This is a genomic window from Arthrobacter sp. fls2-241-R2A-172 (genome assembly GCF_030208885.1).
Classification (GTDB): domain Bacteria; phylum Actinomycetota; class Actinomycetes; order Actinomycetales; family Micrococcaceae; genus Arthrobacter.
In genome coordinates this window covers 114,881-172,551 of sequence record NZ_JARVTB010000011.1, presented here as the reverse complement: position 1 = coordinate 172,551, position 57,671 = coordinate 114,881, and the positions used below count along the sequence as shown (strand labels likewise).

Annotated in this window: 49 protein-coding genes (2 of these 49 running past the window's edge); 21 read left to right on the top strand and 28 right to left on the bottom strand. The window is 64.0% G+C overall.

The genetic code is table 11. The annotated features are described in order from the left end of the window. From QRM57_RS16175 to QRM57_RS16135, 9 genes are all read left to right on the top strand, one after another. Window positions 1-165: the end of a hypothetical protein gene (locus tag QRM57_RS16175; protein ID WP_284987297.1), read on the top strand. Its footprint begins 327 nt before the window's first position; 165 of the gene's 492 nt are visible here — the last part of the coding sequence; its start codon lies off the left edge, out of view; the stop codon is at window positions 163-165. Window positions 166-179: 14 nt separating this feature from the next. Next, window positions 180-620 carry a peptide-methionine (R)-S-oxide reductase MsrB gene (gene msrB / locus QRM57_RS16170; protein WP_257368355.1) on the top strand — a complete coding sequence of 147 codons (441 nt, stop codon included), beginning with the start codon at window positions 180-182 and terminating at the stop codon, window positions 618-620. Window positions 621-821: 201 nt separating this feature from the next. Further along, the gene (locus QRM57_RS16165; protein ID WP_257368357.1) at window positions 822-2,189 is read left to right on the top strand and encodes a DUF6421 family protein; all 1,368 of its coding nucleotides are present in this window, start codon (window positions 822-824) and stop codon (window positions 2,187-2,189) included. Then, a complete protein-coding gene (locus QRM57_RS16160) occupies window positions 2,189-2,917 on the top strand; it encodes an SDR family NAD(P)-dependent oxidoreductase (RefSeq protein ID WP_284987296.1) in 729 nt (242 codons plus the stop codon). The genes QRM57_RS16165 and QRM57_RS16160 overlap by 1 nt, the downstream gene beginning before the upstream one ends. A 10-nt stretch (window positions 2,918-2,927) precedes the next feature. Further along, entirely contained in the window at window positions 2,928-4,040 is a 1,113-nt protein-coding gene (locus QRM57_RS16155; RefSeq protein WP_502868657.1) for a threonine aldolase family protein, read from the top strand. A gap of 63 nt (window positions 4,041-4,103) precedes the next feature. Further along, window positions 4,104-4,757, top strand: a complete 654-nt coding sequence (locus QRM57_RS16150; RefSeq protein ID WP_284987295.1) for a DUF3000 domain-containing protein — start codon at window positions 4,104-4,106, stop codon at window positions 4,755-4,757. Between the two features lie 80 nt (window positions 4,758-4,837). Further along, entirely contained in the window at window positions 4,838-6,163 is a 1,326-nt protein-coding gene (locus QRM57_RS16145) for an HRDC domain-containing protein (protein ID WP_257368363.1), read from the top strand. A gap of 177 nt (window positions 6,164-6,340) precedes the next feature. Continuing rightward, window positions 6,341-7,612, top strand: coding sequence for a thiolase family protein (locus QRM57_RS16140; protein WP_257368365.1), 1,272 nt, complete (start codon window positions 6,341-6,343; stop codon window positions 7,610-7,612). Then, a complete protein-coding gene (locus QRM57_RS16135; RefSeq protein ID WP_284987294.1) occupies window positions 7,609-9,753 on the top strand; it encodes a 3-hydroxyacyl-CoA dehydrogenase NAD-binding domain-containing protein in 2,145 nt (714 codons plus the stop codon). The genes QRM57_RS16140 and QRM57_RS16135 overlap by 4 nt, the downstream gene beginning before the upstream one ends. 164 nt (window positions 9,754-9,917) lie before the next feature. Here QRM57_RS16135 and QRM57_RS16130 read toward each other — a convergent pair whose 3' ends face one another. The 8 genes from QRM57_RS16130 to QRM57_RS16095 all read right to left on the bottom strand — a co-directional run bounded on the left by QRM57_RS16130 (window position 9,918) and on the right by QRM57_RS16095 (window position 20,866). After that, window positions 9,918-10,895, bottom strand: a complete 978-nt coding sequence (locus tag QRM57_RS16130; protein ID WP_284987293.1) for an aldo/keto reductase — start codon at window positions 10,893-10,895, stop codon at window positions 9,918-9,920. A gap of 62 nt (window positions 10,896-10,957) precedes the next feature. Then, on the bottom strand, window positions 10,958-11,176 hold the full coding sequence (locus QRM57_RS16125) for a helix-hairpin-helix domain-containing protein (protein ID WP_211714092.1): 219 nt from the start codon (window positions 11,174-11,176) through the stop codon (window positions 10,958-10,960). Window positions 11,177-11,209: 33 nt separating this feature from the next. Then, window positions 11,210-11,770, bottom strand: coding sequence for a hypothetical protein (locus QRM57_RS16120; RefSeq protein WP_257368368.1), 561 nt, complete (start codon window positions 11,768-11,770; stop codon window positions 11,210-11,212). Next, entirely contained in the window at window positions 11,767-12,336 is a 570-nt protein-coding gene (locus tag QRM57_RS16115; RefSeq protein ID WP_235520504.1) for a DUF402 domain-containing protein, read from the bottom strand. The genes QRM57_RS16120 and QRM57_RS16115 overlap by 4 nt, the downstream gene beginning before the upstream one ends. Beyond that, window positions 12,333-14,306, bottom strand: a complete 1,974-nt coding sequence (gene dxs / locus QRM57_RS16110; protein ID WP_284987291.1) for a 1-deoxy-D-xylulose-5-phosphate synthase — start codon at window positions 14,304-14,306, stop codon at window positions 12,333-12,335. Before dxs ends, QRM57_RS16115 begins: the two co-directional genes overlap by 4 nt. Before the next feature lie 177 nt (window positions 14,307-14,483). After that, complete coding sequence (acnA, locus tag QRM57_RS16105; RefSeq protein ID WP_284987290.1) at window positions 14,484-17,291, bottom strand: aconitate hydratase AcnA; 2,808 nt, start codon at window positions 17,289-17,291, stop codon at window positions 14,484-14,486. A 233-nt stretch (window positions 17,292-17,524) separates the two neighbouring features. Beyond that, window positions 17,525-18,892, bottom strand: coding sequence for a class I SAM-dependent RNA methyltransferase (locus QRM57_RS16100; RefSeq protein ID WP_284987289.1), 1,368 nt, complete (start codon window positions 18,890-18,892; stop codon window positions 17,525-17,527). After that, a complete protein-coding gene (locus QRM57_RS16095) occupies window positions 18,893-20,866 on the bottom strand; it encodes an APC family permease (RefSeq protein WP_284987288.1) in 1,974 nt (657 codons plus the stop codon). 114 nt (window positions 20,867-20,980) lie between these two features. Here QRM57_RS16095 and QRM57_RS16090 point away from each other — a divergent pair, with 114 nt between their 5' ends. Together QRM57_RS16090 and QRM57_RS16085 are read left to right on the top strand one after the other, a co-directional pair. Beyond that, on the top strand, window positions 20,981-21,652 hold the full coding sequence (locus QRM57_RS16090) for a potassium channel family protein (RefSeq protein ID WP_235520547.1): 672 nt from the start codon (window positions 20,981-20,983) through the stop codon (window positions 21,650-21,652). Then, the gene (locus QRM57_RS16085) at window positions 21,652-22,380 is read left to right on the top strand and encodes a potassium channel family protein (protein WP_257368375.1); all 729 of its coding nucleotides are present in this window, start codon (window positions 21,652-21,654) and stop codon (window positions 22,378-22,380) included. Before QRM57_RS16090 ends, QRM57_RS16085 begins: the two co-directional genes overlap by 1 nt. On the opposite strand, the gene QRM57_RS16080 is transcribed toward QRM57_RS16085, so the two are convergent. The 4 genes from QRM57_RS16080 to dut form a co-directional block, all read right to left on the bottom strand. After that, window positions 22,347-23,117: a DUF3159 domain-containing protein gene (locus QRM57_RS16080; protein ID WP_284987287.1), complete on the bottom strand. Its 771-nt coding sequence runs from the start codon at window positions 23,115-23,117 to the stop codon at window positions 22,347-22,349. The two genes, QRM57_RS16085 and QRM57_RS16080, sit on opposite strands and share 34 nt — an antisense overlap. Next, entirely contained in the window at window positions 23,114-23,491 is a 378-nt protein-coding gene (locus QRM57_RS16075) for a hypothetical protein (protein WP_257368378.1), read from the bottom strand. The genes QRM57_RS16080 and QRM57_RS16075 overlap by 4 nt, the downstream gene beginning before the upstream one ends. Continuing rightward, the gene (locus QRM57_RS16070) at window positions 23,484-24,218 is read right to left on the bottom strand and encodes a DUF3710 domain-containing protein (RefSeq protein ID WP_257368379.1); all 735 of its coding nucleotides are present in this window, start codon (window positions 24,216-24,218) and stop codon (window positions 23,484-23,486) included. Before QRM57_RS16070 ends, QRM57_RS16075 begins: the two co-directional genes overlap by 8 nt. Window positions 24,219-24,315: 97 nt before the next feature. Next, on the bottom strand, window positions 24,316-24,867 hold the full coding sequence (gene dut / locus QRM57_RS16065; protein WP_257368380.1) for a dUTP diphosphatase: 552 nt from the start codon (window positions 24,865-24,867) through the stop codon (window positions 24,316-24,318). Window positions 24,868-24,970: 103 nt separating this feature from the next. Here dut and QRM57_RS16060 point away from each other — a divergent pair, with 103 nt between their 5' ends. Continuing rightward, complete coding sequence (locus QRM57_RS16060; RefSeq protein WP_257368382.1) at window positions 24,971-25,468, top strand: DUF3093 domain-containing protein; 498 nt, start codon at window positions 24,971-24,973, stop codon at window positions 25,466-25,468. Between the two features lie 19 nt (window positions 25,469-25,487). On the opposite strand, the gene QRM57_RS16055 is transcribed toward QRM57_RS16060, so the two are convergent. Next, window positions 25,488-25,787 (bottom strand): DUF4193 domain-containing protein, encoded by a 300-nt coding sequence (locus QRM57_RS16055; protein WP_235520493.1) that lies wholly within the window; start codon window positions 25,785-25,787, stop codon window positions 25,488-25,490. A gap of 284 nt (window positions 25,788-26,071) precedes the next feature. Between QRM57_RS16055 and sepH the strand changes: the two genes are divergently transcribed. Further along, window positions 26,072-27,406 (top strand): septation protein SepH, encoded by a 1,335-nt coding sequence (gene sepH / locus QRM57_RS16050; protein WP_257368384.1) that lies wholly within the window; start codon window positions 26,072-26,074, stop codon window positions 27,404-27,406. A gap of 12 nt (window positions 27,407-27,418) precedes the next feature. Here sepH and QRM57_RS16045 read toward each other — a convergent pair whose 3' ends face one another. The 4 genes from QRM57_RS16045 to QRM57_RS16030 are packed head-to-tail and all read right to left on the bottom strand — an operon-like array spanning window position 27,419 to window position 32,788. Further along, on the bottom strand, window positions 27,419-28,123 hold the full coding sequence (locus QRM57_RS16045) for a thymidine kinase (RefSeq protein ID WP_284987286.1): 705 nt from the start codon (window positions 28,121-28,123) through the stop codon (window positions 27,419-27,421). Continuing rightward, on the bottom strand, window positions 28,116-29,321 hold the full coding sequence (locus QRM57_RS16040) for an alkaline phosphatase family protein (RefSeq protein ID WP_284987285.1): 1,206 nt from the start codon (window positions 29,319-29,321) through the stop codon (window positions 28,116-28,118). Before QRM57_RS16040 ends, QRM57_RS16045 begins: the two co-directional genes overlap by 8 nt. Further along, entirely contained in the window at window positions 29,318-30,043 is a 726-nt protein-coding gene (locus QRM57_RS16035; protein ID WP_284987284.1) for a DUF5998 family protein, read from the bottom strand. The genes QRM57_RS16040 and QRM57_RS16035 overlap by 4 nt, the downstream gene beginning before the upstream one ends. A gap of 57 nt (window positions 30,044-30,100) precedes the next feature. Next, on the bottom strand, window positions 30,101-32,788 hold the full coding sequence (locus QRM57_RS16030; protein ID WP_284987283.1) for a bifunctional acetate--CoA ligase family protein/GNAT family N-acetyltransferase: 2,688 nt from the start codon (window positions 32,786-32,788) through the stop codon (window positions 30,101-30,103). A gap of 55 nt (window positions 32,789-32,843) precedes the next feature. Between QRM57_RS16030 and QRM57_RS16025 the strand changes: the two genes are divergently transcribed. After that, the gene (locus QRM57_RS16025; RefSeq protein WP_284987282.1) at window positions 32,844-35,369 is read left to right on the top strand and encodes a DNA gyrase/topoisomerase IV subunit A; all 2,526 of its coding nucleotides are present in this window, start codon (window positions 32,844-32,846) and stop codon (window positions 35,367-35,369) included. A 47-nt stretch (window positions 35,370-35,416) separates the two neighbouring features. Here the strand turns inward: QRM57_RS16025 and QRM57_RS16020 are convergent, their stop codons facing one another. Then, window positions 35,417-35,809: a VOC family protein gene (locus QRM57_RS16020; protein WP_257368390.1), complete on the bottom strand. Its 393-nt coding sequence runs from the start codon at window positions 35,807-35,809 to the stop codon at window positions 35,417-35,419. A gap of 128 nt (window positions 35,810-35,937) precedes the next feature. Between QRM57_RS16020 and QRM57_RS16015 the strand changes: the two genes are divergently transcribed. Next, window positions 35,938-36,456, top strand: coding sequence for a DinB family protein (locus QRM57_RS16015; RefSeq protein WP_284987281.1), 519 nt, complete (start codon window positions 35,938-35,940; stop codon window positions 36,454-36,456). On the opposite strand, the gene QRM57_RS16010 is transcribed toward QRM57_RS16015, so the two are convergent. Genes QRM57_RS16010 through QRM57_RS15995 form a run of 4 tightly spaced genes read right to left on the bottom strand, consistent with a single transcriptional unit; the run spans window position 36,453 to window position 43,611 of the window. Further along, window positions 36,453-37,463, bottom strand: a complete 1,011-nt coding sequence (locus QRM57_RS16010) for a GNAT family N-acetyltransferase (protein WP_284987280.1) — start codon at window positions 37,461-37,463, stop codon at window positions 36,453-36,455. The two genes, QRM57_RS16015 and QRM57_RS16010, sit on opposite strands and share 4 nt — an antisense overlap. A 9-nt stretch (window positions 37,464-37,472) precedes the next feature. Beyond that, window positions 37,473-40,898 (bottom strand): thiol reductant ABC exporter subunit CydD, encoded by a 3,426-nt coding sequence (gene cydD / locus QRM57_RS16005; protein ID WP_284987278.1) that lies wholly within the window; start codon window positions 40,896-40,898, stop codon window positions 37,473-37,475. 6 nt (window positions 40,899-40,904) lie between these two features. After that, complete coding sequence (gene cydB / locus QRM57_RS16000; RefSeq protein WP_284987277.1) at window positions 40,905-42,002, bottom strand: cytochrome d ubiquinol oxidase subunit II; 1,098 nt, start codon at window positions 42,000-42,002, stop codon at window positions 40,905-40,907. Window positions 42,003-42,021: 19 nt separating this feature from the next. Continuing rightward, a complete protein-coding gene (locus QRM57_RS15995) occupies window positions 42,022-43,611 on the bottom strand; it encodes a cytochrome ubiquinol oxidase subunit I (RefSeq protein ID WP_284987276.1) in 1,590 nt (529 codons plus the stop codon). Window positions 43,612-43,892: 281 nt separating this feature from the next. Here QRM57_RS15995 and QRM57_RS15990 point away from each other — a divergent pair, with 281 nt between their 5' ends. Further along, complete coding sequence (locus QRM57_RS15990) at window positions 43,893-44,279, top strand: BlaI/MecI/CopY family transcriptional regulator (protein ID WP_211714067.1); 387 nt, start codon at window positions 43,893-43,895, stop codon at window positions 44,277-44,279. Window positions 44,280-44,284: 5 nt separating this feature from the next. Further along, window positions 44,285-45,271: a M56 family metallopeptidase gene (locus tag QRM57_RS15985; RefSeq protein WP_284987275.1), complete on the top strand. Its 987-nt coding sequence runs from the start codon at window positions 44,285-44,287 to the stop codon at window positions 45,269-45,271. Window positions 45,272-45,290: 19 nt separating this feature from the next. Here the strand turns inward: QRM57_RS15985 and QRM57_RS15980 are convergent, their stop codons facing one another. Beyond that, window positions 45,291-45,827 (bottom strand): Chromate resistance protein ChrB, encoded by a 537-nt coding sequence (locus tag QRM57_RS15980; protein WP_257368399.1) that lies wholly within the window; start codon window positions 45,825-45,827, stop codon window positions 45,291-45,293. Between the two features lie 33 nt (window positions 45,828-45,860). Between QRM57_RS15980 and QRM57_RS15975 the strand changes: the two genes are divergently transcribed. Next, the gene (locus tag QRM57_RS15975; RefSeq protein WP_284987274.1) at window positions 45,861-47,069 is read left to right on the top strand and encodes an MFS transporter; all 1,209 of its coding nucleotides are present in this window, start codon (window positions 45,861-45,863) and stop codon (window positions 47,067-47,069) included. Here QRM57_RS15975 and QRM57_RS15970 read toward each other — a convergent pair. After that, window positions 47,066-49,174, bottom strand: coding sequence for a DNA gyrase/topoisomerase IV subunit B (locus QRM57_RS15970; protein WP_235520477.1), 2,109 nt, complete (start codon window positions 49,172-49,174; stop codon window positions 47,066-47,068). The genes QRM57_RS15975 and QRM57_RS15970 overlap by 4 nt on opposite strands. A gap of 256 nt (window positions 49,175-49,430) precedes the next feature. Between QRM57_RS15970 and QRM57_RS15965 the strand changes: the two genes are divergently transcribed. Further along, complete coding sequence (locus QRM57_RS15965) at window positions 49,431-49,652, top strand: DUF7455 domain-containing protein (protein ID WP_018778705.1); 222 nt, start codon at window positions 49,431-49,433, stop codon at window positions 49,650-49,652. Between the two features lie 173 nt (window positions 49,653-49,825). Here QRM57_RS15965 and QRM57_RS15960 read toward each other — a convergent pair whose 3' ends face one another. The 4 genes from QRM57_RS15960 to QRM57_RS15945 form a co-directional block, all read right to left on the bottom strand. Continuing rightward, window positions 49,826-51,130 (bottom strand): RNA polymerase sigma factor, encoded by a 1,305-nt coding sequence (locus tag QRM57_RS15960; protein ID WP_235520476.1) that lies wholly within the window; start codon window positions 51,128-51,130, stop codon window positions 49,826-49,828. Window positions 51,131-51,374: 244 nt separating this feature from the next. Further along, the gene (locus QRM57_RS15955; RefSeq protein ID WP_257368407.1) at window positions 51,375-52,625 is read right to left on the bottom strand and encodes a DUF4192 domain-containing protein; all 1,251 of its coding nucleotides are present in this window, start codon (window positions 52,623-52,625) and stop codon (window positions 51,375-51,377) included. Window positions 52,626-52,703: 78 nt separating this feature from the next. Continuing rightward, a complete protein-coding gene (locus QRM57_RS15950) occupies window positions 52,704-54,065 on the bottom strand; it encodes an MFS transporter (protein ID WP_257368408.1) in 1,362 nt (453 codons plus the stop codon). A 35-nt stretch (window positions 54,066-54,100) separates the two neighbouring features. After that, window positions 54,101-55,039: a proteasome assembly chaperone family protein gene (locus QRM57_RS15945; RefSeq protein WP_257368409.1), complete on the bottom strand. Its 939-nt coding sequence runs from the start codon at window positions 55,037-55,039 to the stop codon at window positions 54,101-54,103. 350 nt (window positions 55,040-55,389) lie between these two features. On the opposite strand from QRM57_RS15945, the gene QRM57_RS15940 reads away from it, so the two are divergent. Both QRM57_RS15940 and lpdA read left to right on the top strand, forming a co-directional pair. Next, window positions 55,390-56,913 carry a leucyl aminopeptidase gene (locus tag QRM57_RS15940; RefSeq protein ID WP_284987273.1) on the top strand — a complete coding sequence of 508 codons (1,524 nt, stop codon included), beginning with the start codon at window positions 55,390-55,392 and terminating at the stop codon, window positions 56,911-56,913. Between the two features lie 294 nt (window positions 56,914-57,207). Next, window positions 57,208-57,671, top strand: partial view of a dihydrolipoyl dehydrogenase gene (gene lpdA / locus QRM57_RS15935; RefSeq protein ID WP_235520471.1) — the 5' portion only. 919 nt of this gene lie beyond the right edge of the window; 464 of the gene's 1,383 nt are visible here — the first part of the coding sequence; its start codon is at window positions 57,208-57,210; the stop codon falls past the right edge of the window.

Here is a 57,671-nt window from a genome sequence, read left to right as displayed (position 1 = left end):
GTGTCGAAGGTGCGTTCGGTGAACGCTGCCCAGGCCGTTGTCGTGACGCGTCCGCATGCCATTGCGGACACCTTCCACACGGACTGGGCCAACAAAGCACAGGATCAGCTGGGCCTCCCCGTATTGCACCTGTACGCAGGTTCGGGATTTATCGGCGACTCGTGAGCGTTGGAGAAGACATGAACACTCCTGAGAACACCAGCAAGACATCATCTGCGGCCGTGGAGAAGACCGACGCCCAGTGGCGTGAGGAGTTGACGCCGGAGGAATTCCGGGTCCTGCGGCAGGCAGGTACCGAACGCCCCTACACCGGCGAGTACTGGGATACGCATACCGAAGGCGTCTATCAGTGCCGGGCGTGTGGCAGCCAGTTGTTTACCAGCAAGGAAAAGTTCGATTCCCACTGTGGCTGGCCGTCCTTCTGGGCCCCGTTGGCTGAGGGCACTGTCCGGTATCTCCATGATCGGACCATGGGGATGGACCGGGTGGAAGTACGCTGCGCCACGTGCGATTCCCATTTGGGGCACGTTTTCGATGGCGAGGGTTACGACACCCCTACGGACCAGCGCTTCTGCATCAACTCCATCTCGCTCCGCCTGGTAAATCCGGAAGAGAGCTGACCGGGCTCCGGACGGATCGCCGCGGCGGTCCGTCCGGAACTTCACTGGCCGGTTTCAACTGTTGTGTCCTTGATCTCAAATGCCTTTCACTGATGCCATGACCAAGAGTTTCTTACGCTCAGCCCATTTTTGAATTAGCAATACTTTTCGCTTGCTACGCTCGGCCCAGAAGCAATTACTACTTCGAAAGGGCCGAGTTCCATGACGATTACCGCCACCCCCACCCTCCCGCGTGTCACCGCCGACAACGCCGAGTGGACTTCACTCAAGGCTGCGGCCACCGCCCTGCAGGCGCACCAGGAACAGGACGGCTCCATTGCCGATCCTGCAGCCCACGGCGAAGCCGGCCGCCTCGTAGCCACGATCTCGGAGGCCATCACCGCACTGGCCCCACACTTTCCCCATGACGCCCGATACCTCCAACTGCTGGTCGAAGACTTCGGCCGGTGGGCAGCCGAAGGTTTCGGCGTACCGGACTTCCTGGACTCACTCCAGGCCTTCCAGCCGCAGGAGCAGCGCGTTGACGGCCTGCAGCACCTGGTGGTCTTCCCCATGTACACGCAGAACGGCAGCACCAACCGGCTGGTCGAAGCAGTCCTGATCGAGGTCATTTGGCCGGAGTTCATTGGTGGCCTGGAAGCAGGCGACTACTCGAACAAGCTCTTCGTCCCCATCCGCTTCGTGGACTTCACCCCGGGCTACGACACCAACTCGGCGGTCCTCTTCCCCGAGACCGTCGCCGTCCGCGAGACGCCCACCTTCACATGGGGGGCCATTTTCGCCGACCGCGAGGCCGCCCGCTTCCGCCGCGTGCTCAAAGCCGCTGCCGAGACCACGTCCCTGGAATTGCCGGCTGACGCAGCCCAGCTGATCTCCGACCAGGAGCTCACCCAGCGGACGTTCGTGATGTGGGACCTGATCCACGACCGCACGCACATGCGCGGCGACCTGCCCTTCGACCCGTTCATGATCAAGCAGCGGATGCCTTTCTTCCTCTACTCGCTCGAGGAACTGCGCTGCGACCTCACCGCGTTCCGGGAATCCGTCCGCATAGAAAAGGACGAGACCGCCGATCCCGATGCCCGCAAGCACGCAAAGCTTGTCCAGTACGCCGTGATTTTCGACCGGATCTTCCGCTTCGCCATCACCGGCAGCCGTGTACGCAATTACGACGGACTCGGCGGCCAGCTCCTGTTTGCCTGGATGCACCAGCACCGGGTCCTGCACTGGACGGACAGCAAGCTCAGCATTGACTGGGACGAAGCAGCCGCCGTCGTAGTGGAGCTTGGCGCACAGATCGAGGAACTATACTGGCGTTCCATTGACCGTCCCAAGGCAGCGCACTGGCTGGCCGCTTACGAGCTCATTTCGAGCACCGTGACCCCGCACCCGGCGTCCGTTTGGGCGAAGGGCCCGGACGCCCTTCCCCTGGATGGACCGCCGCGTGGCCTCACGGACCAGGTCCTGGACGATGAATTCCCGCTGTCCATGTTCTACGAAGCACTGGAGAAGAAAATGCGCCCCGTGATCGAATCCACCACCGGCATCACCGGTTCGACGGCGGCCTGATGACCGCATTGACCATTTTGGTGACGGGCGGCAGCAGCGCTTCGGGCGTTGCCGCCGCCCGTGCGCTGGCTGCAGCAGGGCACCGTGTCATCACGGTGGGATCGGATGAAGCCCGCATCAAGGCCGCCGCGGCTGAAACCGGCCAGGACGTCACCCCCTTGGTGTGCGACCTCGCCAGCCTTGAGGCGGTTCGCGAACTGAACTCCGATCTCGAAAAGCTGCACATTGGGGGCGTCGACGGAGTGATCCACCTCGTCGGCGGTTGGCGCGGCGCAAAGGGTATCGAGGATCAAAGCGACGACGACTGGGACACGATGGAACGCAATGCCGTCACGACCCTGCGCAACGTCTCCAGGGTCTTCTACGGCCAACTCGAAGCATCTGCGCACGGACGGCTTGCAATGGTGTCATCCACAAGCGCCTCGGCCCCAACCGCTTCAGCCGCCAGCTACGCTGCCGCGAAAGCTGCAGCGGAAGCCTGGACCCTGGCGGTAGCCGATGGTTTCCGCCGCGAACAGTCGGGCAACAAGGACGCTCCCACCGAGCAACACAGCGCCGCGGTGGTCTTCGTGGTGAAGGCCCTCGTCGACGCCGGCATGCGGGAGGCGCATCCCGAACGGCGATTCCCCGGGTACACGGACGTCGAAGACCTGGCTGCTGCCGCCGTCGGCCTTTTTGGACAAGCTGCCAGCGAACTGAACGGCCAGCGCATCCTGCTGGCCAAATAGACTTGAAAGCGTGAACGAACCAGTGACAAGCACAACAGAGGCAATCCTCAGCGCGCCCGGCACGGCCGGGCCGGTACAACTGCACGATCCGGCGGTCCGTGGATTTGCATCGGATAACTATTCCGGCGTGCACCCCGAAATTCTTGCTGCCTTGGCCGCCGCCAATGGAGGACACCAGGTTTCCTACGGCGAGGACGTGTACACGGCCAGGCTCCAGGAGGTCCTGGAGCAGCAGTTCGGGACCGGTATCGAGAGCTTCCCCGTGTTCAACGGCACGGGCGCCAACGTCCTGTCCCTGCAGTCCCTGCTCCCACGGTGGGGCGCTGTTATCTGTGCATCCACCGCGCACATCAACATGGATGAGAATGGGGCGCCGGAGCGCATCGGTGGAATCAAGCTCCTTCAGGTGCCTACGGACGACGGCAAGCTCACTCCTGAGCTGATTGACCGCGAAGCATGGGGCTGGGGCGATGAGCACCGCGCCCAGCCCCTGGTCGTCTCCATCACCCAAACCACTGAGCTGGGTACCTGCTATACGCCCGAGGAAGTACGCGCCATTGCCGACCACGCCCACTCCAAGGGCATGAAATTGCATATGGATGGAGCCCGGCTGGCCAACGCAGCGGCCCACCTTGGGGTGCCCCTGCGCGCATTCACCCGCGACGCCGGCGTGGACATCCTCTCCTTTGGCGGCACCAAGAACGGGCTGCTCTTCGGTGAGGTCGTGGTGGCATTGAACCCCGAGGCAGCGGACGGCCTGAAGTTCCTGCGCAAGATGAACATGCAACTCGCATCCAAGATGCGGTTCATCTCCGCCCAGTTCATCGCCTTGCTCGAAGATGGACTCTGGCTGCGCTCCGCTGAACACGCCAATGCCATGGCGGCCCGCCTCCGCGCCGCCGTGGAAGAGATCGACGGCGTTGACCCCACCCAGGCGACGCAGTCCAACGGGGTCTTCGCCATCCTCCCCGAGGGCGTAGCCGACCGGCTTCGGAAGTCATTCGCGTTTTATGACTGGGACGCCGCCCGGCGCGAAGTCCGGTGGATGTGCTCCTTCGACACCACGCCAGAGGACATCGATGCCTTTGTTGAAGGAATCCGGCGCGAGCTTGGGTCCAAGTAACCCTTGCGCTTCGGGGCGGCGAGCCTGCACAGAATCGCCGCCCCGGACGCATAATCTGCGAGGGTGAACGCCCTCGCACAGGTTCCCGCGGATTTTCTCTTCGCCCTGGGAACGCTACGCAAAGCACAATGCCGCAGCGAATTGCGGCTTGAGGAGATCCCTGCGCCGGCCCGGCTGGCGCCCTATGCCGTGGCCTTGGGCGCGGAAGTGTTCAGTCCCACCGCAGCCACCCGCCAGGTTCCAGTCCACGGGCCAGCCGCCAAAGCCTTCGCCCAAAGCCACGCCAACAGTCCGTCCACGGACGACGACGAGCTCGCCACGGGCCGCTTCATCCTCCTGCACGACCCCGACGGGTCCGCAGTCTGGGAGGGCGAGTTCCGCATTGTCACGTACATCCGGGCCCAAATGGACGCCGAAATGGGCAATGATGCCATGCTGGGCTCCGTAGCGTGGACGTGGCTGGTGGATGCGCTCGAGAACCATGCGGCTCCCCATCGTGCGGCCGGAGGCACGGCCACCAGGATTCTTTCCGAGAGCTTTGGCACCTTGGCAGAACGACCGGACACCATCGATATCGAACTCCGCGCCTCCTGGACGCCGGCCAGCGCCGACGTCCAGGCCCATCTGGAAGCCTGGTCCGACATGGTCTGCACCTTCGCGGGACTGCCGCCCCTGCCCCCAGGGGTTACCGGACTACCCAACAGGAGGCTCAATTGACCCCGGAACATTCCACTGGCCACCTCACCGGCGCCCGCGAAGCATACCGTTGTGACGGGAATCGGTAAGCTTAAGCCACCATGACCCCTGAAAATCCGGAAAACACCACAGCCGGCGATCCGGCTGCTGAAACCACCACCCACATCAAGGTCGACGGCTTCGACAGCCACGTCCCCGAAATCATTGATCTTGACACCCCGCGCGAAGGCGTGCCCCTGGTCATCGACACCCCGGCGGGATTGGAGCGGTGCGCCGCTGCAATCGCCGCGGGCACTGGACCGGCAGGAGTCGACGCGGAGCGCGCCTCAGGCTTCCGCTACGGCCAGCGCGCCTTCCTGGTCCAGATCCGGCGTGAAGGCGCCGGTACCTGGCTGATCGACCCCGAGCCCTTTGACGACCTGGCGATCATCAACGACGCACTCCGGGGCGTCGAATGGATCCTGCACGCTGCCACCCAGGACCTGCCCTGCCTGTCTGAGCTGGGCATGTGGCCTGACAAACTTTTTGACACAGAACTGGCTGCCCGCCTGGCAGGCCTCCCCCGCGTCGGGCTCGCCGCAGTGATCGAGCAACTCCTCGGGTTCGGCCTCGCCAAGGAGCACTCCGCTGCTGACTGGTCCACCCGCCCCTTGCCCGAACCGTGGCTGCGATACGCCGCCCTGGACGTCGAGGTCCTCGCCGAACTCCGCGAAGAACTGATCGAACTCCTCGAAGCGGACGGCAAGCTTGAGTACGCCGAACAGGAATTCGCCGGGATCCTCGCTGCCGGTATTTCCCCGCCGCGGGTCGACCCATGGCGCAAGACCTCCGGCCTCCACCAGATCCGCGACCGCCGCCAACTGGCCGCAGTCCGTGAACTCTGGCTGGAACGCGACCAGCTGGCCCGCAAGCGCGACGTCGCACCCGGCCGGCTGATCCCTGACTCCGCCCTCGTGGCCGCCGCCAAGGCCATGCCCACCACCGTCCCCCAACTGCTTGCCACCAAGGGATTCCATGGCCGCTCCGCCCAACGCGAGGCACCCCGCTGGCTGCGGTGCATCACCACCGCCAGGACCCTCACGGACCTCCCTCCCCTGCACCTGCCCACCAACGCACCCCCGCCCCCCAGGGTGTGGGTGGACCGGGATCCCGAGGCGGCCGCACGCTTGGCTACCGCGCGGCCCGCACTGCAGGCCCTGGCAGAGGAACTCAATCTTCCTGTCGAGAACCTCCTGACCCCCGACTACCTGCGCCGGATCACCTGGCGTCCACCGGCGGACGTTTCGCTCGAATCGGTCTCCTCTGAGTTGCGGACCCTTGGCGCAAGGGAGTGGCAAATCTCCTTGACCGCCCCGATCCTTACCGCCGCGTGCTTGAATCCGGATCCGCTTCCAGCCAAGGAATCAAAACCTAAGGACGCCAGCTGATCGTGCCGCTGAAAGGCCCGCCACCCGAACCACCGTTCGGGTGGCGGGCCTTTCGTTTTAGGACCTTTCTTCGAGCAGTCTTGCAAGCTAAGTTACCCACGAGTAACATTGCCATCAATGCCAACCGGATACCCGCAGCGCGGGCTCCGGCGCCATGTCTCAACGAGGAGTTAATACATGAGTCCAGCACGCAGCGCCCAGAGGAACATCCGCGACGTCGTTTTCGTCGACGGAGTCCGCACCCCCTTCGGCAAGGCCGGGGACAAGGGCATCTATGCAGGAACCCGCGCCGATGACCTCGTGGTGAAATGCATCCGTGAACTGATGCGGCGCAATCCGTCGTTGCCAGCCGACCGTGTGGACGAGGTCGCCATAGCGGCAACCACCCAGACCGGGGACCAGGGACTTACCATCGGCCGCACTGCCGCCCTGCTGGCCGGACTCCCCCGCACAGTTCCCGGTTTTGCGATCGACCGCATGTGCGCGGGAGCCATGACAGCAGTCACGACGACGGCGAGTGGCATCGGCTTCGGTGCCTACGACGTCGTCATCGCAGGCGGCGTAGAACACATGGGAAACCACCCCATGGGGGCTGGGGCAGACCCCAATCCGCGGTTCATGTCCGAACGCCTCGTGGACCCGGCGGCCCTGAACATGGGAAACACTGCCGAGAACCTGCACGACCGCTTCCCCGCCATTACCAAGGAGCGGACCGACGCCTACGCCGCCGGATCCCAGGCGAAGCTCGCAGCCGCCTACTCCAACGGCCAAATCCAGCACGACCTGGTACCCGTCGCGACCATGAAACCCGGACAGGGCTGGGCCCTCCACACCACCGACGAGCCCCCGCGCCCCGGGACCACGGTTGAGGACCTTGCAGGGCTCCGCACACCATTCCGCGCGCATGGGCGGGTCACCGCAGGCAACGCCGCAGGGCTCAACGACGGTGCCACGGCCGCGGTGCTCGCCTCGGCCGATGCGGCCGAAGAACTGGGGCTCCCGGTCAAGATGCGCCTCGTATCCTACGCCTTTGCCGGCGTCGAGCCTGAAGTCATGGGCATCGGCCCGGTTCCCGCAACGGAGAAAGCACTCCGGAACGCCGGCCTCGGCATCGAAGACATCGGATTGTTCGAAATCAACGAAGCGTTCGCCGTCCAGGTCCTGAGTTTCCTTGACCACTTCGGCATTGCCGACGACGATCCCCGGGTCAACCGCTACGGTGGCGCGATCGCCGTCGGCCATCCGCTGGCTTCCTCAGGCGTTCGGTTAATGAACCAGCTCGCACGCCAGTTCGAGGAAGACCCGTCGGTCCGCTACGGCATCACCACCATGTGCATCGGACTGGGCATGGGTGCCACCGTCATTTGGGAAAACCCGCACCACGCCGAGTACGAATCTTTTGCCACCGACCAGGCCACCACTGCCACCACCGAAGGAGCCGCAGCATGAGCGCCGCCGAATTCCAGAAGCTCGCCGCCCTCTTCCCCGACGAAGTCGTCACACATTCCTACGTCCAGGACATCGACCTCCCGGGCGGCGTGGGAACGTTCGCCCTGATTACCCTCGACAACGGGTTGGACCACTCCAAGCCCACCACTTTGGGCCCCAACACACTGGTTGAGCTCGGCGGCGTCCTGGACGGCCTCAAGGATCGGGCATCCAAGGGCGAAATCGTGGGCGTGGGCGTAACCGGCAAGCCATACTTCCTGGTGGCAGGTGCGGACCTTTCAGCTGTGAAGACGCTGAAGGAGCGCGAGCATGGACTATGGATGGCCCAGCTCGGCCACGCCGTCTACGCCACCCTCGCCGACCTCGGCGTTCCAAGCTTCGCCTTCATCAACGGCCTCGCCTTGGGCGGCGGGCTCGAGATCGCACTGCAGTCCACCTACCGCACAGTCTCCACCGGCGCTGGCGCCCTTGCCCTTCCTGAGGCCTTCATCGGACTGGTCCCCGGCTGGGGCGGCGTGTACATCCTCCCGCGCCTCATCGGTCCGGAGAACGCCGTCAAGGTGATGATCGAGAACCCCCTGAGCAACAACAAGACGCTCACCGGACCTCAGGCCTTCGAGCTCGGAGTTGCCGACGCTATCTTCGAACCTGCCGACTTCGTTGAACAGTCGCTGGCATGGGCGGCGCGCGTTATCTCCGGCGAGGTCACGCCTGAGCGGAAAAACTCGGTGGACGCCACCGAAGAAAGCGTTGCCACCCGGTGGGCGGCGTCGGTCGCAGCAGGACGTGCCTTCGTCGAGGCGAAGACCTCCAATGCCTCCCCCGCGCCGGCCAAGGTCCTGGACGTCATGGAAGCCAACCGCACCATGACGCAGGCCGAGTCCGCCGCACTCGAATGTGAGACACTCGCCGGACTCATGCAGACCGACGAGTTCCGTTCCACGGTGTACGCGTTCCTGGATCTGGTGCAGAAGCGCTCCAAGCGTCCTGCCGGTGCCCCGGACCGTAAGCTCGCTCGTCCTGTGACCAAGATCGGCGTGGTCGGCGCCGGACTGATGGCCAGCCAACTCGCATTGCTCTTCGCCCGGCAGCTCAAGGTGCCCGTGGTGATGACCGACATCGACCAGACCCGCGTGGACAAGGGCGTGGCGTACGTCCACGCCGAGGTCGACAAGATGCTGGCCAAGAAGCGCATCAAGCCCGACGCCGCCAACAGGACCAAGGCACTGGTGACCGGCTCCGTTTCCAAGGAAGCCTTCGCCGACGCCGACTTCGTCATTGAAGCCGTTTTCGAAGAACTCCACATCAAGAAGCAGGTCTTCGCCGAGGTGGAGGAGATCGTCTCCCCCGAGTGCATCCTCGCCACGAACACGTCTTCTCTGTCCGTGACCGCCATGGCCGAAGACCTGAAGCACCCTGAGCGCCTGGTGGGCTTCCACTTCTTCAACCCCGTAGCCGTGATGCCGCTCCTGGAGATCGTGCGGGCACCCAAGACCGACGACGCCGTCCTGGCCACTGCTTTCGAACTCGCCAAGGGGCTGAAGAAGACCGCTGTCCTGGTCAAGGATGCTGCCGCTTTCGTGGTGAACCGGATCCTCCTGCGCCTCATGGGCGAGGTCATCGCGGCGTTCGACGAAGGAACCCCGGCAGAGGTGGCCGACACGGCGCTTCGGCCGATGGGCCTGCCCATGTCACCGTTCACCCTGAGCGCCATGGTGGGCCTGCCAGTGGCCCAGCACGTCCAGGAGTCCCTGCATGCCGCCTTCGGCGACCGTTTCCCCGTATCGCAGAACCTGCAGAAGCTCATCGACAACGGCGTGAAGTCCCTGTGGGTCACTGGCCCCGATGGAACCCCCTCCATCCCAGCCGAGACCCTCGCAATCATGTCCTTTGGAAACACCCCGTCCACGGGTGAAGAAGTCCTGCGACGTACCCAGGACGCCTTGGCCGAAGAGATCGGACTCATGCTGGCAGAAGGTGTCGTCGCTGGCCCCGAGGACATTGACCTCTGTGTGATCATGGGCGCAGGTTGGCCGATGTTCCTGGGCGGGATCACCCCGTACCTGGACCGCGTTGGCGCCTCGGAGCGAGTCAACGGCAAGCGCTTCCTTGCTCCGGGAGTTGCTTCAGCCCCCGCCTAACCCCCGGCCCGGCTCTCTTCCCTCCCGCGGCTTGGACCAGAACGCTCTCTCACATCCCGCCGCTTAAAACAGAACGCTCTCTCACTAAGGTGAGGGAGCGTTCTGCTTTTAGGGCTGTTTTGTGAGCGAGGGATGCAATATAGCGGGCGGGACGTGAGCGAGGGCTAGAAGAGGGCGACCTTCGGGGCCTTCGGGAAGATGTCGTCCAGTTCGGTCCGGTCTTCCTGAGTGGGGACCCAGCGTACGGCTTCGGCGTTCTGGCGGATCTGCTCGGGACGCGTGGCCCCGGCGATGACGCTGCTGACACCAGGCTGGGCGGCCAGCCAGGAGAATGCGAGCTGAAGTTCGGTGATGTCCCGCTCCTTGGCGAACTGGCCGAAGCGACCCAGCTGCTCCCAGTCCGCGTCGTGGACCAGGTTGGTGCGGGTGTGGCTCAGCCGCGAGCCTTCGGGCGCCTTCCCCGCCGAGTACTTTCCGGTGAGCAGCCCGTTGGCCAACGGGAAGTACGGCAGGACACCCAGGGAGAAAGCTCCGGCCGCGGGGAGGACTTCGAGCTCAGCACGCCGGTCCAGCAGGTTGTAGTGGTTCTGCGTGGAAATGAAGCGGGTTCCGCCGGCTTGGCGGGCAACATACTCTGCCTGGGCGATCTGCCAGCCGGCAAAGTTGGAATGGCCAATGTAACGGACCTTGCCGCTGGAAACCAGGTCATCCAAAGCAGCCAACGTTTCGTCGATGGGGGTCCGGGGGTCCGGAGTGTGGAACTGGTAGAGGTCGATCCACTCCGTGTCCAGGCGGCGAAGCGATGCCTCGACGGCCTTCACGATGTAACGGCGCGAGCCCCGGGCACCGAAATCATTGCCGTTGACCCCGCCCATGTCCATGCCGAACTTGGTGCCAATCACGACGTCGTCGCGGCGGCCCTTCAAAGCCCTGCCCAGCATGGTCTCACTCAGGCCAGGCTCACGGCCGTACACGTCGGCAACATCGAAGAACGTCACCCCGGCGTCGAGGGCGGCGTGGACCACGGCGTCCGTGCCTTCCTGTGACTCCGTGGGGGTGTTGGCGCGGCCGAGGTTGTTACAGCCCAGCCCAACTACTGACACGGTCAATCCGAAATGGCCAAGGCGTCGGTATTCAGTCATGGGTTCAGCCTATATCGGTGATCCAAGCAGCTAGTAACCCCAGGCAACAAACACCCTGCCCCTTAGCTCCGGCCGTACGTGATTCCCGATTCCTCCATGGCGTCCTCGAGCTGGGCAATGGCCACGGGTCCCATTCCATGGAGTTTGGTGGCCTTCAACTCGCCGAATTCGGCCAGCTGTTCCAGTGTCTCGATCCCCTCGTGGGCCAGCGCACGTTTGGCCGGCGCCGCAAGGCCTTTGGGCAAGGGGGTATGGCCGGGCCAATTGCTTTTGGACGACATGGAGTGATCCCTTCTGGGCGCAATGGTGCTTACTTAGAGAGTAAAGCCCACACCTTGCTTCGGCGAGTGCTTAATCTTGAAAGCGCTCGGGTCACTGTGCGGGGCAGCAGCGATGGTGAGCTTGGTGAAGTCCAGGTCTTCACCGCGGACACAGATCTTGATGGCGTTCACGGCTTTGTTGACGTCCGGGCAGAGGCAGAAGATGTTCAGCCGGGAGTTGCCGATTTCCGAACGGTCCACCACACCAAGGCCCCGCCACGCCAGTTCGGCGGTCAGCGCAGTCTTGGCCTTTCGTTCGAGGTGGCGGTCCCGCTCGGTACCCTCCTTGGTCTTGAGGGCCAGCTGTGCCACCACCCAGAACTGTTCGGATTCGGGAATTTCCGCATAGCCGTCTTCTTCGCATTGCGCGGCAAAGGCCGCCATGAGACCTTCCACGGAGGAATCGTCGTCGACGGCGGTTTCATCGGTGCTGCTCTGGTGGCCGACCACTCCGTGATTGATGACGAACTGCTGGTCCTCGTCGTCGTACCAGGCTTCCCGGAAGTGAAGAACCCCGTCGTCGTCGCGCTTGTACGCGCGGATAATGCCGCTCATGCTCGTCCTTTCCTGAACCACTCTGCGCTGGTGCTGCCGGCACCGGCCATGTCGAAGGGGGCTTCCATTTGTTGTACTGCCTGGAAAAGGGCAGCGCATTCCGCCCGCATGGCCGCAACCGTGGTTTCCGGGTACGCCATGTCGGTCCGATGCTGTTCGAATTCGTCTTCGTCATCCACGAAAACGCCGTGCTTGGTGGAGCGGATGACGTCCAGGTCCATGTCGATCATATGAAACTCGGTCACGCCCGGTTTCAGTTGATTCCAACCATGGGCAGTGGCGAGGTCCACGTAGATCCGGAAATCGCCAGGGTAGCTGTCGTCATAGAAGGTCGCCACGTACTCCCCCGTGCGGGGGATGAGCAGGACAGCGTCCGACGCCGTATAGAAGGCCGCGCCCGGACGGGAACAGAATTCCCCAGCCCCTTGGAAGACCCACCAGCCGTGGATGTCCTCGCCCAGGTAGGTTCCCGGGACCACCCAGTGGGCCTTGCCGTTCCATTTCCGGTTCCTCGACACCACGAGGTCGCCGGGCTGCAGTGAGCCCGGTCCGCGGTCCCCACTCACAGGGTGGGCATACTTCCGGTGGTGGGGTGCTCCTGGCCCGGCAACGGCCGGGCAAACGGGACCTTTGTCCCCAAAACCTGGGCTACGACGTCGTGGGTTATCTTCTGCGAAGTGAGCCCTACCCGCTCCAGGACCTGACTGCGCGATCCGTGCACCAGGAACTCGACAGGCAGGCCGACCTCGTTGAGGGCGGTATCGACGCCCGCGGCGCGCATTTCCTGCCTGATCCGGGAACCGACGCCCCCGGCCCGGACACCGTCTTCAATACAGATGACCAAGCGGTGGCGGGCGGCCAAGGCAATGATGGACTTACGGACGGGCAGGACCCACCGGGGGTCGACCACCGTGGAACTGATACCTTGGGCTCCCAGGCGATCGGCGACGTCGAGAGCGATTTCCGACATGGCGCCAACGCTGACGATCAGGACGTCGTTCTCGGTTGAACCCTCGGGTCGTCGGGCCAGGACGTCCACGCCGTCATGCAGGCGCTCAATGGCCTCGACTTCAGAACCGACGCTGCCCTTGGAGAAACGGACCACGGTGGGCGCGTCGTTTATGGCCACGGCTTCGCGGAGTTCCTCACGGAGCCGGGAAGCGTCGCGCGGAGCAGCCAAGTGAAGTCCGGGCACGATCTGGACCATTGCCATATCCCACATGCCGTGATGGCTGGGGCCGTCCGGGCCGGTGACCCCAGCCCGGTCCAGGACGATGGTGACGCCGGCTTTGTGCAGCGCCACGTCCATGAGGAGCTGGTCGAAGGCCCGGTTGAGGAAGGTGGCGTACACCGCCACGACGGGGTGGAGACCGCCAAAGGCCATGCCGGCGGCGGAAGTCAGTGCGTGCTGCTCCGCGATGCCGACGTCGATGACGCGTTCAGGGTGGCGCTCAGCGAACTTGTGCAGCCCCACCGGAATGAGCATGGCACCGGTGATTCCCACGATGTCGGGGCGTTCGTCGGCAATGTCCGCGATCTCCTCAGCGAACACCGACGTCCAGGACCTGGCACCGGGCATCTCAGTGGATTCGCCCGTTTCGGGGTCGATGATGCCCACCGCGTGGAATTGGTCAGCCTCGTTGGCGAGGGCCGGCGCGTAGCCGTGGCCCTTCTCCGTCATGGCGTGCACGATCACAGGGCCACCGTAAGCCTTCGCCGTGCTGAGCGCGTGTTCCATCGCCTGGAGGTTGTGCCCGTCGACAGGACCGATGTATTTCATGCCCAGGTCTTCGAACATGCCTTGGGGGGCCCACCAGTCCTTGATGCCCTTTTTCATTGCATGCAGGCTCTTATAGGTGAACTGGCCGGCCGGGCCGCCGTTCTGCAGCCTCTTCTTCCACCAATCGAGCATGCCCTCATAAGCCGGGGCTGTCCGCAGCGAATCGATGGTGGGGCGCAGGGACGCCAGGTAATCGGCAAAGCCACCGACAGTCGGGGCGTAGGAACGTCCGTTGTCGTTGACAACGATGACGACCCGACGCCGCTTGTCCGCGGCGATGTTGTTGATGGCTTCCCACGTCATGCCGCCGGTCAACGCGCCGTCACCGACCACCGCGACGACGAACCGGTCACCTTCGCCGGTCAGTTGGCGGGCGCGCGAAATACCATCAGCCCACGACAGAGACGAGGAAGCGTGCGAGCTCTCCACGATGTCGTGTTCGGATTCGGCGCGTTCCGGATAGCCCGAGAGTCCGCCTTGCTGGCGGAGCGTGCTGAAGTCCTGCCGGCCGGTGAGGAGCTTGTGCACGTAGGACTGGTGACCGGTGTCAAAAACAATGCTGTCCCGCGGGGACTCAAAGATCCTGTGGATAGCGAGCGTCAGTTCCACAACGCCCAGGTTGGGTCCCAGGTGTCCACCTGTGGCGGCTACGTTGGTGATCAGGAATGCCCTGATTTCTCCGGCCAGTTGTTCCAGCTCGGTGCCGGACAGTTTGGCCAGGTCCTGTGGATCCTTGACGGCTTCCAAAAGTCCCAACGGCCCTCCTTAGGGTGTATGACGTGCTTGTTAACTTTAGCGCGTGCCCGGCTTCTGCGCGTTTCACGCGCAGGCGGCTCGCGGACGGGTGTGTTCCGGACGCCAACAGCCCCGGCTGGTCAGGCGACCGGCCGGGGCTGTCTGGCACTCGGAATCAGCTGGAAACCAGCGTGTTCCTTATGCGGAGATCTGGCGGAGGACGTACTGCAGGATGCCTCCGTTGCGGTAGTAGTCCGCTTCGCCCGGGGTATCGATACGCAGTACGGCATCGAAGGACTTGGCGGAACCATCTTCGGCCGTGGCTGTGACCTTGAGCGTCTTCGGCGTGGTGCCGTTGTTCAGCTCGGTGACGCCCTCGACGGCGAATGTTTCCGTTCCGGTCAGGCCCAGCGTTGCTGCCGACTCGCCAGCGGGGAACTGGAGCGGGAGGACACCCATGCCGATCAGGTTGGAACGGTGGATGCGCTCGTAGCTTTCGGCGATGACAGCCTTGACACCCAGGAGCGCGGTACCCTTGGCTGCCCAGTCGCGGGACGAACCGGAGCCATATTCCTTGCCTGCCAGCACTACCAGCGGAATGCCGGCCGCCTGGTAGTTCTGGGCTGCGTCGTAGACGTAGGCCTGCGGTGCGCCTTCCTGGCTGAAGTCGCGGGTGAAGCCACCCTCAACACCGTCCAGGAGCTGGTTCTTGATGCGGATGTTGGCGAACGTACCGCGGATCATGACCTCGTGGTTGCCACGGCGTGAGCCGTAGGAGTTGAAGTCCTTGCGCTCCACACCGTTGGCCAGCAGGTACTGACCAGCCGGGGTGTCCGACTTGAAGGAACCTGCCGGGGAGATGTGGTCCGTGGTGACGGAGTCGCCAAGCTTCAGGAGCACGCGGGCGCCCGAGATGTCCTGGACGGGATCCGGCTGAGCCTTCATGCCCTCGAAGTATGGGGGCTTCCGAACGTACGTGGAATCCTCGGCCCAGGCGAAGGTGTCACCGGCAGGGGTGTCCAGTGCCTTCCAACGGTCGTCGCCGTCGAAGACGCCTTCGTAACCCTTGGCGAACATGGCCTCGTCGATGGAGGAGTCGATGACTTCCTGCACCTCGGTGGGGTTCGGCCAGATGTCCTTGAGGAAGACCTCGTTGCCCTCGGAGTCGGTACCCAGGGAATCGGTGTCGAAGTCGAAGTCCATGGAACCGGCCAGGGCGTAGGCGATGACCAGCGGCGGCGAAGCCAGGTAGTTCATCTTTACGTCCGGGTTGATACGGCCTTCGAAGTTGCGGTTGCCCGAGAGCACTGCCGTAACGGAGAGGTCGTTGGCCTGGATGGCTTCGGAGATTTCCGGCTCCAACGGCCCGGAGTTACCGATGCAGGTGGCGCAGCCATAACCAACGATGTAGAAGCCGAGCTTCTCCAGGTACGGCGTGAGGCCGGACTTCTCGTAGTAGTCCGTGACGACCTTCGAGCCCGGGGCAACGGAGGTCTTTACCCACGGCTTGGACGTCAGGCCCTTGTCCACGGCGTTGCGGGCCAGGAGGGCAGCCGCAAGCATGACGGAAGGGTTGGACGTGTTGGTGCAGGATGTGATCGAAGCGATCGACACCGCACCGTGGTCCAGTTCGAACTCGCGGCCGTCTGCGGTGGTGACCTTGACGGGTGAGGACGGACGGCCATGCGCACCATTGGCTGCCGACGCTACGCGCGCCGTCTCCGTGGTGTGCGAATCGGCGTGCGTAAACGACGGTGCGTCCGATGCCGGGAAGGACTCGTCCAAGGACTCGTCAACACTGCCGTCCTCGATGGCGACGTAGTTGTGGATGTCCTTGCGGAACTGTTCCTTGGCATCCGTAAGCTCGATGCGGTCCTGGGGACGCTTGGGGCCCGAGATGGACGGAACCACGGTGGACAGGTCCAGTTCCAGGAACTCGGAGAAACGGAGTTCGCGGGAAGGATCGTGCCAGAGGCCCTGTTCCTTGGCGTATGCCTCCACGAGGGCGACGTTCTCTTCTGAGCGGCCGGTCAGGCGCAGGTAGTCCAGAGTGACGTCGTCGATCGGGAACATGGCAGCCGTGGAACCGAATTCCGGGCTCATGTTGCCAATGGTGGCGCGGTTGGCCAGCGGCACAGCTGCGACGCCTTCGCCGTAGAACTCGACGAACTTGCCCACGACGCCGTGCTTGCGCAGCATTTCGGTGATGGTCAGGACGACGTCAGTAGCGGTGGCGCCTGCGGGGATGCTGCCGTTGAGCTTGAAGCCTACAACGCGGGGAATCAGCATGGAGACGGGCTGGCCGAGCATCGCTGCCTCGGCTTCGATGCCGCCAACGCCCCAGCCCAGGATGCCCAGGCCGTTGACCATGGTGGTGTGCGAGTCCGTACCGACGCAGGTGTCGGGGTAGGCGCGGAGGACTCCGTCGACCTCACGGGTCATGACGGTGCGTGCCAAGTACTCGATGTTGACCTGGTGGACGATGCCGGTTCCAGGGGGAACGACCTTGAAGTCGTTGAACGCGGTCTGGCCCCAGCGAAGGAACTGGTAGCGCTCACCATTGCGCTGGTATTCGATCTCCATGTTGCGCTCCAGTGCGCCGGAGTTACCGAAGGCGTCGATCTGGACGGAGTGGTCGATGACCATTTCTGCGGGCGCCAGCGGGTTGACGCGCTTCGGATCCCCACCGAGCTCCTTGACGGCTTCGCGCATGGTGGCGAGGTCGACGATGCAGGGAACACCGGTGAAGTCCTGCATGATGACTCGTGCCGGGGTGAACTGGATTTCCGTGTCGGGCTCCGCATTGGGATCCCAACCGGCCAGGGCGCGGACATGGTCGGCCGTAATGTTGGCCCCATCCTCAGTCCGCAGGAGGTTTTCAAGCAATACCTTAAGGCTGAACGGAAGGCTGTCAGCGCCCTCTACGGAGTTCAACCGGAAAATTTCATAATCGGTGCCGGCTACATTCAGTACGCCTTTGGAACCGAAGCTGTCCACAGTGCTCATGGCAGGACTCCTCTCGCAACAGTTTCATCTTTGTCGCGTGGTTGGCCGCTAGCCAGTTAGGCGGACCTTACTTAGCCGGGCGGCATCATTGTTGGTCATCCCGGTCCGCCGCCGTGTTTCCAGCGGAGCGGGACTACTATGCCCATCGTAGTGGCATAAATCCCGGGAGGGGCAGGTGCCCGGACAAAGCCGGTTCCGCCCGCACTGATCCAGCAGGCGGGCGGCATCCGGGCTTACTGTGCAGGAACGATAAGTCCCACGGTCTCCAGGTGGTGGGTGTTGGGATAGAGGTCAAAGGCCCGCAACGACTCGAGCCGCCACCCACCTTGCTGGAAGTAACCCAGATCACGCGCAAAGGAGGCTGGATCGCAGGACACATAGGCGATCGCACGGGGTCCGGAGGCCATGAGTTGCTTGACCACGGCTTTGCCGGCTCCGGCGCGGGGCGGATCCAGCACCAGGGAATCGAAACTGCGTGGACGCTGGTGCAGCACCCGCTCTACCCGCCCCTGGACGATCTCCACCTGCGGTTGGCCATGCAGGTTCTTTCGGGCGTCGCGGCTTGTTCCGGGCGATCCTTCCACCGAGAGTACCGATCCGGTGACCCCGACGGCGTCGGCCAGCGGGGCGGTAAACAGCCCTGCACCGGCATAGAGGTCTGCAACGGTGGAGCCAGGTTGCAGGTATCCCCCGCCGGAGAGGAACTCTGTCACAGCACCTACCAGGGTCTCCGGAGCGTCCTTATGGATCTGCCAGAAACCCTCGCCGGATACCCGGTACTCGTGACCTGCCGCGCTTTCCTGCACCCACGTCCGCCCCCGCAACTGCAGGACATCGCCCTTGCCGGGATCGAAACTGGCGACCGAGACGTCGTGGGGCAACTGCGAAATGATGCTGTGCAGCCGCTTGGGGCCAGTTCCCTCCTCCGGGGCAAGGAGGATCAGGGGCCGCGACCCGTTGGCAGGCACCGCGACTTCGACGCGGGCGATGCCTGGCAAGTCCACATCCCACAGCCGGAGTTCGTTGATTCCGTGAAGAGCCAGCGGCATCTCCTTGACGGGGACCACCACATCGGAGCGGTGCGCATGCATGCCCAACCGTCCTTTGGAGGTCACCGCAAAGCCGGCGCGCGTACGCCAGCCGAGTCCGCCGTCGTCGTTCCGGCCGACCGCCTCCACCTCGGTGGTGATGTCCATACCGGCCAGCCGCTTGAGCTGTTCGGCCAGCACCTCCGATTTAAGTGCGCGCTGCCGCGGAAGCGAGATATGGCCCAGTTCGGCGCCACCCACGGGAGGACCGCCCCGTCGCCAGGAACCCAGGGAATCAGCCGGCTTCCAGAAGTGCGGAACGCGGTCCGGCGAAGCCTCCAGGACCTCGACGACGTCGGCGCGCCAGAAGCGCGACGAGTCGCCGGAGTCGGTCAGCCGGATCCGGACTTTCTCGCCGGGGATCCCGTGGCGGACAAAGATGACACGACCTTCGTGGCGCGCAATGAAGTGGCCGCCGTGGGCGATGGGGCCCACGTCCACCACGAGTTCAGGTCCGGGCCCTGCCTGTTCCTTGCTGTCCTGGTCATGGGGGGAATTGCTGTGGGACGTCATTTAGGTATCCTGCAGTGCCTTTGCTTCTTCGGACGACTTCAGCTGCCACGGAACGCTGGCAACCATGACTCCAGGTTCAAAGTGGAGCCGCGTCTTGATTCTGAGTGCTGTCTGGTTATGGACCAGTTGTTCCCACCATTTACCCACGACGTACTCCGGGATGTAGACCACGATCAGGTCCCGGGGCGAATCGCGGCGCATGTTCTTGATGTAGTCCATGATGGGGGTCACGGTTTCACGGTAGGGGCTCGCGAGAACGGTCAGTGGAACCGGAATTTCAAGCTTCTCCCAGTCCCGGACCGTGTGTTCCGTCTCCTCGGAGTTGATGTCAACGGTGATGGCGTCCAGGCGCGATGGCCGTGACGCGCGGGCGTACGCCAATGCGCGCAGCACCGGCTTGCGCACGTGCGAGACGAGAAGGACAGCGTGCACCCTGGTGGGAAGCGCCCGTGGTGAGGAGTCTTCGTCCACCGCGAGTTCCTTGGCCACATTGTCATAGTGGGCCCTGATGCTCCACATGATCAGGAACAGGATGAACATGGCGAGCAGCGCGATCCAGGCGCCCTGTTCGAATTTGGTGATCAGGACGATCACCAGCACCAAACCCGTCATGCCGAAGCCCACCATGTTAATGGTGCGGGACTTGATGATGCGGCGGCGGATGGCCTTGTCGCGGGCAAGTTTGAGCTCGCGCCCCCAGTGCCGGATCATGCCAAGCTGGCTGGCAGTGAAGGAGATGAAGACCCCGACGATATACAGCTGGATCAGCTTGGTGACATCTGCGTTGAAGGAAAGAATCAGCACCAGCGCTCCGGCAGCCAGGGCCAGGACACCGTTGCTGAACGCGAGCCTGTCGCCGCGGGTCCGGAGTTGGCGGGGAAGATAGCCATCCTGCGCCAGGATGGAGCCAAGTACAGGAAAGCCGTTGAACGCCGTGTTGGAGGCGAAAACCAGGATCACGCCGGTGGCAGCAACCACGATGTAGAACGGAATGGAGCCGGCACCAAAAATGGTGTCCGCGATCTGGCTGATGGCAGGATTCTGGATGTATCCCTCCGGCAGCGGCTTGCCATCAACCAGGAACTCGGTGGCGGGGTCCAACACAATGTGGACCTTGGTGGCGTTGGCCAGGAAAAGGATGCCGGCAAGCATCGCCGCCGCGATGGCACCGAGCAGCAGCAAGGTAGTGGCTGCGTTCTTGCTCTTGGGCTTCTGGAAGTTGGGCACGCCGTTGCTGATGGCCTCGACGCCGGTCAAGGCTGCGGCGCCCGAGGAAAACGCCCTCAGCAGGAGGAAAGCTCCGGCCAGGCCCACCAGGCCTTCGTCAAAGCCGGATTGCGGGACGATGGTGAAGTTCGCTGACTGCGCTTCTCCCAACTGCCCTGTAGCAAACTGGAAAATGCCCACGGCTGTCATGCCCAGGATTGAGGCCATGAAGATATAGGTGGGGACGGCGAAAACCGAGCCGGCTTCCTTGATTCCCCGCAGGTTGACCAACGCCAGGATGACCACGCCCACGGTCGCGATGAGGGCTTGCTGGCCGTGCAACGAGGGGATGGCGGTGGTGACATAGGCGGCGGCGGATGACATGGACACCGCCACGGTCAGGACATAGTCCACCAGCAGCGCCGAAGCCACCGTCAGTCCCGCATACTTGCCAAGGTTGACGTTGGCGATTTCGTAGTCGCCGCCACCTGAAGGGTAAGCGTGGACATTTTGGCGGTAGGACGCCACCACTGTGAGCAAGACCACCATGACGGCGAGGCCCACCAGCGGGGAAAACGCTACTGCGCTGACCCCGGCAAGGGCCAGCGTCAGCAGGATTTCATCCGGGGCGTAAGCCACCGAGGACAAGGCGTCCGAGGCGAAGATCGGCAAAGCAATGCGTTTGGGCAACAAGGTGTGGGACAGTCGATCGTTCCGGACCGGCCTGCCCACCAACACCCGCTTCGCGGCATTCAAAATTGTCAGCACTCCGCAAAGCTACTCTGAATCCCCAGGGATGTCATGACGGTCGTAGCGGGCTTAGCCCCGTCTCGGCGGTAAAGTCATACCGAGCGGCACGGACAACACACATAAGGAGACATGGTGGCTCACTTCGTGATCATGGGTTGCGGGCGTGTTGGCGCAACCCTGGCACATACTTTGGAGGATGCCGGCCACTCAGTGGCCATCATCGATCAGGATGAGCGGGCCTTCCGCCGGTTGCGCCACACTTTCGGCGGCCGGAAGGTCACCGGCGTTGGCTTCGACCGGGACACCCTCAAGCAGGCGGGCGTGGAAGACGCGTACGCTTTCGCAGCGGTTTCCAGCGGCGACAACTCGAACATCCTGGCTACCCGGGTGGCCAGGGAGACGTTCCATGTGGCCCACGTCGTGGCACGTATCTACGATCCCGGCCGCGCCGAAATCTACCAGCGGCTGGGCATCCCCACCGTTGCTGCCGTGCGCTGGAGCGCGGACCAGGTGCTGCGCCGAATACTTCCCGAGCAGCACTTGGCCGGCGACTACCGCGAACCGTCCGGCCGGCTCATCCTTGCCGAAGTGGACCTGCACGAGGCCTGGATCGGACACAGCCTGTCCTCCATCGAGGCCGCTTCGGGGATCCGCATCGCCTTCCTGACGCGCTTTGGCGAAGGCCTCCTCCCCCACCCAGGTACGGCTTACCAGGAGGGCGACACCGTCCACGCCATGGTGAGCCTGGACCGAACATCCGAGATCACCCGGATCCTCGCCAAAGCACCCGCCAAGGAGTCTTAGTGAAAGTTGTCATTGTTGGCGCAGGCAGCGTCGGCTCATCCATTGCCCGTGAGCTGCTGTCCCACAAGCACCAGATACTGCTCATTGACCTCAAGCCCGAGGTCATCGGCCGCAGCGGGCTCCGGGGTGCGCGTTGGCTGGTGGGTGATGCTTGCGAACTCAGCACGTTGCAGGACGCCAAACTGGAGGATGCCGACGTCGTGGTTTCCGCCACGGGTGACGACAAAGTGAACCTGGTGGTCTCCTTGCTCGCCAAGACCGAATTCGGCGTCGGGCGCACAGTGGGACGGGTCAACAACCCGAAGAACGACTGGATGTTCAACGATTCCTGGGGCGTCGACGTCGCAGTAAACACCCCGCAACTGATGACCGCACTGGTGGAAGAAGCGGTGGAGATCGGCGACATCGTGCGCCTGCTGACCCTCCAGACCGGCGTTGCGTCGATCGTCGAGTTCACCGTTCCGCATGACTCCCACGTCATTGGAAGCACCGTGGGCGACATCGACTGGCCGGACGACTCCACTTTGGTGGCCATCCTGCGCGACCAGGCCCCCATCACGCCCACCCGCGACGACGTCCTTGACGGCGGCGACGAACTGTTCTTCGTCACCACCATCGCTGCCGAGGATGGCCTGCGCGCCCTCCTGTCACCGGGCTCGGAGCTCGGCGGCCAGGACGGCAACGGTGTGCTGGATCAGTCCGCCGACGACGACGGCTTCGACGGCTGAGTTGCCGGCTTGGTGACCAGCCAGGCTACCCAAAGGCCGAGGATATACAGCGGCGCACCCATCAGGAGCCTCGTGGTGGCCAATGCCGTCAGGCCTGCTTCGCCCATGAAGTAGAGGGGCACCTGGACCACGAGGCGCAGTGCGAGCACTGCTGCCACGATCCAGGTTCCCAGTTTGTAGGCGCGAAGCCGTTCCGGGTCCTTGCGCCAGTCCAGGCCCTCGTTGCGCACGAAGCCGAAGAGCAGGCCAGCCACGGGCCACTTGATGGCGATCGACACCAACATGGCCGCAATGTAGGCGATGTTGGTGAAGAAACCAAGAACGTAGAAGTCTTCAGCTTTGCCGGTGGTGTTGGCCAGCCAGGCCGAAATACCGACGCCGACGATGCCGGCAACGGCCTGCGTCAGGGGGCGCCGTTGAACCAGCCGAACCACGGTGAAAATCGCTGCCGACGCCAGGGCGGCGATGAGGGAAGGACCCAGGTCCCGCGTGATGGTGAACACCACCAGGAAGACCAGTCCGGGCAGAATGCTCTCGGCGATCCCTTGGATTCCTCCGGCGGACTTGAGCATGTCCACGTGGCCCGCACTGTTTCGCTGGAGGCCCGCTTTTCCCGCGTAGCCTGCAGCGAGGTCGGCCATGCTGGGCCGGTTGTCGGGGGTCACGGCCGGCGTTTCATCGCCGCGCGGCGTCGCCCCTGCGTTGTCCTTCGGCTCTGAACCATTGGCCACGGTCATAGGTGCTCCTGACGGGAGAGAATTTCGTAGCGTGGATTGAACATTGCCGGCAGGCCGTCGAGCTGGGTCACCATGCCGTTCAGGCGAAGCCGTACACCGGCCTCGATCCCGGGAACACGCGTCCTGCCCAACCAGATGACCCGGAGCCGGTCAAACGGCCTCCGGGCGCCCTTGGACAGGAGCAGGGACTCGCTTCCATGCTCCAGTGCGTCCACGACCACTGCGGAGAAGAAGGGCTGTTCGCTGGGTGGCTGGTGCGTAACCGACTCGATGTAACCCGTACAGGTTGCCCTGCCGCGGGTGGGCAGGTCCCGCACGCCCTCCCCCAGCGGCGATCGATCTGCAAACCCGTTTCGGGCGGGCTTGTCAGCCAATCTGGGTAATCTCCGGACCACGTTCGGGTTGCTGCAGGCCGGGTGCGCCCTGCGGAGCCCCGGGCTGCCCGGCAGCGGTTGCGTCCTTGGGCAGGCGAAGCTGCAGCAACTCACGTGGGGGCATCGGGTTGTCGCCCCGGACTACCACAACACGCCGGAAAAGCTCTTCAAGGCCAGCCGCTGCGTCGCGGTCCAGGGCCGCTTCTCCCCCGAGCACTCCCCGGAGGAACCAGCGGGGTCCGTCGACTCCCATGAAACGGGCCGCCCGGAACCCGTGGCTGCCGTCAGTGGCTTGCGCCGGAAGCTTCGCGACCAGTTCCGTGCCGAACGCACCGGAGATCTCCTCGGTTTCGCCGCCCTGGCTGACGACGGATTGGGTGATCTGCTCACGGATTTCATCCCACAGGCCCTCTGACCGCGGGGCGGCAAAAGCCTGGAGCTGCAGGCTGGACCCGGCAAGGTCCATGGTGACGGCGACGACGCGCTGGGTGGCTTCTTCCACCTCGAGCCGCAGCTGCAGCCCTTCGGCAGGGGCGATCAGCAACGCGCCCAGGTCCACATAACCGTCACGGTCCTCGATTTCATCGATATCCAATGGACCCTTGCTGAGCCGGAAGTCGCCGGGGGTGCCAGGCTCCGCGCTTTCTTCTGCCGTACCGGATTCATCGACGGCGGCAGCGGATTCCGCTTGCTCGTCCTTGGACTTCTTGCCGCGCCCAAAAAGCATGGGGTTTTCTCCTTAGTAGTGGTCTATCCCCAAGTAAACCGCAACCACGTAAAACAACTGCAATGCGGCGGGATTCAGATGCCAGCGCTTGCCAGGGTCAGTGGTTTGCAGGGGTGGTCGGTGCGTTGAAGCCGCCGGTGGATCCGAAACCGCCGGTACCCCGAACGGAATCAGAGAGCTGGTCGACAGCCACGAACCGCGCATATTCGACGCGTTGAATCACCATTTGTGCAATTCTATCGCCGCGTTTGAGGTCGATGGCGTGGTTCTGGTCGGTATTGAGCAGGGTCACGGCGATTTCGCCGCGGTAGCCCGCGTCCACCGTTCCAGGAGCGTTAACGACTGTCAGTCCGTGCTTGGTGGCGAGGCCCGAGCGCGGGTGGATAAGGGCCACGAATCCGTCCGGCAGCGCAATGGACACGCCCGTCGGCACAAGCTTCCGCTCACCGGGGGCCAAGTGCACGTCCTCGCGGGACCGCAGGTCGGCTCCCGCGTCTCCGGGGTGGGCGTACGAGGGTGCCTCCAACCCGGCGTCGAGCATTTTAAGCTGCACCTCCAAAGTGGGGGCGCCGTAGGACGGGGCGGTGTTGCCGCTGTCCGCGTTGACGGAGGCGGCGTCTGAACTGAATACTGCGGTCTCGTTGCTCACAGTCGTCCATTCTACGGGGACCGGGCCCGGCGGGAAGGTCCCCGTCCATGGCCACCGTTGCCTGTGAACCCGCTGGGAGTCGATCGCCCGATAAGCTGGTCCCATGCCTACGCCTGACCAGTCTTCACCCGTGCCTGCCCGGAACACCCCCTCATCTTCCGGGGTCCTGTACAGCGAAAAGCTGTGGCCGTCACCGTGGATCTGGATTGTCGTTGTTGGCCTTTCCAGCGCAGGCCTTCTCATGTTCGGCCCCATCAGCGTGGCGACCGGAATCATCGCAGCGATCGCACTCCTGGCCATCATGACCGTGATGCTGGTGCTCTCGACCCCCACCATCACCGTTACCGCGGACACCGTGCGCGTAGGCCGGGCAAGCATCGACCGCAGGTTCGTCGGCACCGTGGAGGCCTTCAGGAAGGGCGAAGCGACGGCGGAACGCGGCCCGCGCCTCAACGGCCTGGCGTACATGTGCTTCCGCGGCTGGATCGACCCCGTGGTCAAGATCGAGATCACGGATCCCGCAGACCGCACCCCCTACTGGCTCGCATCGTCCCGCAGGCCGGAGGAACTGGTTTCTGCCCTCACGGCGCGCCAGTCCTGAGAAACGGGAGGCCGGTCCCTCAGCTTTCGCACTCCGTGCAGTAAAGGTGGCCGCCCCGTTCTGCGGCGATTTGCGACCTGTGCTTGACCAGGAAGCAGTTGAAGCACGTAAATTCGTCAGCCTGGGGAGGCATGACCTGAATCAGGAGCTCCTCCCCCGACAGATCGGCTCCCGGGAGCTCGAAGCCATCGGCGAGCTCGGCCTCGTCGACGTCGACCGCTGAGGATTGCTTCCCTGACTGGCGCGTCTTGAGCTCCTCAAGGGAGTCCTCGCTGGCGTCTTCCTCGGTCTTGCGAGGGGCATCATAATCCGTTGCCATGGTCCTGCTTCATCCTCCGTACCTGCTCCGGTTGGGTTCCCGGTCGGGCGGATCAGTCCCCGCCGCCGGTAACGATGCAACGCCGGACGCCTGGGTTTTGTGCCCGATATCCGGCAGATTTTCCTCCCCCCACCACTGAATGTCCAGAGGTCCGGCCTTGGGCCAACCTCATCGCCGGGGCTGATTCAAGGGAATATCACGGCACGCCCTTTGTCCTAGTAGGAAAAGAGCGTGACGGGTGGCAGAGTTTCGAATGTCAGTTATGCCATGTGGTGGAGGGTGTTATGCAGGATCTACGACTGGTAGGAGTCCACGACGACGGCGGGCATCTCCTGCTCAGCGGCCCCGGTGGGGCGATGTTCCAGCTTCCGATCGACGAGGCCCTCCGGGCCGCGGCGAGCCGGACCCCTGCCCAGGTGGCGGCGCGGGCCTCGAATACTCCCATTGCCATGTCCCCCCGGGATATCCAGGCCAGGATCCGGAGCGGGGCCACCGCAGCGGAGGTCGCCGAACTCTCCGGGCTCCCCCTGGCGAACGTACAGCGTTACGAAGGCCCCGTCCTTGCAGAGCGTGAGTACGTGGTCCGCCAGGCACGCGGAATCGAAGTCGCTTCGCCCGCCCCCGGTCACGACATGTACCGTTCGGTCTTTGGCGACCAACCGGCCACCCTTGGCGACATGGTGGATCACCGGCTGTCCGCCCACGGCATCGACTCGGCCACGGTCGAATGGGACTCCTGGCGCCGTCCGGACGGTTCCTGGACCGTCGTCGCGCGTTTTGAAACGGTCCCTGGAACCCACGGAAACATCGGCGAAGAGCCGCCCGCCATGTGGACCTTCAGCCCCCAACGCAAGTCACTCCAGAACGCCAACCGTTGGGCCCAGCAGCTCAGCGAGCTCGAGCCCCTGGACGGACCGGTTCCTGCCCGGCGCCTGGCCGCGGTTTCGGACCGGCCCTTCGATTTTGAGAACGACGCCGATTCGGCAGCGCGTGCCTCCGCCAAGGAATCAGACAGCCTGCTGGAGATGCTCCGCTCACGCCGTGGGCAGCGATTGGGCGTGGACGAAGACGGCGATGACGCCCTCGCAGTCCTCCTGAGCAATGTTCCGGCGGCCCACCCGCGGCCAGGCGAAGAAGTTGAGGAAGTCCTCGCAGAAGCCGCCGAAGATGCCCCTGAACCGGTCCCTGCAACCCCGGAAGAACCTGCCCGCAAGGACGGCCGCCCTTCCATGCTTTCCCGTCTGAGCCTGGCGCCACGGCATGCTGGTTCCGAGGATGACGACGATGTCTTGAAGCTCCACCAGGGCGTCAGCACTGATACCCGTGAGATCACGGTTGTGGCCAGTCCCCTGCGCCCTGTCACGTCCTTGACGGCACGCAAGCCCGCTGGGCTGGATGAACTGTTGGGCGGCAGCACCCAGGCCCCTTCAAGGAGCGATGAGGGGTCCACCGGCGATGAGGCGGAAGGCAGCCTTGTGCAGCCGGCACCGGCTGACGACGCCAAGGACCGTGAGGGCGGCAAGGACGTTGAGGCTCCTGCTGAACGCCAGCCGTCACGACCCAAGAGGTCCAGCATCCCGAGTTGGGACGAGATCGTCTTTGGAGCCCGGGGAGACTGACTGCTCAGGCGCCTACGGCCGCGGAAGCTCCCCGGCCCCGGGCCACAGGCAGGCGTCGACGTCGAACGGAAGCGGCTGGTCCCCTCCCGCCATCAGGTTGGCACCGTGCGCTGTGACGCGCCGCATGTAGTGGCGGCGGCACAAGGTTTCGTAGCCCACGACGCCCGCGAAAGGTGCATCGTCAGCGGCAGCAACGTCGCCCACCATCACCTGCTCACCTTCGACCACCATGATCCCGTTCACGGTGCGTGCGTTTTGGGTTGCCCGGCGGCCGCACCAGCACAACGCTTCGACCTGCAGGACCTGCACTTTGTCGGCAAGCTCTATGAGTCGCTGTGATCCGGGAAACAAGCGGGTGCGGAAGTCGGACGTGATTCCGAAAGCGAAAACGTCCACATCCATCTCGTCCACAACGCGCGCCAGTTGCTCGACCTGGGAGGGTGAGTAGAACTGCGCCTCGTCACAGATGAGATAGTCGACGCGGAGTCCGCTGGTACGCCGGACCACCACTTCGTCCCAAAAATCCGTACCGCTTTCCACCTCCACGGCATCGGTACGCAGTCCCAGGCGGCTGGAAATCGTGGAGTCGCCGGCACGGTCATTGCAGCTGAAGCGAATGCCGCCCCGGCCGCGTGCGCGGTGGTTGTGGTCCATTTGCAGTGCGAGCGTGGACTTTCCACAGTCCATGGTGCCAGAGAAGAAGACCAGCTCAGCCACGCTTGCCCTTCCTGCCGGCAGCGGTAAAGCACAGCAGTGGCACTTCCCGCTCCGTTTTGGTCAGCGATCCATGCTGGCCTACGACTTCAAGGGACGCGGGGCGGACTCTGCGGGTGTCGTACAGTGCCAGGGTGTCGCGGGCCGCGATCATCACATCACCGATGCGGGGAGCGACGTCCGGACGCACTGCACCGAACAAACCGGCATCCACTGCCTGTTCCCTGGTGAAAGCCCAGATACGCTCGCCAAACCGCTTCCGCCAGGCGGCAAGGAGCGCGTCCCGGTGGGCTTCGGTGGCGTCGGGTTCGAGGTAGAGATGCACCATGCGGGGTTCACCGGCTGTGTGCCGGACACCAGCTACCAGCGACTCGGCGGCAGAGTAGTCGATCCGTTGGGATTCGGGAACGTCCAGCATGCCGTGGTCACCGGTGAGCAGGATGGTGGTACCTGCAGGAAGAGTTGCGGAGAGCCTTTTCACGGTGGAGTCGAGTTCTTCGAGCTGATGCTCCCAGCGGTCCGACTGGCAACCATAGCGGTGTCCGGCCTTGTCGAGCTCGTTGAGGTAGAAGTACATCAACGACTTTCCACCTCCGGCCATGGCTTCCGCCGCCGCGGCAGTCCGGGCATGCAGGGTGGTGCCGCCCACGAAGCGGCTACCACGGAGTGCCGCCTGGGTCATGGGGGAATTGCCGAACTGTGGCAGGCTGACGGTCACGACGTCCAGCTCGGACGCCACGCGCTCAAAAACGGTGGGGTTGGGCTGCCACTGCCCCGGATTCACCTGGGCATCCCAATTGCCCAGGAGATTGACCACTTTGTCCTGTGCGGGGTCAAGGACGTCGTAGCCCACCATCCCGTGCTGACCCGCGGGCAACCCTGTACCAAGGCTCGCCAGGGAGGCCGCCGTGGTACTGGGGAACGCGGAGTCGATCCATTGCGGGACATTGCGCTGGCCCCCGGCAATGACGGACCGGAGAAAGGGAGTGTGGGAGGCCTTCTGCTTCAACAGGCTCCGGCCCAATCCGTCGGCGAGGACGACGCAGACCCGCTGTGAGGCCGGCAATTGAAGCTGGTTGGTGAAGCCCGGCAAGCCAAGCGCAGCGGCGGAACTGGTGAGAACCTCGGCTATCGACTTGGTCCCGAACAAGGGGGGCGCGGGAATGTCGATGGATCGGCCTGTCTGTGCCGTTTCGCTCAACGCTGGTGTCCGCGGCTCAAGCGGTTGCTGAAGACCCCTGAACGGGGCCTCGGAGCGGGGATGGTGGCGTGCTGGACGGGAGCAGGGTTGCCGGTGTTCACTGCGCGCAGGGCGCGGGCAAAGAGCTTGGCGTCCTGGACTGCCTGCAGGCCATCGGCTTCGGCGCTGATGCGCAGGACGATGTCCTCCTGGGCGATGGTTCCGCTGTAGCCGTGATCAGCCTCGCACTGTGGATCCCCGCAGCTGGCGGGTCCCATGTCGAGCCTTTGTCCGCCTGACCAGGCAATGGAGACGGTCAATTCACGGACGGGGTCCGAGGACTTGTAGTTCTGCGGCTGGGAGTACATGTAACTGAGGACCACAGAGCGGATCTGGGCTACGGGCACGGACTCGGTGGAGATCTGGGCTACGATCTGCTCCCCCGCTTCGTCCAGTTGCTGATCGTCAACATGCGTGATGACCAGCATGTCCTCGGTCAGCACCAGGACGGTGATGTGGCGGCGGACCTCGGCCCGGTCGAAGTGCGTTTCCAGGTGGACCAGATGGGACAGGCACTCACGGCCGTCCAAGGCGTCATCAACGACGTCGGCCACCAGCCGCGGATAGAACCCCGCCTGCTGCAACGCCTGGTCCAGGCTTTGTCCCTGCGTGGCGTGGTTGTGCGCGGCATGGTTCCCGGTGGTGGACGGGCGGGATTGAGGCGTCGGAGACTGGGTGCTCATACCCCCATTTTCACAGATCGCCGGGTGACTTCCTAACCGCGATGGCCGTCCCTGTGGCTAACCCCGCATGGCCCGCCGGGCACTGTCCGTGCGCTGGGCCGCATTGCCTATCCACACATCGGCAGCCAGGATCGTGGCACCTGACGGCCCGGCCAGCACCGGATTGAACTCAACCAGCGCAATGCCCGGGTGGTCGTCCTTGAGCTTGGCCAGGCGGGCGGCAACGTCCTCCAACGCTTCAACATCCACTGCCGGCAGCCCCTGGTAACCGAAGAGTTTCCGGGACGCGCGTGGTGAACGGATCACGTCATGCAGGTCCGCCGCGGAAAGAGGTGGGACCCGGTGTGCCCAATCGTCAAGCAGGTTCACGGCATCACCGGCAAGCCCAAAGGAGAGCACCGGGCCGAGCAGGGGGTCTTCCATGGCACGGAAAGTGCACGCCTGCCCCACCGGTGCCATGGCCTGCACTTCCAGCGCCGGTGAGCCGTAGGGTTCGAGCGCGCGACGCATCTGGGCAATGTTTTGCCGCAGCGATTCAGGGTCCTGGATGTCAAGCCGGACGCCGCCCAGGTCCAACCGATGCCGCAGGGCTGGATCCGTGGTCTTCAGGACCACAGGCCATCCGGCCTTGTCCGCTGCGGCCACGGCCTCGTCCGGCGTACCGAAACCGTAGGTGGGGACCACCTTGATGCCGTAGCCGCCCAGCAACGCCGCGGCCGCACCGGCGTCGAGCTTCCGCAGCTTCTCGCCGGTCACTCCGGCGAGCATCGATGCGAGGGTCTCGCGCGTGCCGTCCACGTCGCAGCCAACAGGTTCGACGAAAAGCCCCTGGTCACGGTCACGCCATTGCGCATACCGGACGATAGCCGCCAAGGCAGCGACGGCGGCGCCGGCATTGGAGAAGCACGGCAGCGCCGGTTTTCCCGACAAGCCCACCATGCCCTCCACATGGACCGAAAAATCCAGGATCCCCGTGAAGGCCGCTACCACGGGCTTGCCCGCCTCGGCGCTGCATTCGGCCAGCACCCCCGCCAAGGCCTCCACTGTGAGGCCACGGGCCGGGAGGAGGGCTGCAACCACTGCGTGGACGGACTCGTCAGCCAAGCTCTCCTGGAGGCTGGCCCGCAGGGCCGGCAACGCCAGCGACATGCCGGCGTCAAGATCGACGTCGGTCACCAGGCGGTTGACGTCCAGTCCGAGCGGAACCGCGGTGTCGGCCACCACTTTGCCGAGCGCCACGGAATTCGAATACACAGCAAGTCCCGGCCCTTTGGGCAGCGCCTGCGTGGACACGATCTGGGCGATGTCCATGAGCTGCTCGATGGTCTCGACGCGTATGACGCCCGCCTGCCGCATCATGGCGTCCACCGCCGCTCCCGGGGCCTGCGTGGTCCGGACCTCGTGGCCCGGCGGCAAGCTGAGCCCGGTGACGTCGGACTTGGCCACGATGACCGGTTTGCTGCGGGACAGGCGCCGTGCCAGGCGGGAGAACTTGCGGGGGTTGCCGATCGATTCAAGGTAGAGGCCTACAGCGGAGGTATCGGCGTCGTCTTCCCAATATTGCATGGCGTCGTTGCCCGAAACGTCCGCGCGGTTGCCGGCGGAGAGGAAGGAGGACAACCCGAGCCGACGGCGGCTGGCGGCAGCGTAGACCGCCACTCCGACCGCTGCCGATTGGCTGAACAAGCCCAGGCTGCCCCTGGGCGGCATGGTCGGGGCCATGGAAGCGTTCAGCGACACGGACGGGTGGGTGTTCAGGATCCCCAGGGACTCCGGACCGATGACGCGCATGCCATTGGCCCGGGCGCGCCGGACCAACTCGTGCTGGCGGAGGAGCCCGCGTTCACCGTCATCGGCATAGCCCGCCGTTGCCACCACAATGCCCTTCACGCCCGCTGCGGCGCAGTCGTCCACCACCTTGGGTACCTCGTCATAGGGAACGGCGATGATGGCCAGCTGCACCGGGTCGGGGATCTCGGACAACTTGGCATAGGACATCATGCCGGCCAGTTCCAGCGCTTCCGGGTTAACGGCGTACACCGGCCCCGTGAAGCCCCCTTCGATGATGTGTTCAAGCAGCTGGTAGCCCACCGTCCCCCACTTGCGGCTGGCACCAATAACTGCAACCGACGACGGCGACAAAAGGTCGCGCACGCTGCGCGCCTCGGCGCGGTGCTCACGGGCCTCCATGACGGCGCGGGATTTCTCCGTGGGGTCGATATTGAATTCAACGCTGACCACGCCGTCGTCGAATTGCCGTTTGAGGTCGTAGCCTGCGTCCGCGAACACCATGAGCATCTTCCGGTTGTCCGGGAGGACCTCGGCGGTGAAGCGGCGGATGCCGTTTTCGCGGGCGGCTACGGCCAGGTGCTCCAGGAGAATCGAACCAATGCCCCGGCCCTGGTGTGCGTCGGAAATGTTGAAGGCGACTTCGGCTTCCAGCGGATCGTCCAGCCGGTCGTACCGGCCAATGCCCATGATTTCGCCACCGATGGTGATCACGAATGCCACCCGGTTGATGTGGTCCACTTCGGTGAACCGCCGCACTTCCTTGCCGGAGAGCCTGGGCTTGAAGGAAAAGAACCGCATGTAGATGGACGCCTGGGACTGGCCGGCGTGAAATGCCTTCAGGGCATCGGCGTCCTCGGGGCGTATCGGCCGCAGATGCGCCGTACCGCCGTCGCGCAGGACGACATCGGCCTCCCAATATTCCGGATAAATGCCGACGCCGGGCTGATCCACCATAGGCTTAGCCTAGCTAAAACATCCGCAGTACGACTTTCAAGGATCCACCAACCACATGGCCCGCAGCCAAACTCCCGCACGCAAAGGCGAGCCCCTCGGCGATTTCACCGAGAACATCGTCGATATCGACGTCACTTCCGAGATGGAAGGCTCCTTCCTGGAGTATGCCTACTCGGTGATTTATTCGCGCGCCCTCCCTGACGCACGCGACGGATTGAAGCCTGTTCAACGGCGCATCCTGTACATGATGGCGGACATGGGTTTGCGCCCTGACCGCGGGCACGTCAAGAGCGCACGCGTGGTGGGCGAAGTCATGGGTAAGCTCCACCCGCACGGCGACGCAGCGATATACGACGCCATGGTGCGCATGGCCCAGGACTTTTCCCTGCGCCTGCCGCTGATCGATGGTCACGGCAACTTCGGCTCGCTCGACGACGGTCCAGCCGCCCCGCGTTACACGGAGGCCCGGCTCGCGGCCGCTGCCCTGACCATGACCGACCACCTCGACGAAGACGTGGTGGACTTCGTCCCCAACTACGACAACCAGTTGACGCAGCCGGACGTCCTCCCGGCAGCATTCCCCAACCTGCTGGTCAACGGCACCACCGGTATCGCTGTGGGCATGGCCACCAACATGGCTCCCCACAACCTGGTGGAGGTCATCGCCGCTGCGCGTCACCTGATTGCCAATCCCGATGCCACGCTCGAGGACATCATGCGTTTCGTCCCCGGACCTGACCTCCCCACCGGCGGCCGGATCGTGGGCCTGGACGGAATCCGCGACGCCTACGCAACGGGGCGGGGTTCCTTCAAGACCCGCGCCAAGGTGGAAGTGGAACAGCTCTCCGCCCGCCGCACCGGGCTTGTGGTCACCGAGCTCCCGTACATGGTGGGCCCGGAAAAGGTCATCGAGAAGATCAAGGACGCCGTCAACGCCAAGAAGTTGACGGGCATCAGCGATGTGGTGGACCTGACGGACCGGAACCACGGCCTCCGGCTGGTCATCGAGTTGAAGAACGGCTTCAACCCCAACGCCGTCCTCCAGCAGCTGTACCGCTATTCGCCCATGGAAGATTCCTTCGGCATCAACAACGTGACCCTGGTGGACGGCCAGCCGCAGACGCTTGGCCTGCTGCAGTTGCTCCAGGTGTACGTTGAGCACCGCCTGAATGTGGTGCGCCGCCGGACCTCGTTCCGCCTGGGCAAGAAGAAGGACCGCCTCCACCTGGTGGAGGGCCTGTTGATCGCGATCGTGGACATCGACGAGGTCATCCAGATCATCCGTTCCTCCGACGAGGCCTCGGCTGCGCGCGAGCGGCTGATGTCCATCTACGACCTCACCGAAATCCAGGCGAACTACATCCTGGAACTGCGCCTGCGGCAGCTGACCAAGTATTCGCGGCTGGAACTGGAGAAGGAACAGGACGAGCTGCGCCGCGAAATCGAAGCACTCGAGGCCATCCTCGCCTCCGACGAGCTGCTCAGGGACCTCGTGTCCGGCGAGCTCGGGGTCATCGCCGAGAAGTACGGAACTCCCCGGCGCACCGTGCTCCTTGAATCCGAGGCTGTGTCGCCCACCGTGGCCGCAGCCCTCGCGGCCGCGGCACCGGGGCCCAAGGGCAAGGCGGCGGCACTTCCACTGGAGATTCCGGATGACCCCTGCTGGGCTTTGCTCAGTGTCTCCGGCCAGATCGCCAGGACTTCCAACCAGGAACCGTTGGCGGAGGCCGGACCACGGGCGAAGCACGATGTGTTCCGTTCGGTCGTAAAGACCACCGCCCGCGGTGAAATAGGTGCCGTCACTTCCCAGGGCCGGATGCTCCGGCTGCAGGTGATGGACATGCCTGCCCTGCCGCCGGTCTCCGGCCTCCCCAACCTGGCAGGGGGCGTGCCCGCAAAGGACTTCATCACCTTGACCAAGGGCGAGACCCTGGTTGCCTTCGTGCCCTTGGACTCCGTCCTGGCGATCGGAACGGTCCAGGGCGTCGTCAAGCGCGTACAGCCCGATTACCCGCTTAACCGCGAGGATTGGGAAATCATCGCGCTGAAGGAAAAAGACTCGGTACTTGCCGTGGAGCCTGCGCAGGAGGACGACGTCGATCTCGTCTTCGTGACCAGGCAAGCCCAATTGCTGCGGTTCAGTGCCTCCAACGTCCGCCCGCAGGGAAGGACGGCAGGGGGCATGGCAGGTATCAAGCTCGCACCGGGCGACCAGGTCATCCACTTCGGTACTGTGCGCGCCAACGATCCTGCCGCCGTCGTGGTGACCATTGCCGGCACTACCGGCGCCCTTCCCGGCACGGCACCGGGAACTGCCAAGGTGACGGCCTTCGAAGAGTATCCCGCGAAGGGCCGCGCCACCGGCGGCGTCCGTGTCCACCGCTTCCTCAAGGGTGAAGACACGCTGCTGCTGGCCTGGGCTGGCCATGGCCCGGCCAAGGCGTCCTCCGCTGCCGGTGTGGCCAGGGCACTGCCCCACGAACATGGGCGCCGGGACGGTTCGGGAGTTCCTTTGTCACAGCCTGTGGAAGCAATCGGGCCGAGCATGGCTTGGCCCGAAGAAGGCAGTACAGAGGCATAATCAAGGGCCGGCGGTGACTAACCGCCGGCCCTCATTTATCTGCCAAGCTAACCGTTTCCACCCATTTGGTTCAGGCTCAGTATGTTCCCCTCGGTGTCCAGGAACCACGCGGCGGCGCTTCCGTCGGGCATGGTGGCGATGCCGTTTTCCGTCTTGAGGCCAGGGAAGTCGTAGTCTTCGAAGGCCACTCCCTTCCCGCGCAGCTCCTCGACGGTGGCTGCGACGTCATCGACCATCCAACCCATTTGGGTATTCCGTGCGGTCCCCGCGTTCGGGGTCTCGTACAGAAGGAACCCGGTGCCATCACCGCACCTGTACTGGAGGTTGTCATCCGCGTCCGGATTCTCTGGCTCGAGTCCGAGTTTCTCACTGTAGAACCCGCGGGCCCGCTTCAGATCCTGCGCCGGTAAAACGGCAGCCACTTGCTGATCTTTGAGCATGATTCTCTCTTTCCGGCTCTCCTCCCGGAACGAACTTTACTCCTGGCCGTGACGGGAAGTAATTGGAAACCGACCCCGTTTTTTGGCTTTGGCCGAGACGTCCGCGCGGTTCAGCTTAGACTGGCGACATGCCGATCAACCCTGATGAAAAAGACTGGACCTGGGTGCTCTCAGAGCCCTGCAATGAGTGCGGTTTCGATCCCGCTACGGTGACCCCGTCGACAGTGCCGGGCACCGTCCTGAACATGCTGCCGAGGTGGAGGGCTGTGCTGCGCCGCGAGGACGTTGCGGTACGTCCCAACGACCACACCTGGTCCACCTTGGAATATGCGTGCCATGTGCGCGATGTTTTTAGCCTGTTTGACCAGCGGTTGAACCTGATGCTGAGCGAGGACGACGCACAGTTCGCCAATTGGAACCAGGACCAGGCAGCCATCGACGGCGAGTACGGCTCCGCGGACCCCCGGACGGTGGCCGACGAACTGGAAGCCGAGGGCGCCACCATCGCCGAGTCCTTTGCCCGGGTCCGGGAGGAAGACTGGGAGCGGACAGGAACCCGCAGCAACGGCTCAGCCTTCACCGTGCTGACGTTCTCGCAGTACTTCCTCCATGACGTCGTCCACCACCTGCACGACGTGGACGGCTAGAGCATTTTCTCCCACGTCATGCTGCGGTTGACCGGCTCGTAGCCCATGCCAAGATAGAGTTCCAAGGCGCCGGTCGGGTTGGCCGAGTCAACGTCAAGGGAGGCGACATCCATACCGGCCAGCGAGTATCGCCGCATGGCGTCTGCCAGCAGGGCCTGGGCGATTCCCCTGCCCCGGTAGGCTCGTCGAACCCCCAGGAGTTCGGTGTAGCCCTCCTTGAAACCGCGGTCACGTGCCGCGTCCGGGTCGTGGCTGGCCAGTTGGTAACCCACAACGTCACCCGTGGCCTGGTCGAGCACCACGGTGCTCAGGTCATGCCTGGCGGTGGGTTCTTCGATAGTGAACCTCCATGCTTCCTTGTCCCTGGGTTCGCTCCCCCAATGGTCACGGAAAGCATCGTTGTGGGCCTGCCGCACCGATTCGAACAGGGGTGGTTCGAGCGTCCGCAGTTCGAGCCCGCTTCCCAGGGGAGCATCTGGCAGTTCAGTTGCCAACGTCCGGTGCATCTCGTTGAACCAGCGCACCGCTCCATAGCCGTGCCCCATCAGCAGAGCGGCCTGGTGGTCGTGTTGCTCTTCAGTGCGGATGCGAAGCCTTGGCGGCGCCGTCGTGTGTCCCGCCTCCTGGTCCTCGTTGAAGCGCTGGCGCACTTGCTCTTCCTGCCACACCAGCACGGCAGAGCCAATACCGCGCTGCTGCCACTCCGGGTCAACGCATGCCATCCCTGTGGCGTTGTCGCCGTCCGGGTTCTTGGTAATGCGCCCATAGGCCCGTGCCACCCCGTCGGCGTCGAAGCCCAGCAGCGTGCTGGCTTGCGGAGGATTCTTGCTGGACTCGAGGACATGGATCAGGTCGCCGCGCTTTTCATACCAGGCGGGACGTTCGACGGCGGCCGTCCTGGCGATCAGTCCGGCCCAGTTGTCCAGGTCCCCCATGGAGGCGGGCCGCCAGTGGAGGCCTGTCATGGCGGCGTCGGGCATGGCTTGGCGTGCTGCTTCGAAAGGCATGCCAACAGGCTACTGAGGGGTAGTCCTTCCCACCAGCTCCGCCGCGCCCGCTCCGGGGCCCACAGCAGGACCCACGGCAGCTACCGACGAGCCCAGCTCCAGGCGTGCGTCCGAGGGATCGATATCCACGGGATTGTGGGTGACAAGGACTACCGTGACGTCCTTGAGTCCTGCCCGGAGGATCGCCATCATTTCGCGGGCTGCGCCGGCATCCAGGTGCGCCGTTGGCTCGTCCAGAAGCAATATGGAGGCACCGGTCAGCAAAGTCCTTGCCATCGCGAGCCGCTGCCGTTCGCCGCCGCTGAGGAAGGACCCTTCGGGTCCTATCCGCGCGTCGAGCCCGCCGGGCAGGGTCTCCACCAAAACGTCCAGCCCGACGTCGGCCAGCGCCTTGTGCATGTCCGCTTCCGTCGGTTTCGCCGCCGCGGGCCGGCTCAGCAGGAGGTTCCCACGGATGGTGGAATCGAAAAGGTGCGCCTCCTGCGGGCACCAGGCCGCCGTCCCCGTCATTTTCGCCGTTCCCTGCGTGAGTGGCAGGAAGCCCAGCAGCACCGACAGGAGGGTGGATTTTCCTGCCCCGGAAGGCCCTGTCACCGAGAGCCAGCGGCCGGGTCCGGCTTCCACCGTGAGGCCAGCGAACACGTCCGGACCCCCGGGCCATGCTGCGGCCGCGTCCCTCAATTCGAGTCCCGCTTTGCCGTCGCGTTCAGGCAGCGGCCGCGGGCCGCCGTCGGGGTCTTCCGGAGTGGTCCCGGATGCAACGTCCAGGGCTCCTGACGCGGCAACGCGGCCCAGGACGGCTGCGAGCGCGGGGGCTTGGCGCACCGAGGAGACGATGCCCCCGAAGGGTTCAACCAACGCCAGCAACATCAGCACAATCACGGCTACGAGTTCGGGTGCTGCGGAGCCGTCGGCTACAGAGGGGGCGCTGAGGACACCCGCCCACAGGGCTGCCAGCGAGCAGGCCAGGACGATCACAGCTTGCCCGAGCCCCTCGGCCCATGCCGAACGCTGGGCGGAGACGGTGGCTGCGCGGTCCTTGTTGCGGAGCTCCCGGAGGACGGGCTCCCCCACTCCGTTGGCAGCGAGCTCTGCCCGTGCGTCCAGTGCCGCAGCGACTCCCTTCAGTACCACCGAGCGCATCTGCTGTTCTGATGTTGCGGCGTTCCTGTCGGCCAGGACGGCGAGGAACGGAGCAATTGCCAGGCCGATGACAGACGCCAGCACCACGGCGGGAACTGCTGCGGGCATGACCAGCGCAGTGGCGATGATGGCTGCTGCGCTTACTCCCACTGCGGTGACCGGAGGCAGTGCAACGCGGGGAAGGAGATCGCGGAGGGTGTCGACGTCGTCCACCACCGACCCCAGGACGTTGCCGCCTTGAAGAAGTCGGCGAAGGGACAGCGCCCTCCGGCTCAGTGTTGCCCACAGTGCGCCCCGGAGGCGGGTCATGGCAGCGAAAACGGCGTCGTGGGTCAGCAGGCGCTCGCAGTACCGCAGGACTGCCCTGCCAATACCGAAGAACCGGACACCCACTATTGCGCCGAGCAGGTAGAGGATGGGCGGCTGTTCGCTGGCCCTGATGATCAACCATCCTGACAACCCGGAAAGGGCTACGGCGAACAAAGCGGCAAGGACTGCTACGGCACCCGCGGCGGCGAACTTCCAGCGGACGGGCTTCAGGACCCCCAGTAGGCGTCGCAGGCTTCCGGTCCGGTGCATGGCCGGAACGATGCCGTCCGGGCGTGCGGAAGTATCCGCGACGGTTGCAAGCATGGATTCCGCGTGGCTGCCAACGGCGGCGGGGCGCACGGGGCCATCCCCCGCCCGTGGCGCTGGCAAGGGGTGCTTGCGCCCAACGGACACCACGTGGTCGGCGAGCGCCCGGGTGGCGGCGTCGTGGGCCACCAGGATCACCGTGACCGAGCCGCGGAGTGATTCCATGGCGTTTCGCACCACGCTGGCAGAGTAGTGGTCCAGGTGTGCGGTGGGTTCGTCGAGCAGCAGCACGGTGGCTCCGGCTTCCACGCGCGCGAGTCCGCGGGCGAGTGCCACACGGCGCAGTTCGCCGGGGCTCAGCTCACCGGGGTGCTTGGCTGCCAGGTGGTCTGCTGAGGTCTTTTCCAGGACACGTGCGGCAGCTTCGGCAGTGTTGCCGTCGTATCCGTCCAGGTAGAGCTCAATTTCCTGCTGGACCGTTTCAGCTGCCATGACAGGATGCTGTGGCACCCATGCCACAGTCCCTTGTCCTGCTCCCCTGATGTGCCCAGTGACTGCGGTACCCGCCCCCGGACCGACCAGCCCGGCCAGGACAGCCAGGACTGTACTCTTCCCGGTCCCGCTGTCCCCGTCCAGCGCGGTGATCCTGCCTTGGGTTGCAATGAAGCTGAGGGGTCCGACGGCGGCCGCCGACCTGCCGCTGTACGTCACCGAAAGATCGGTCACCACGGTGTCTTCCGGCCCGGGAAGGGCAGCAGTTTCCTGCAGTCGCTGGTGCGCGGGTGCTTCCAGCACGGCCTGGGTGGTTTCGAGAGCGGCACGGCCGTCGTCGCTGGCGTGGTGGGCCGTACCCAGTTCCCGGAGCGGCAGGTAGCAGTCGGGGGCAAGGATCAATGCCAACAAGCCTGCTTCCAATGCCATGTCCCCGGCCACAAGCCTGACACCGATGAACACGGCCACAACGGCTACGGAGATCGTGGCTATGAGTTCCAGGGCAAGTGCCGAAAGGAAGGCTGTGCGGAGGGTTCCCATGGTGCGGCTGCGGTATTGCTCGGAGATATCCTCCAAGGCTGCGCGTTGCTCACTGGCGCGGCCCAGGCCCACCAGGACCGGCAGGCCTTTGGCGAGTTCAAGAATGTGCCCGGACAGTTTCCGCAGGGTGGTCTGCGCGTCGCGGACACTGTCCTCGGTGTGCCGGCCAATCAGCACCATGAACAGTGGAACCAGGGGCACTGTCAGGACGATCACCAGTGCGCTGACCCAGTCGGCGAACAGGATACGGGCGCCGATCAACAACGGCACCGTTGCGCAGTTCACCAACGCCGGCAGGTATTGCGTGTAGTAGTCGTCCAGGGCGTCCAGTCCCCGCGTCGTGAGGATCGCCAGGCCGCCGTCGTTCATTCCCTCCACCGGCGAGGCGGCGCCGTCACCCAGTGATCGCCGCAGCAGGCTGGCGCGCAGCTCCTCTTTGACGCCCAAGGCGGCCCGGCGGGAGGCAATGCCCTGTCCCCACACCGTCAGCGAGCGCAGGACAGCTCCCACGGCGCCCCAGATGAGTCCGCTGTTCCAATCCCCGGACCCGGAAGCCAGGCCTGCCAGCATCACCGCCACGGCCTGCGCCATCAGCACCAAGGACAGGGCCTTGAGGGCGGACAGCAGCCCGATCGTGTAGAGGGCGGATCGGGTAACCGGGCCGGAAGGGAACACGGGTTTCATCGGCGTTCAGGCTCCCGGGTGGGTTGGCTTGCCGGACGGGGTACCGGCCGAACCCGGTTCCTTGGAAACCAGGACTTTCGCGGCGATCGCAGGCAAGAACCCGTGCGCCTCGGGGATGTGCGCTGCACTGACGCGACGCCGGAATACCCAGTACGTCCAGGATTGGTAGGCAATGACCAGCGGCAGCCCTACGGCGGCAACAATACTCATCAGGCCCAACGTGTAGTCCGAAGACGAGGCGTTGGAAATGGTCAGGTTGAAGGCGGGATCGATCGTGGAAGGAATGACCACCGGGAACGCCGCACCGAAGATCGAGGCCGTGGCGCAGACAATGAAAGCGCCGAGGGCACCGAATGCCCGCCCCTCGGATCCTGCCCGGGCCAACTGCCAGGCCAGGACTACGGCCACCACCGCGGCTGCCACCAAGGCCCAGGTCCACGGCTTCCCGCTCAGGAACTGCACCGCCAGCATCCAGCCGAACATCGGCAGCACGGCAACCGGGACCAGCCGCACAAACCAGCGGCGCGCACGGTGCCGGACATCGCCGTCGGTCTTCAGTGCCAGGAAGGCGAGGGCGTGAACCAGGGCGAACGCCACAACGCCGAATCCGCCTAGGAGCGCGTACCCGCTGAACCAGGACATTGGACCGCCCACACGGTCACCGTTGTCGTTCAACGGCAGGCCCGTTGTTGTCAGCGCCAGGGCGGCGCCGATACCGAAGGCGGCAACGAAGGAGCCGACGGCGATGGCCCAGTCCCAGCGGTTGCGCCACCGCACGGAGTCAACCTTGCCCCGGTACTCGAAGGCGACCGCGCGGAAGATCAGGGCCGCGAGCACGCACAGCAACGGCAGGTACAACGCCGAGAACAAGGATGCGTACCAGAGGGGGAACGCAGCGAAGGTTGCACCGGCCGCAGTGAGCAGCCACACCTCATTGCCGTCCCACACCGGACCAATCGTGTTCAACAGGACGCGGCGGTCGGTGTTGTTGCGGGCGAACAGCTTCATGAGCATGCCGACGCCGAGGTCGAAGCCCTCCAGGAAGAGGTAGCCGGTCCACAGAACGGCGATGGCCACGAACCAGATAGTTGGCAACAGTTCCATTGTCAGTTTCCCTTGGCTTCTAGTAGGCGAATGCCAGGACGTCGTCGCCGGACTTGTCCGGGCCGTCGTCGCTCTTGTCGTGCTTGTCTGTCTCCTTGGCGTGGGCAAGTTCAGGCATCGCCGACGCCACTCCGCCGCGGATGTACTTGACCAGCAGCTTCACTTCAACCACCAGAAGCACGGCGTAGATGGCGGTGAGGACCACCAGCGAGGTCATGAGCTCGCCCGCACTGACCCCCGGAGAGACAGCTGCCGCTGTAAACATGAAGACCTGGTCGATCCCGTTCATGTCAGGATTCGGGGCCACCACGAACGGCTGGCGTCCCATCTCCGTGAAGATCCACCCGGCCGCATTGGCACCGAAGGGAGCAAGAATCCCGAAGACCGCCAGGCGCATGAGCCACCTGGACTGGGGCACCACACCCTTGCGGGTGACCCACAGGGCCAGCAGGGCCGCGAGGGCTGCGATGCCACCAAAGCCGATCATCATGCGGAAGCCCCAGTACGTCACTTCCATCACGGGAACATAGTGGATCTCCTGGCCGGCGCGCTCGCCGTACAGCGGGTTGTCGGGCAGGTGGGTGCCGTACTTTTCCTTGTATTCACCGAGCAGGCTGTTGACGCCCTTGACCTCGGTGGTGAAATCGCCTTTGGCCAGGAAGGACAGGATCCCCGGGACTTCGATGACGGCCACAATGTCATCGCAGTTCGAAGCACCGAGGTTGCCCACGCTGAGCACCGAGAAGCCAGTGCCATCGTGGCAGGCGGCTTCAGCGGCGGCCATCTTCATGGGCTGCTGTTCAAACATCAGCTTGCCTTGGAGGTCGCCGGTAATGGCGGTCCCCGCGAAGGAAATCATGGCCACTACGGCACCGATCCTCAGTGATCTCATCCATACCGTGTAATCGGCCTTGTCGCGGCCTGGAATTGCAGCCTCGCCCGGAATCAGCTTGCCGTCGGCACCCACCACGTCTATCCCGTCGTGGCCCCTGCGCCACAGGTGGTACCAGGCGATTCCCAGCAGGAAGGCACCCGCAACGGCCAGTGCGCCGAACAGGGTGTGCGGCACTGCGACCAATGCTGTGTTGTTGGTAAAGACTGCCCACGCATCTGTCATAACGGGACGGCCATCCACCATCTCCACACCAACAGGGTGCTGCATCCAGGAGTTCGCCACGATGATGAAGTAGGCGGAAAAGACCGATCCGATCACTGCGATCCATAGGCAGGCCAGGTGCACGCCACGCTTGAGCTGCTTCCAGCCGAAGATCCACAGTCCCAGGAACGTGGACTCCACGAAGAAGGCAAGCAGCGCCTCAAGGGCCAGCGGAGCGCCGAAGACGTCGCCCACGAACCGGCTGTACTCACTCCAGGCCATCCCGAACTGGAATTCCTGCACGATTCCGGTTGCCACGCCCATGATGAAGTTGATGAGGAACAGCTTTCCCCAGAACTTGGTCATGCGCAGGTACTCTGGCTTGCCCGTGCGGTACCAGAGGGTCTGGATGATGGCCACCACCAGGCCGAGGCCAATGGTGAGGGGCACCATCATGAAGTGGTAGACGGTAGTGATGCCGAATTGCCAGCGTGCGATTTCCAAAGCGTCCATGGCTGTCCTTTGTGCGGTGGACCGAAGTGCAATGACGGTACTTCTACGTTCTGTAGAAAACGTGTCTTCTACACAGTGTAGAACAAATGGCGGCAGACCAAACCCATTCTTCAAGTGGCGTTACGCACGCGCAAGGCCCTCCTCCGGCCCGCGGCGCGCCGATAGTTCTACCTGACGTAGAATGGAGAGTTGAAAAGCGGTAAATTAGTGAATGAATGTTGGATCGTCGCACCGGGCGGCAGAAGTGCTGTTGTTGGGATGCGGAAGGTAGGGACGTATTGATGGCAAGTCTTGGGGAACTGGAACGGGCAGTCATGGATCTGCTCTGGGCAGGCCAGGAGGCTGCAACTGCCAACACCCTGCGCGATCTCCTCGCGCAGGATTCCGAAGCCGGCGATGGCTCGGCAGGGCACCAGGGCAAGGACCTGGCCGTGACCACGGTTCTTACTGTCCTCTCCCGGTTGGAAAAGAAGGGCCTTGTGGAGCGTGAGCGCGGAACCCGCCCGCACCGCTACCAGGCCGTTTCCAGCCGCGCAGACCACACCGCCGAGCTCATGCACGAAGTCCTTGGCTCCGCTCCGGACCGGGAAGCCGTCCTCGCCCGATTCATTGGCTCCGTCACTGAAAGCGAAGCCGCAACACTGCGCAAACTGCTCGGCTACAATTAGCCACTATGTTCTGGACCTCATACCTGCTTGCGGTCCTGGCATTGATCCTGGCATGGCCCGTGCCCGTTCTGCTGTCGCGAGCACGGTGGCCTGCACGCTCCCCCTTCACAGCCATGGTGCTGTGGCAGGCGATCGCCCTGGCCGGTGGGCTTTCCATGATTGGCGCCATGCTTGTGTATGGCCTGGAACCCGTGGGCGACAACCTCCTCGCCGGCCTCCGGAGCCTGGCAGGAATGGTCTTCTACAACGAACCCACCACGGCGCTGGGATTCTGGCATCTCTTCGCCCTGTCGGCAGCTGCCCTGCTGACAGCCCACTTGGTCTTCACTCTCCTGCTGACCTACTACAAGATTGAACGCCAGCGGCGCCGGCACCGCGAACTACTGGCCCTGCTGGCATCACCCTCCGACGACGGACCGGGAACCGTGGTAATCAACCATGACTCGCCAGTGGCGTACTGCCTGCCCGGCGGCGCCCGCTCAGTGACCGTGCTCTCCGATGGCCTCATGGCAGCCCTTGAACCCGCCGAACTCAGGGCCGTCCTCATTCACGAGAATGCACACCTTTCCCAACGCCACGACCTTCTGCTGTGGGCCTTCGCCGCCTGGCGGCAGGCCTTACCGTGGTTTCCCACCACCCGGCTCGCCCAGACCGCCGTGAACTCCCTGATCGAGATGCTGGCCGACGACGTCGCCCTCCGAACGGAAAGCAAAGGGACACTCATCAAGGCAATCGCCATTGTCGCCAGCGGTTCGTCCCAGCCGACCATTGGAACCCACGCCTTCACCACAGGAGGCGCGGTGGTGGAGGGCAATTCAGTCAGCGCTACCGGCGGCGCCGATTCTCCACGTACGACGGCGTCCCGCGTCAGCCGCCTCCTCTCGCCGCTGCCTCCGCTCACCAGAGGCCTGCGGATCCTGGTCCTCGCGGCCTCAATCCTCCTGCTGGCCGTACCGACAGCCCTGCTGATCGTTCCCGGACTCCTGGGCTAGTGTCGGGACCGGCACGTGGCTACTGCTGCAGTGTGACTTCATAGACCCTTGAGGCATAGCGCTCAAGGGCGGTCCCGCACCGCGCAAGATGGTCGGCTGCTTCTCCCGCCTGTGGAAGATGCAGGACATCGCGGGACTTCAATTCGCGGAACCAGCGCCTCAGGCGTTCCAGGCTCTGTTCCTCCTCCTCCAGCTCGGCGAACGTAAACTTTTCGTGGGCAACTTCCTTCACGATTTCCTGTTCGAACTTGCCACAGTCCGCCATGAACTCGGACCACTCCTCCAGTCGGGCAGCTTCATACGCACTCCGGAAGGTGTCCACGCCCTGGTTACGGGGAGAGGCGTCCACCAACGTCCAGGAGCCACCGCCGTTGGCAACCAGTTCTTCGGCCCGGGCCAATCCGGCGTCGAAGGACGGATGGACGGGAAGCAACCAGGTCCCCGGCGACAGCGGTACCGCGCCAATCCGGCGAAGTTCACGCCAGACCGCCACCCTGTGCCTGGACGGCTGCGAAGGTACCTGGACGAGGATCAGTAGCCAACGTTGATCAATCACAATTCTGAATGTAGCAGCTGTTACATTTGTTCCGTGAATGCCTCAGAACCCTCCGACTCAGCGCGCCTGGTCGCGGCCCAACGATGGCCCCTCTATGCAGCAGGATTTACCACCGCGTTCGGAGCCCACGCCGTCGCCGCAGGGCTGGGGGCCGAAAGCGCGGACATCGGGCTCAGCCTCCTGGGGCTGGGCATCCTGCTGGCCCTTTACGACATCGCAGAGGTGTTCCTCAAACCGGTTTTTGGCGCCCTCAGCGACCGCATCGGCCCCAAGCCGGTGATCGTGGGCGGTCTGGTTGCTTTCTCCGCCGCTTCCCTTATTGGCCTCTGGGCAGATCAACCGGCAATGCTTGCCGCAGCCCGCCTGGGACAGGGAATGGCAGCGTCGGCGTTCTCCCCCGCATCATCCGCTGGCGTTGCCCGGCTGGCCGGGGGAAAGACCGGTCGCTACTTTGGCCGCTACGGCTCGTGGAAAGGACTGGGCTATGCCATAGGGCCACTCCTGGGGGCCCTGGCCATCGTGGCCGGCGGCTTCGCCTTGCTGTTCCTTGTCCTGTCGGCCCTTGGCCTGGTGGTGGCAGCGTGGGCTGCATTCTCCGTTCCACCGCTGGCACCGCTTCCCCGGCCCAGGTACACCATCGTCGATGTGTGGCGCCAAAGCACGGAGCGCTCGTTCCTGGGACCAACGCTGGTCCTTGCCGCCGCGACGGGAGCCCTGGGTGCCGCCGTCGGATTCCTCCCGGCTCTTGCTGCCCGCGAAGGCCTAGGCACAACCGGCAGTGTTGCCGTGGTGACGGTGCTCGCCGTTGCTTCATCCCTGGTGCAGCCACGCATCGGCAGCCTGCGGGACCGGGGCCGGCTTGCCGATAGGCCCGGCATGATGGCCGGACTGGCTGCCATTGCCGTCGGCACGCTCGTAGCCGCGCTCCTTCCCGGCGCCGGCTGGACTTACGGCGCCGCTGTCCTGATCGGGCTCGGAATAGGCGTCGCGACGCCGCTGGCTTTTGCCCATCTCGCCGACTCGACCCCTCCGGAGCGCCTGGGCCGGACCATGGGGTCGGCGGAGCTCGGACGCGAGCTTGGCGACGCAGGCGGCCCGTTGCTGGTGGGCGGAGTTGCCGTCGCCGCCGGGCTGCCATGGGGACTGTGTGCGTTGGCCCTGGCCGTGGGAGCAACAGCACTGTCGGCCCCCGCGGGCCGCACCGCAAAGGACAACACCGCGCCGACTACGCCCAGCGCCTAAGCGTCGATACGTTCCCTGTCGAGTGTCGCTGCCCCGGCAATAATGAACTCCTTGCGCGGCGCAACGTCCGAACCCATCAAGAGGTCGAACACTTCTTCTGCCCGCTGCGCGCTGTCGATGCCTACCTTCCGGAGGGTCCTGTGCCGCGGATCCATGGTGGTCTCGGCCAGTTGTTGAGCATCCATTTCACCAAGGCCCTTGTACCGCTGGATGGGCTCTTTGTAGCGCTTGCCCTCCTTGGCGAGGTTGTTGAGGAGCACGTGAAGCTCGGCCTCGGAGTAGGTGTAGATCATCTCGTTGGCCTTCTGGCCCGGGTTGATAACCTCAACCCGGTGCAATGGCGGGACGGCGGCAAATACCCGGCCGGCTTCAACCATGGGACGCATGTAGCGGAAAAACAGCGTCAGCAGGAGGGTGCGGATGTGCGCGCCATCGACGTCGGCGTCGGTCATGAGTATGACCTTGCCATACCTGGCAGCGTCAATATCGAAACTGCGGCCCGAGCCTGCCCCCACCACCTGGATCAGTGCCGCGCACTCGGCATTGGAGAGCATGTCCCCCACCGAGGCCTTTTGCACGTTGAGGATTTTGCCTCGAATCGGAAGCAGCGCCTGGAAGTCGGATGAGCGCGCAAGCTTGGCTGTACCCAGCGCGGAGTCGCCCTCAACGATGAACAGTTCCGAGCGGGCAACGTCGTCGGTGCGGCAATCAGCGAGCTTCGTGGGCATTGACGACGTTTCCAGGGCGTTCTTGCGACGCTGGGTTTCCTTATGGACACGGGCCGAGATGCGTGACTTCATCTCGCTGACCATCTTCTCCAGAAGGAGCGCCGACTGGGCCTTGTCGTTGCGGTTGGCCGAATTCAGCCGGGAAGTGATTTCCTTTTCAACGACCTTCGCCACAATCGCCCTGACCGCGGAGGTGCCGAGAATTTCCTTGGTCTGCCCCTCGAACTGGGGCTCCGCCAGGCGTACCGTCAACACGGCGGTCAGCCCGGCGAGGATGTCATCTTTCTCGATCTTGTCGTTGCCGGCTTTGAGCTTGCGGGCATTCGTCTCCACAGCCTTGCGGAAGGTCTTCAGCAGGGCAGCCTCAAACCCCGACTGGTGGGTTCCGCCTTTGGGGGTGGCGATGATGTTAACGAAGCTGCGCATGGTGGTCTCGTACCCGATACCCCAGCGCAGGGCAATATCCACCTCGCAGTCGCGCTCGACTTCCGCGATCTTGCTGTGGCCGTTTTCGTCCAGGACGGGCACGGTTTCCTTGAACTTTCCTGAACCATGAAGGCGCCAGACGTCAGTCACACCGGAATCGGCTGCAAGGAATTCGACAAACTCGGAGATCCCACCGTCGTGGTGGAATACCTCTTCGTGGGCACCGTTCTCGCCCGGCGTCCCGGCCAGCTTTCGTTCATCACGGACCGTAATTTTCAGGCCCGGAACCAGGAAAGACGTCTGGCGGGCACGCGCCGCCAGGTCGTCATAGGAGAACTTTGCGTCAGGAGTAAAAATCTGGCGGTCTGCCCAATACCGGATGCGGGTACCGGTCACGCCACGCTTGGCCTTGCCCACGACGTCCAGCACGGACTTCTCCACAAAGGGCTCAAACGGGGCGTCGGGCCCGGGCTTGGAACCTGGGTCCACGAACCGGCCGGGCTCGCCGCGGCGGAACGACATCTGGTAGGTCTTGCTCCCCCGGTCCACCTGGACGTCCAGCCGGCTCGACAAGGCGTTGACCACTGACGCACCCACGCCATGCAGGCCACCGGAAGCAGTGTACGAACCGCCGCCGAACTTGCCACCTGCGTGCAGTTTGGTAAAGACAACCTCGACGCCGGAGAGTCCGGTTTTTGGCTCGACGTCCACGGGGATGCCACGGCCGTCGTCGTGAATTTCGACAGAATTGTCGGCATGCAGGATCACCTTGATGTCGTGTCCGAAACCTGCCAACGCCTCGTCCACCGAGTTGTCAATGATCTCCCACAAACAGTGCATGAGACCGCGGGAGTCGGTGGACCCGATGTACATGCCCGGACGCTTTCGAACGGCTTCCAGGCCTTCAAGGACAGACAGGTGCCGGGCGTTGTATTCAGAACTCGGTGCCACTCGCGGTGTGCTCCTTCAGAGGTATATCTCAGGGTGTTTCCCAGCCGTGATATCGCTGGTAATTCAAGGCAAACACTGCCAATACTAGGCTAGCTGCGGCCACCGACAGGTACGGGTTGCCACTCCCGGGCCAGGGCAACCCGGAAGGTTACGTTACGCACATGTGATACGCGGACAGCGAAAGTGACCCATCCTTGCCATGGATCTGCGTCGAATGCTGGTTATATGGATGTACAGAACTACTAAGGAGGCCGACATGACAACAGCAGTTGCAGACCGCACGCTGAACGCAGCTGACCGGTGCGATCGTTGCGGAGCCCAGGCGTATGTCCGCGTTGTACTCGAGTCCTCCGGTGGTGAGCTTCTTTTCTGCGGCCACCACGCACGTGCAGTTGAAGCTACGCTTCGGCCCATGACTTCGGACTGGCACGATGAGACCGAGCGCCTCAATGAGAAGGCTCCCGTCCCCGTCGACTAAGGCAGGGCACACCGGCAAAGTCCGGAAAACCGTTTGAGCGCACAGGGCTCCTCCCGATCGGGAGGAGCCCTTTTGCGTTGTCCCCGCCATGTTCAGACGCCAGGTGTGTTGCGGACAAGAAAGCGGCCCAGCCGGAGATCCGACTGGGCCGCCCACTGGGTGCCTCGAACTGTTTAGTCCAGGTAGTCCCGGAGGACCTGTGAACGGGAGGGGTGCCGCAACTTGGACATGGTCTTCGATTCGATCTGACGGATACGCTCGCGCGTCACTCCATAGACCTTGCCGATTTCGTCTAAAGTCTTCGGCTGGCCGTCGGTCAGGCCGAAGCGCATAGCCACGACGCCGGCTTCACGCTCGGACAGGGTGTCCAGGACGGAATGCAGCTGCTCCTGGAGGAGGGTAAAGCTGACCGCGTCCGCGGGAACAACAGCTTCCGAGTCCTCGATCAGGTCACCGAACTCCGAGTCGCCGTCCTCACCCAACGGGGTGTGCAGGGAAATAGGCTCACGGCCGTACTTCTGGACTTCGACGACCTTCTCGGGCGTCATGTCCAGCTCCAACGCCAATTCTTCCGGCGTAGGTTCGCGGCCGAGGTCCTGGAGCATCTGCCGCTGGACACGGGCCAGCTTGTTGATGACTTCCACCATGTGCACCGGGATACGGATGGTGCGGGCCTGGTCAGCCATCGCGCGGGTGATGGCCTGGCGGATCCACCAGGTGGCGTAGGTGGAGAACTTGAAGCCCTTGGTGTAGTCGAACTTCTCCACGGCGCGGATGAGGCCCAGGTTGCCTTCCTGGATCAGGTCGAGGAAGAGCATGCCACGCCCGGTGTAGCGCTTGGCCAGCGAAACAACGAGCCGCAGGTTGGCCTCAAGGAGGTGGTTCTTGGCGCGCTTGCCGTCGTGGATCACGAATTCCAGTTCGCGCTTGAGCTTCGGGTCCATGGATCCGTCGTCAGCGTTGATCTTTTCTTCGGCGAAGAGTCCGGCTTCAATGCGGAGGGCGAGGTCGACTTCCTGCTCGGCATTCAGCAGGGCGACCTTACCGATCTGCTTCAGGTAGTCCTTGACGGGGTCGGCCGTAGCGCCGGCCGACATGACCTGCTGCACGGGAGCATCGTCATCATCGGCATCAGAGTAAACGAACCCGGAACCGGACGGAGCTGCCTTTTCCTTGGGGGCAGCGGCATCCTCTGCGTCGTCATCTCCGACTTCAACCTCTTCCGCTGCAGCGGGATCGAAGTCTTCGTCTTCGGCGTTGGCGTCCTCGGCGTCTGAGGACTGGTTCGCGGCTTCAGCGGCGGCCTTCGCGCCGGGCTTGGGTCCGCGCTTCTTGGGTGCAGGCTTGTCAGAGCCAACCTCTGAGGCTTTGTTGGCAGCACGCGTAGCGGCGCGCTTTGCCGATGTGGCCGCCTTCTTTTCCTCAGCGGACAGTTCGGCCAGGTCGGCGGGTTCCTTCTCGACGGAAGACGGGGTCACAGAAAACCTTTCTAGCGGCGGTCTGTGGAATCACCATACGGGCAACACCACTATGACCCTGTCAAGTCCGCGATCAATTTCAAATGTGATCGCCGCCTGCAGAGTCCTTATGTAGAACTCCCGACGACGCTGTTATGTTCCCGATCTCCGGGACACTTCAGGCATTCGAACGCGGACCCAACCGGGTCTCGGCATCCATTGTCTCACGATTTTGGAAAACCCACGCCTGATAAATGGTCAAGCACTACACAGAAAGGTCACGCCGCCCCCGCCAGGCCGATTCAGGGCGTCGCGCCCACTCGCAAATGGCACCCTGCGCCAGAACGTCACTGAGCAGTTCTGCCAACCGGTAGCCGGGACACGCTGACTCTGCGAGCTCCAGGCTGGCATGGGCTATTGAGCCCCTGCCTTTGCACCAGGAAATCCAGCCTTGGATGGTCAAGGCTGCCGCAGCCACGGCACCGTTTTCCTCTTCGACGCACAGAGTCGACATAACCTGTTGCAGGGCGTGGAGCTGAGGCCAAAGGGGCACCTCTGGCCGCATTCCCAGAAGCACGTCGCCGTAGGTGTACACGTCCACCGCGCTCCACGACCCGGCCGACGACGCTTCGGACGCAACGGCTGGCACCCCCACCTCGCACGGATCGAAGACGGGGTCTTCCCCGCCTTCATCATCAAAGAACCCGTATGCCGCGGCTCCGGACTTTGCCGACTCGATTCCGGCGGCTGCCATGACGATGACAGCGTCCCGCCATGCCGGGACCTTCAGTGTCATCCGCAGGAATCCTACGAGCGCGGCATCCTGTCCCGGGTGTAACGGAGCGCGTTCCCCCCTGGTCGTGATGACGTGCTGCCAAACGGCCAGGACCGCGTCCAAGCACCGCTCGCTGCGCCACAGGCTGAGCATCCGCTCACCGTAGTGCGTTTCCGCCTCGAGAACTCCCGCATCAAGGCTCCCGGGCCGGGCGAGGGACGACGTGCCTGGGCCCGCTCCCGGTGGTGGACCGACCATACTCCCCTGGTACACCAACTCTGCGCTCAGCCTGCTGTCCCTAATGCTGTCGACGGAGCGGCCGGGCACCGGGCAACAACCTATATCAGTGCAGTAAGCACTGCGCCAATAGTCCTTTCCCACCAACCACGCGTCCCGAACAGATAAATCCACCTCGTCCAGGCATTGACGCAGCTCCTCGAGTAGCGGAACCATGGTGCGGACCACGGCACCGTCTGCCCAACCGGAATCGGAGTAGAGGGCCAGGAGAACGCCATCCGCTTCTTCGTCAGCGATCAGGTAGCTGCGGACCCGGTCGGCGAAACCGGCAAGCACCTGCGGCGCATGTCGGGCGGGAAGATCGACGCGCAGTGTCGCGCCGAGAACCTTCCCCTGCATGGTGATCGCTACGAGGCTGTCTTCAGGCCAGTAGCCCAACATATGCGGAATGTAGCCGAGGACGTCTTCGGGTTGGCGGATGCTCAGGATCTTGTTTGTTGTCATGGCTCCAGCCTGCGCAGGCCGCGTCGGCACCACCAGAAACCATTCGCCGTATGTGGAAAAGCTGCGGTCGTTCTTCCCCTAGGCGCCGTTCGGCCCGTTGCCCACGGCCCGCTGGTTGCGACGACGCTCTATCCGTTCCCGGCGCTGCTTGGCGAGCGTAGCCACCAAGGGAGGCACGTGGATTCCCTGGGCAGCCATCTGCCGGCGGACCTTGCGCCGTGTCATCAGGATCAGGACCGTTCCAAGCCCAAGGAGCACGAACTGAACGCTGAGGGCAATGCGGAAGGACGCCAGGCCGTACAACTCACCACCGGAGAAGCCACTTGCATTGAGCAGGTCCAGGACAAGGCCAATGAGGTAGATCGCGACAAGCGCCGCGATGAAGCCCCCGACGTTGACGATCCCTGTTGCCGTGCCGATCCGATGGGAAGGGTTGAAGGTGCGGGCGAAGTCGAATCCAATCATGGATCCAGGGCCACCAATGGCCAGCACAACCACGAGGATCACCAGGAGCCATAGGGGGGCACGTTCAGGCAAGGCCAGGACCGCAGCCCAGGCCAGGGCCGTGGCGAGCGTGATCAGCAGGACCAGCGCAGATCGTCGCATGGGATGCTTGGCGACGAAGCGTCCGAAGCCTGGACCTGCCACGATGGCCGTACCCACAAAGAGCGCCATCAACGCCGAAACCGTGCCAGCGTCCAGGCCTTGGGCGGAGAGCAGGAATGGGTAGCCCCAGGTCATCGCAAAGAGGTTTCCACTGAATTGCACGGTGAAGTGGCTCCAGAGCCCGAGCCGGGTGCCGGGCTGCTTCCAGGCACGCGACAGCGAGACGCCGGTAGCCCGGAGCCCTTGACCCTCAGCCCGCGGCGGGTGCCCTGGAGGCGCGTCCCGCAGTAGTGCAAGCACCAGGACGACGGCGAGCACCGACATTGCGGCCAGCGTCAGGAACGCCGGCGTCCAACCGGCGGAATGCAGGAGCAGCGCGAAGGGAACGACGCTGAAGAGTTGTCCCAGTTGGCCGCACATCCCCGTGAGCTGGGTAACCAGCGGCACCTTGGCCGGGGCAAACCATAAGGGGACCAGGCGGATCACGGAGATGAAGGTCATGGCATCGCCTGCCCCTACCAGGACCCGACCCAGGACCCCGCCGGGAACACTCTCAGCGAAAGCCAACTGCAACTGTCCCAAGCCCATGAGGACGGCACCACCGGCCACCATGGCACGGGAACCGAAGCGGTCCACCAGGACACCCACCGGGATCTGCAGGCCAGCGTAAACCAGCAACTGCAGCACGGTGAAGAAAGAGATCGCAGCAGCACTGGCGTCAAAACGTTCGGTGGCTTCCAGGCCTGCGACACCAAAGGATGTACGCTGCGCGACTGCCACCAGGTAGGCGAACACGCCGATTGTCCAGATGAGCCAGGCGCGGGGAGCATTCACCCCCCAATTATGCCTCCCGGGACTTCAAAGCTGATTTATTGCGGCGAGTCTTTACGGGCCAGGTATGCCTCAACTGCTGCGCCGATGTCCTCGGCGTTGGGCAGCTCGTCATTCTCGTCGGCCAGCAACGAACGGCGCACAATGCCTTCGGATTTCTCGTCGTACCGGGTCTCCAGGTTGGAAACCACGGCTTGAACCTCTTCGGAGGCCTGGATCTGCTCGGCGATCTGGCGGCCCACTTCGCGTCCCGCTTCACGAAGCCGGTCGGTGGGCAGCATCAAGGATGTTGCGGCCCCCAGGTACTCCAACCCTGCCACGGCGGCTGGCGGGTACTCGGCTTCGGCAAGGTAGTGCGGGACGTGGATGACGTAGCCTGCCACGTTTCGCTCCGCTTCAGTGAGCCGAAGCTCAAGGATGTGGCCAATGGCGGCGGGCACCTCGACGGTGGGCTTCCAGCTGGAGATGCCATCGATCAGTTCGGGCCGGTTTCCGTGCACCGTGACGCCAACCGGCCGCGTGTGCGGTACCGGCATGGGGATGGAATGAATCCACGTCACCAGGTTCACGTCCAGCTTCTCGACGATTCCGACGACGGCCCGGGAGAATCGCTCCCACTGGAGGTCCGGTTCAAAACCGGCCAGCAGGAGGAAGGGCTGGCCGAGGCCGTCGTTCAGCTTGTACAAGCCCAGCTTCGGGGCCTGGTAGTCCTCGAGGTGGTCTTCGACGAAGCTGATGTGCGGGCGCCGCGAACGGTAGTCGATGAGCTGGTCGGCGTCGAACATGGCAACTACCTGGACGTCGTCTCCATCCAGGAGCTCGGCGTTGATCTGCCGGACCACGTGACCGGCATCGGCGAAGCCCGTGAAGCCCATGACCATGTCCAGGCCCCGGAGTTCAGGACTGTGGAACGTCTCGATGTTGCTCGCATAGAGCGACTCGGGGTCCAGGAGGGAGCCGGATATCCGTTCAAACACGGCATGTTCCTTTCACGAAGACAAACTTCACGACAACGACAAATTTCAGGGTGGCCAGCTGTTGCCGGAGGTTGGAACCAGGGACTCCACCCGCCCGGCAGCGGCACTCTTCTCTAGTTGTACAACGCACCGCTTCGACCGGGCATTCCTGCCCCCGTTGTGCTGCAGCTCTCATTTAATTGCTGTCCAAAGCACCCGAGAGACTACGATCGAAACGGACCGGCGCCTTTGCGGCGCCGGTCCTGAACTCCAAGGCCGCCGTCGCAAGATGACGTGGGGCGACAACCGGGGCAGGCCGCCAAACATGCGGCCCCGCCATGCAATGCAGAGAGAAGTGAGGACAGATCCTCGTGGTCAAGACTACTGACATCATCCTGGGCATCATCGCCAAAGACCTGAAAAAGTCCCCCAGCGACGCCCTTGTGCTTGGCGTTGTGCAGGGAACGGACGGGCCCGTCCTGCTGTCGAACCCGTTGAGCGCGAAGGCGGCCGAATCGGTAGCCGGCTCCCTTAAGCTGCTGGGGATCACGGGCGCGGCGGATCAGGTTCACCGGCTCCCGGGGCTGACGGAAACGGGTTCGGAGATCCTGGTCCTGGCGGGCGTGGGCAAACTGCTCGACGGCGGCAGCCTCACCGAAGAGGCTCTGCGCCGCGCAGCAGGATCTGCCGTCCGACAGCTCGCAGGCGTCTCATCGGTAACCCTCGCATTCCCGACGACCACCGTCGCCGACGTCGCAGCAGTCGCCGAAGGTGCGGCCCTGGGCGCCTACTCCTACACGGAGCACCGCTCCAGCAAGGACGGCCTGAAGGCTCCGGTCGCCAAAGCCCTGATTTTCTCGGATGTAGACGCCAAGGACGCACAGCCCGCATTGGACCGGGCAATCATCCTGGCACGCGCAGTCAATGCCACCCGGACGCTGGTCAACCAGCCGCCCAGCCACTTGTACCCCGAGTCGTTTGCCGAGTCCGCCAAGGAACTCGCCAAGGGCCTCCCTGTGAAGGTAACGGTCTGGGACGAGAAACGACTCGAAAAGGAAGGTTTCGGGGGCATCATGGGCGTCGGCAAGGGTTCAACCCGCCAGCCCCGCCTGGTCAAGGTCGAATATGCCCCTGCCAAGGCCACCAAGAAGATCGCCCTCGTCGGCAAGGGCATCACGTTCGATACCGGCGGCATCTCGATCAAACCGGCGCTGGGGATGGGCGACATGAAGAGCGACATGGCCGGTGCCGCCGTCGTACTTAACGCGGTCCTGGCCATCGCCTCGCTTGGCCTTCCCATCAAGGCGACCGCGTGGCTCTGCATTGCGGAGAATATGCCGTCCGGTGCCGCGCAGCGGCCCGCCGACGTGCTGACGGTCTACGGCGGCAAGACGGTCGAAGTCCTAAACACTGACGCCGAGGGCCGCCTCGTTATGGCAGACGGCATCGTCGCGGCCAGCTTGGAGAAGCCGGACGCCATCATTGACGTTGCCACCCTCACGGGCGCCCAACTGATTGCTTTGGGCCTGCGTACTGCCGGGGTCATGGGCTCCGACTCCGTCACTGCTGCCCTGAAGTCAGCCGCTGACAGGGCCGGTGAGCTGGTGTGGCCGATGCCCCTGCCCGAAGAACTGCGGCCGAGCCTGGACTCGCAGGTTGCGGACCTGGCCAACATCGGTGAGCGCAACGGTGGCATGATGACCGCTGCGGTCTTCCTGCGCGAGTTCGTGGGCAAGAACGGCGACGGCCAGCAGATCCCGTGGGCGCACGTGGACATTGCCGGGCCGTCGTTCAACAACGGCAGCCCGTACGGCTACACCCCCAAGCAGGGCACCGGCTGCACCGTGCGGACCTTGGTTGCCTACGCCGAGGACCTCCTGGCGGTATCCGCCTAGCATCATTCCCTGCCCTCCAAGGGCGTGCGGGCCCCTGCGCATCCATGCAACGGGGCCCGCACAACCCCGGAATTATGCGGCGTGTAGGGCTGTGTCACAAGTGAACGTGAGTCTCGACACAAGCGCACCACAAACGCCCGCGGAGGGTGGAGCATGGGTAGGTGGTTCGCTAAGGTGAACTCGGTAGTCACAAATGCAAGAGAACTTAGGTGCTGGCATAATCACGGCAGAACAAGTTCCAAAGACCAGATGGCACGCAGTCCCGTGTCATCACTCACGCGAGGGAGCGTTTTAGTGGCCGATCAGGCAACTGCGCAAGAATTCGACATCCTGGTACTCGGTGGCGGCAGCGGCGGCTACGCCACTGCCCTGCGGGCCGTGCAGCTTGGGTTCACCGTTGGCCTTGTGGAAAAGGCAAAGCTCGGCGGGACCTGCCTGCACAACGGCTGTATTCCCACCAAGGCCCTCCTGCACTCGGCCGAACTGGCCGACCATGCACGCGATTCCGCCAAGTACGGCGTTAACGTCACGCTGGACAGCATCGACATGCCGGCCGTAAACGCATACAAGGACGGCATTATTGCCGGAAAGTACAAGGGCCTCCAAGGACTCATCAAGTCCAAGGGCATCACCGTCATCGAAGGTGAAGGCAAGCTCCAGGGCAACAACACCGTCGTCGTGAACGGCACGTCCTACACGGGCAAGAACATCGTCCTTGCCACGGGTTCCTACTCCCGTTCGCTGCCTGGCCTCGAAAT

What these genes read in the sequence shown, in the direction of transcription:
- msrB (WP_257368355.1), top strand. Translation starts at nt 180, where the DNA reads ATGAACACTCCTGAGAACACCAGCAAGACATCATCTGCGGCCGTGGAG.
- QRM57_RS16165 (WP_257368357.1), top strand. Translation starts at nt 822, where the DNA reads ATGACGATTACCGCCACCCCCACCCTCCCGCGTGTCACCGCCGACAAC.
- QRM57_RS16160 (WP_284987296.1), top strand. Translation starts at nt 2,189, where the DNA reads ATGACCGCATTGACCATTTTGGTGACGGGCGGCAGCAGCGCTTCGGGC.
- QRM57_RS16145 (WP_257368363.1), top strand. Translation starts at nt 4,838, where the DNA reads ATGACCCCTGAAAATCCGGAAAACACCACAGCCGGCGATCCGGCTGCT.
- QRM57_RS16140 (WP_257368365.1), top strand. Translation starts at nt 6,341, where the DNA reads ATGAGTCCAGCACGCAGCGCCCAGAGGAACATCCGCGACGTCGTTTTC.
- QRM57_RS16135 (WP_284987294.1), top strand. Translation starts at nt 7,609, where the DNA reads ATGAGCGCCGCCGAATTCCAGAAGCTCGCCGCCCTCTTCCCCGACGAA.
- QRM57_RS16130 (WP_284987293.1), bottom strand. Translation starts at nt 10,895, where the DNA reads ATGACTGAATACCGACGCCTTGGCCATTTCGGATTGACCGTGTCAGTA.
- QRM57_RS16125 (WP_211714092.1), bottom strand. Translation starts at nt 11,176, where the DNA reads ATGTCGTCCAAAAGCAATTGGCCCGGCCATACCCCCTTGCCCAAAGGC.
- QRM57_RS16120 (WP_257368368.1), bottom strand. Translation starts at nt 11,770, where the DNA reads ATGAGCGGCATTATCCGCGCGTACAAGCGCGACGACGACGGGGTTCTT.
- acnA (WP_284987290.1), bottom strand. Translation starts at nt 17,291, where the DNA reads ATGAGCACTGTGGACAGCTTCGGTTCCAAAGGCGTACTGAATGTAGCC.
- QRM57_RS16100 (WP_284987289.1), bottom strand. Translation starts at nt 18,892, where the DNA reads ATGACGTCCCACAGCAATTCCCCCCATGACCAGGACAGCAAGGAACAG.
- QRM57_RS16080 (WP_284987287.1), bottom strand. Translation starts at nt 23,117, where the DNA reads ATGACCGTGGCCAATGGTTCAGAGCCGAAGGACAACGCAGGGGCGACG.
- QRM57_RS16070 (WP_257368379.1), bottom strand. Translation starts at nt 24,218, where the DNA reads ATGCTTTTTGGGCGCGGCAAGAAGTCCAAGGACGAGCAAGCGGAATCC.
- QRM57_RS16060 (WP_257368382.1), top strand. Translation starts at nt 24,971, where the DNA reads ATGCCTACGCCTGACCAGTCTTCACCCGTGCCTGCCCGGAACACCCCC.
- QRM57_RS16055 (WP_235520493.1), bottom strand. Translation starts at nt 25,787, where the DNA reads ATGGCAACGGATTATGATGCCCCTCGCAAGACCGAGGAAGACGCCAGC.
- sepH (WP_257368384.1), top strand. Translation starts at nt 26,072, where the DNA reads ATGCAGGATCTACGACTGGTAGGAGTCCACGACGACGGCGGGCATCTC.
- QRM57_RS16035 (WP_284987284.1), bottom strand. Translation starts at nt 30,043, where the DNA reads ATGAGCACCCAGTCTCCGACGCCTCAATCCCGCCCGTCCACCACCGGG.
- QRM57_RS16030 (WP_284987283.1), bottom strand. Translation starts at nt 32,788, where the DNA reads ATGGTGGATCAGCCCGGCGTCGGCATTTATCCGGAATATTGGGAGGCC.
- QRM57_RS16025 (WP_284987282.1), top strand. Translation starts at nt 32,844, where the DNA reads ATGGCCCGCAGCCAAACTCCCGCACGCAAAGGCGAGCCCCTCGGCGAT.
- QRM57_RS16020 (WP_257368390.1), bottom strand. Translation starts at nt 35,809, where the DNA reads ATGCTCAAAGATCAGCAAGTGGCTGCCGTTTTACCGGCGCAGGATCTG.
- QRM57_RS16015 (WP_284987281.1), top strand. Translation starts at nt 35,938, where the DNA reads ATGCCGATCAACCCTGATGAAAAAGACTGGACCTGGGTGCTCTCAGAG.
- QRM57_RS16010 (WP_284987280.1), bottom strand. Translation starts at nt 37,463, where the DNA reads ATGCCTTTCGAAGCAGCACGCCAAGCCATGCCCGACGCCGCCATGACA.
- cydD (WP_284987278.1), bottom strand. Translation starts at nt 40,898, where the DNA reads ATGAAACCCGTGTTCCCTTCCGGCCCGGTTACCCGATCCGCCCTCTAC.
- cydB (WP_284987277.1), bottom strand. Translation starts at nt 42,002, where the DNA reads ATGGAACTGTTGCCAACTATCTGGTTCGTGGCCATCGCCGTTCTGTGG.
- QRM57_RS15995 (WP_284987276.1), bottom strand. Translation starts at nt 43,611, where the DNA reads ATGGACGCTTTGGAAATCGCACGCTGGCAATTCGGCATCACTACCGTC.
- QRM57_RS15990 (WP_211714067.1), top strand. Translation starts at nt 43,893, where the DNA reads ATGGCAAGTCTTGGGGAACTGGAACGGGCAGTCATGGATCTGCTCTGG.
- QRM57_RS15985 (WP_284987275.1), top strand. Translation starts at nt 44,285, where the DNA reads ATGTTCTGGACCTCATACCTGCTTGCGGTCCTGGCATTGATCCTGGCA.
- QRM57_RS15965 (WP_018778705.1), top strand. Translation starts at nt 49,431, where the DNA reads ATGACAACAGCAGTTGCAGACCGCACGCTGAACGCAGCTGACCGGTGC.
- QRM57_RS15955 (WP_257368407.1), bottom strand. Translation starts at nt 52,625, where the DNA reads ATGACAACAAACAAGATCCTGAGCATCCGCCAACCCGAAGACGTCCTC.